The sequence below is a fragment of the Streptomyces sp. NPDC014727 genome, from assembly GCF_043083485.1.
Taxonomy (GTDB): domain Bacteria; phylum Actinomycetota; class Actinomycetes; order Streptomycetales; family Streptomycetaceae; genus Streptomyces.
This window is the reverse complement of record NZ_JBIBYR010000009.1, coordinates 1-45,080: the sequence shown is the minus strand read 5'-3', so window position 1 is coordinate 45,080 and position 45,080 is coordinate 1. Positions and strand designations below refer to the sequence as shown.

The window sequence follows — 45,080 nt, the reverse complement described above, 5'->3', positions numbered from 1 at the left end:
GGTTAATCATCATCTCCCCAACCCCCCGGGGGGGGGGGGGGGGGTTTTGGGCTGGGTGTTTTTAACTTCGGGGGGCGCGGTTGTCCTCATGTGCGGGGCGCGGGGCGCCGCACTTACACGGATACCCTTGACACGTGACCGACGCCCAAGAGACCGCAGCAGACACTTCACTGCGAACCACCGGGGGCGCTCCCCCGGACGACGTCGCCCCGGCGCCGATCCCCTTGCTCGAACCGCGCGAGGGCATTCCCCCGGTGGTGGCCTCCGACGACGCCCTCGCCCGGGTGATCGCCGCCTTCGCCGCGGGCTCCGGCCCGGTGGCCGTCGACGCGGAGCGCGCCTCCGGCTACCGCTACGGCCAGCGTGCCTACCTCGTGCAGCTGCGCCGCGACGGCGCGGGCAGCGCACTGATCGACCCGGTCGGCTGCCCCGACCTGTCGGGGCTCGGAGAGGTCCTGCACGGCAGCGAGTGGATCCTCCACGCCGCCACCCAGGACCTGCCCTGTCTGCGCGAAATAGGGATGACCCCCACCGGACTCTTCGACACGGAGCTGGCCGGGCGCCTCGCCGGCTTCCCGCGGGTCGGCCTCGGGGCCATGGTCGAGAACGTGCTCGGCTACTCCCTGGAGAAGGGCCATTCCGCCGTCGACTGGTCCACCCGCCCGCTGCCCGACCCGTGGCTGCGTTACGCGGCGCTCGATGTCGAGCTGCTGATCGATCTGCGCAACGCCCTGGAGGACGAGCTCGACCGGCAGGGCAAGCTGGAGTGGGCGCGGGAGGAGTTCGACGCGATCGCCTCGGCACCGCCCGCTCCCCCGCGCAAGGACCCGTGGCGCCGCACCTCCGGCATGCACAAGGTCCGCCGCCGCCGTCAGATGGCGGTGGTACGGGAGCTGTGGACCGCCCGCGACGAGATCGCCCGGCGCCGGGACATCTCCCCCGGCAAGGTCCTGGGCGATGCCGCGATCGTCGAGGCCGCACTCGCGCTCCCTCCGAACATCCACGCGCTCACCGCCCTGCCCGGGTTCGGCCACCGCATGGGACGGCGGCAGCTGGAGCAGTGGCAGGCGGCCGTCGACCGGGCCAAGGCGCTGCCGGACTCGGAACTCCCCCAGCCCGGCCAGACGGTCGCCGGTCCGCCGCCGCCCCGCGCCTGGGCCGACAAGGACCCGGCGGCCGCGGCCCGGCTCTCGGCCGCCCGCACCGCCGTGTCGGAGCTCGCCGAGCGACTGCACATGCCTCAGGAGAACCTCATCACCCCGGACACGGTGCGCCGGGTCTGCTGGGAGCCGCCCAGGAACCCGACCCCGGACGCCATCGAGACGGCGCTCACCGGCTACGGGGCGCGACGCTGGCAGATCGAACACGTGGCCCCGCTCCTGTTCCGCGCGCTGACGTCGGCGGCCTGAGGGTCGCCGACGAGGGTCGTATTCACGCCAGGTTGCGCGACCTCCGGCCGCACCGCGTCCTTGATCGCCGGACGGGCTCTTCTTCCGCCCCGTCCGGCGATTGCCGTTCACGGCACTGCCGACACGACTGCCGCTCACGGCACCGCCGACGACCGGCCCCGCAGCCCGTCCCCGCTCCGTCCGGCATTCGCGGCGCCTGCGGCCCGTCCGACTTCTGGGGCGAAACAGCCACCGCGCCCACCCCGTTCGCATGTGACCTTCGCCGCTCCCGCCGCAAGGGGTGGGCAGTGTGGTTACCCACAAGTAGCATGAGGGGGTGGCGCGCCGGTGGGCGTGCCCCGCAGCAGTGCCATCCCGCACCCTGGAGGAGAGCCACCGTGCCTCGTACCATCCGGGACGTCGTCTTCGTCGACGGCGTCCGCACCCCGTTCGGCAAAGCGGGCCCGAAGGGCATCTACCACGAGACCCGCGCCGACGATCTCGTCGTGAAGGCCATCCGGGAGCTGCTGCGCCGCAACCCGGACCTGGACCCCGCGCGGATCGACGAGGTCGCCATCGCCGCGACCACGCAGATCGGTGACCAGGGTCTGACGCTGGGCCGCACCGCCGGAATCCTGGCCGGTCTGCCGCAGTCCGTCCCCGGTTACTCCATCGACCGCATGTGTGCGGGCGCCCTGACCGCGGTCACCTCGACGGCCGGCTCCATCGCCTTCGGCGCGTACGACGTCGTCGTCGCCGGTGGTGTCGAGCACATGGGCCGCCACCCCATGGGCGAGGGCGTGGACCCGAACCCGCGCTTCGTGTCGGAGAAGCTGGTCGACGAGTCCGCCCTGTTCATGGGCATGACCGCGGAGAACCTGCACGACCGCTACCCGCAGATCACCAAGCTCCGCGCCGACGAGTACGCGGTCCGCTCGCAGGAGAAGGCCGCCAAGGCATACGCCGACGGCAAGATCCAGCAGGACCTGGTGCCGATCTCGGTGCGCCGCACCAACGCGGAGGCCGGTGAGACGGGCTGGGGCCTGGTCACCGCCGACGAGCCGATGCGCCCCGGCACGACCCTGGAGTCCCTCGCGGGTCTGAAGACCCCGTTCCGCGCCCACGGCCGGGTCACCGCCGGAAACGCCGCAGGCCTCAACGACGGTGCCACCGCCTCGCTGCTCGCCGCCGAGGACGTCGCCCGCGAGCTGGGCCTCCCGGTCAAGATGCGCCTGGTCAGCTATGCCTTCGCGGGTGTCGAGCCGGAGGTCATGGGCTACGGTCCGATCCCGTCGACCGAGAAGGCCCTCGCCAAGGCCGGGCTGACCATCGACGACATCGGCCTGTTCGAGATCAACGAGGCGTTCGCCGTCCAGGTCCTCGCCTTCCTCGACCACTACGGCATCGCCGACGACGACGCGCGCGTCAACCAGTACGGCGGCGCCATCGCCTACGGCCACCCGCTGGCCTCCTCGGGTGTGCGTCTGATGACGCAGCTGGCCCGCCAGTTCGAGGAGCAGCCGGAGGTCCGCTACGGCCTGACCACCATGTGCGTCGGCTTCGGCATGGGCGCCACGGTCGTCTGGGAGAACCCGCACTTCGACAAGGCAGACGGAGGCAACAAGTGAGTTCCACCACTGAGCTTCTGAAGGGTGCGGCCGAGCTGTTCCCCGGCGAGGTCGTCACCCAGGCGCACGTACGCCACCTGGACCTTCCGGCCGGCGCGGGCCGCTTCGCCCTCATCACGCTGGACAACGGCCTGGACCACACCAAGCCGACCACCTTCGGACCGCAGTCGCTGGCGAACCTGAACGCCGCCGTCGACCAGGTCGAGAAGGAGGCGGCCGAGGGTGCGATCACCGGCGTCGGGATCACCGGCAAGCCGTTCATCTTCGCGGTAGGCGCCGACCTCAAGGGCGTCGAGCTGCTGAAGAACCACGACGACGCGCTGGCCATCGGCAAGGGCGGTCACGACGTCTTCCGCCGGCTCTCCGGCCTCGCGGTCCCGACGTTCGCGTACTACAACGGTGCGGCGATGGGCGGCGGTGTCGAGGTCGGTCTGCACTGCACCTACCGCACCGTCTCCAAGGCGCTGCCCGCCTTCTCGCTGCCCGAGGTCTTCCTCGGTCTGGTTCCCGGCTGGGGCGGCTGCGCGCTGCTGCCGAACCTGATCGGTGCCGACCGCGCGGTCTCCGTCATCATCGAGAACTCGCTGAACCAGAACCGCCAGCTCAAGGGCAAGCAGGTCTTCGAGCTCGGGATCGCCGACGCCCTCTTCGACGGTGCGGACTTCCTGGAGCAGTCGCTGATCTGGACCGCGAACGTGCTGAACGGCACGGTCACCGTGGAGCGCCCCGAGGTCGACCGGGGTGACGCGTGGGACCAAGCCGTCGCCCGCGGCAGGGCCATCGCCGACTCCAAGGTGCACGGTGCGGCCCCGGCCGCGTACCGCGCGCTGGAGATCATCGGCGCGGCGAAGAACGGCGACCTGGGCGCCCGCTTCGACGCCGAGGACCGGGCCCTCGCCGACCTGATCATGGGTGGCGAGCTGCGTTCGGGGATCTACTCCTTCAACCTGGTCCAGAAGCGCGCCAAGCGCCCGGCCGGCGCTCCGGACAAGTCCCTGGCCCGCCCGGTCACCAAGGTCGGCGTCGTCGGTGCCGGTCTGATGGCCTCGCAGCTGGCGCTGCTGTTCCTCCGCCGTCTGGAGGTGCCGGTCGTGCTGACCGACATCGACCAGGAGCGCGTCGACAAGGGTGTGGGCTATGTCCACGCCGAGATCGAGAAGCTGCTCGGCAAGGGCCGCATCAACCAGGACAAGGCCAATCGCCTCAAGGCCCTGGTCTCCGGCGTGCTGGACAAGGCGGAGGGCTTCTCCGACGCCGACTTCATCATCGAGGCCGTCTTCGAGGAGATCGGCGTCAAGCAGCAGGTGTTCGCGGAGGTCGAGGCGGTCGCCCCGGCGCACGCGATCCTCGCCACCAACACCTCGTCCCTCTCGGTCACCGAGATGGCGTCGAAGCTGCGGCACCCCGAGCGGGTCGTCGGCTTCCACTTCTTCAACCCGGTCGCGATCCTCCCGCTGCTGGAGATCGTCCGCGGCGAGAAGACCGACGACGCCTCGCTGGCCACGGCGTTCGGCGTGGCGCGGAAGCTGAAGAAGACCGCGGTGCTGGTGAAGGACGCCCCGGCGTTCGTCGTCAACCGCATCCTCACCCGCTTCATGGGCGAGATCCAGAACGTCATCGACGAGGGCACCCCGGTCGAGGTCGCCGAGAAGGCCATCGAGCCGCTCGGTCTGCCGATGTCCCCGCTGGTGCTGCTGGAGCTGGTCGGCCCGGCCATCGGTCTGCATGTCTCCGAGACCCTGAACCGCGCCTTCCCGGACCGGTTCACCGTCTCCGAGAACCTGGCGGCGGTCGTCAAGGCCGGCAAGCGCGGCTTCTACGTCTACGATTCCGGCAAGCCGGAGCTGGACCCGGAGGTCGCCGCGCTTCTCAAGCAGGGCGACCTCGCCCTGTCCGAGGAGCAGGTCCGCGACCGCGTCCTGGACGCGGTGGCGCAGGAGATCGGTCTGATGCTGGACGAGGGCGTCGTCGCCGAGGCCCAGGACATCGACCTCTGCCTGATCACCGGCGCGGGCTGGCCCTTCCACCTGGGCGGCATCACGCCGTACCTGGACCGTGAGGGCGTCTCGGAGCGGGTGAACGGAAGGAAGTTCCTGGCGCAGGGCGTGGCGAGCGTTCCGGCGTAACACCGCGAGTTCGACGACGGAGGGTACGGCCCGGTGGACGGGCCGTACCCTCCGTCCGCGTTGCCCGGGTCGTCCGGGCCCGACGGGGCGATGACAGAATGTCCGACCTCACCCCAGAGGTGGACGACGTCCCCTCTCCGAGCAGAGATGGCGGGACGGTCAGGCATGGCGGGCACCGGAAGCCACATCAGTCGCAGAGCGCTGCTCCTGGCGGGCGGCGGGGCCGCGGTGGCGGCGGCCGGTGGCGTCCTGCTGAGCGGAGCTTCGGGTGACGGTGCGGGCGGCGACGACCTGCCGCACGCCGGATCCGTCGGACTGTTCGACATCGACACGGCGTCGAAACTGCTCCCGCCGAGCCCGCTGCACCATGTCTCGGGCCCGCAGTCGATCGCGTTCGGCAGTGCGACCGGCGAGGTGTACGCGCTCCAGGTCGTGCCCGCCTCCGTCCGGCTGCCCGACGAGGAGCGGCCTCTCGGCGGCCGGGCCCGGCGGCTGGCGGGTGACATGTGCGTGACGGCGCTCTCCCCCTCGGGCGAGGAGACCGGACACATGCATCTGCGGGGCTTCGGTCACGGGATCTCGTTCGGGGTGGAGCAGTCGGACGGGAACGTGCTGCTGTGGGTGGAGTCCGACGTGGACAGGCGGACCGGGTACGGGCGCGCCGTCGCTCGTGTCCCGTTCCACGACGGTGCGGTGCTCGACAGCGCGTCGCCCCGGATACGGCACCACCGCCCGCTGCCGAGCAGCCACCAGGTCCATCCGACCCTGGATCCGACAGGCCGCCGCGTTCTGGTCAGCCACTGGATCGGCCGGACCCATCACTACGCCGTCCACCGCGTGGAGGACTTCCTCGCCGGACGGTACGCGCCGCTGCACCGCGTGCGGGACATCGCGCTGCGGGACGGCGAGACGTTCCAGGGCTGCGCCCTGTACGGGGATCGCATCTACCAGCTGACCGGGAACCCCTACACGGACGCGGCCGACGACAATCCGCCCTCCTCCGGGGGCAACACCTACGTTTCGGCGATCGACGTACGCAGCGGGCGGGCGGCGGGGCGCCGCAAGGTGACCGTCGCACCGGGGCTGGACTTCCGTGAACCGGAGGGGATCGCCGTACGGCCGGGTCCGGAGCCCCGGCTCTGTGTGGGCTTCTCGGTCAAGACTCCGGGGCGACGGAAGCTGACGGTCTACTCGTGTCAGCCGTGACGGCGAACCATGATCGACGGACGTGGCAGCCGAACACGCTAGCGGGTGTAACGGAGATCACAGCGCACCCCATCCGTTCATAACTGTTCGGTATCCAGACATCAAATGTTCGACTTTTCAGCCAGTGAAAGTTCACCAAAAGCGTCAGCAGTGTCTAAGGTTCGGTCGGATGCTTCACAAGTTCCTTACGCACCGTCCGCACTCATGTTCGATCGCGGTTCGGCCCCCACTGTGACGTGCGGCAGTCCCTGTCCGCACTGGCGACGCAGCCGTGCGCCGCACCCAGGCACAGAAGGAGGAGTCGGCCGCTCATGGGCAAAGCACGACGTCAGGCAGCGTTGGGTTTTCTGATCACCGCAGCCCTGGTGCTCAGCTTCGTCGCCATGCTGGCGGCGGTGGTGATGGCCTCGTTGCCCGTCTTCGCCTGTGCCGCGGCGGTCAGCTACGCGGCCGACCTGCTCCTGCACACCTCCGAGTCCTCGGCCCTCGACCGGCTCCGGGACTCGCGCTTCGGCCTCACCATCCGGTTCCTGATCCGGCAGTTCCTGCTGCTGGCGCTCTGCGGCTCCATCAACAACCTCGACTCGTTCGTCGTCCAGATGACGTCCGTGGGGCTGCTGCTGCTCTTCGTACTGCAGCTCGCCTATGGCGCGCTGCTCAAGCGGGTCAAGTCCGAACGAGCCGCGCTGCCCTTCACCACGCGCGGACTCGACCTGGACGCGCTGGGGATCCGGCGGCTGCCGCACCCGTTCCTGATGAACAAGCACGTCCGCAAGATGCTGCACCTGGACATCCCCCTGGTCGGCGGCGCGATCGGCACGATCGCCACCGACCGGTGGGAGTACGTGACGTACGGCGGGATCGCCTCGGTCTGGTTCGCGTTCGTCGCCTTCCTGGTCCTGCTGCCCGGGGCACGGAACGCGCTCATCCTGCCCACGGCCGACGACGCCATCGACGAGCTGAACTGGCAGCTGCGGCAGTACCGGCCGCAGGTCGCGCTCTACTTCACCTTCGCCGCCGTCTCCAGGGACTTCATGTACCAGGTGAACATGTGGCTGGAGTCGCTGGAGTCGCTGGATCTGCGTCCCGTCATCGTGCTGCGCGAACGGGCCACCCTGAGGTACCTGGACGCCACCTCCGTACCGGTCATCTGTGTTCCGAAGGCCGAGTACCTGGCCCGTGTGGAGATGCCCGAACTGCGGGTGACGCTCTACCCGGGCAACGCCGGCAAGAACGTGCACATGCTCCAACGGCACGAGGTCAAGCACGTCTTCATCGGTCACGGCGACAGCGACAAGCTCGCCAGCAGCAACCGCGTCAGCAAGGTCTTCGACGAGATCTGGGTGGCCGGACGGGCCGGGCGGGACCGCTACGAGCGCATCAAGCACGCGGTCACCGCCCACCAGATCGTCGAGGTCGGCCGGCCCCAGCTGATGCCGCTGCATCGCTGGACCGGCTCCGTCGGCCAGGAGATCCCGACCGTCATCTACGCCCCCACGTGGGAGGGCTGGACCGACGACGCCTGCTACACCTCGGTCATCCCGGCGGGCGAGCACCTCATCCGGACCCTGCTCGCGCACGAGCGGCAGCTGCGCATCATCTACAAGCCGCACCCGCTGACCGGCACCCGCTCCCCCGCCGCCGCGGCCGCGCACCGGCGCATCATCGCACTGCTCCAGGACGACAACGCCCGCCGGTTCGGCCGGAAGATCCTGGACTCGAAGACCGCGGCCCGTCGGCTGGCCCGTATCGACAAGCGGCTCGCCGCACTCCAGGAGCGTGGCGTCCGCTCGAAGTACCCGGACCTGACCGAGGAGGAGCGGACCACCCGGATCCGCAAGTTCCGCGACCAGGCGGGCGCCCTCTACTGGGACTCGCTGCCCGTCGACGCGCACCACGTCGTCACGGACAGGGTGCCCACGCTGTACGACTGCTTCAACCACTCGGACCTGTTGATCGGCGACATGTCGAGCGTGGTCTCGGACTTCGTGGCCACCCGCAAGCCGTACGCCATCTTCAACCTGGAGGGGCTGCCGGACGCGGAGTTCCGCAACGAGCAGCGCACGGCGTACGCCTCGTACCTGCTCGACGCCGAGTGCAACGGCCTGGAGACGGCGCTCTCCGCGATGTTCTCCCTGGACCAGGACGTCATGGCCCCGTACCGGGAACAGCTCAAGGACTATCTGCTCGGGCCGGACAATCCGCCGTCGACCGTGCGCTTCGCCGACGCCGCGAACGATCTCTATCTGCGCGGCCTGCGGGACTTTCCCATCGAGTACCCGGAGCAGCCGGGATTCCCCGAGCCCCAGCCGCACCAGCAGGTCTGAGACCCGCCGCCGCACGCCCGTCACCCCGCCCCGCCCACAGGAAGCAGCAGACCTTGACCATCCGTGCCTCCCGTCGCCGTACCGTCGCCGTCGTCCTCGCCGGTGGCACCGGGCAGCGCATCGGGCTCGCCACCCCGAAGCAGCTGCTGAAGATCGCCGGGAAGTCGATGCTCGAACACACCCTGCACGTCTTCGAGAACGCCCCGGACATCGACGAGGTGGTGGTCCTGATGACGCCGGACCATGTCGCCGACGCCGAGAAGATCGTCGCGAAGGCCGGTCTGCGCAAGGTGTCCCGGGTGCTCGCGGGCGGCAGTACCCGGAGCGGGACCACACACCTCGCGATCGAGGCGGTGGCCGCCGGGCTCGACGGTGACGAGGACTGCAACCTGCTGTTCCACGACGCGGTGCGTCCGCTGCTGTCGCAACGCGTGGTCGAGGAGTGCGTACGGGCGCTGGAGCGCCACCGGGCCGTCGATGTGGCGATCCCCTCCTCCGACACCGTGATCGTGACCCGGACGCACGGCGACGACGGCGAGTTCATCACCGAGGTGCCCGACCGCGGACGGCTCCGCCGCGGCCAGACGCCCCAGGGCTTCCGGCTCTCCACGATCCGCCGGGCGTACGGGCTCGCGGCGGCCGACCCGCTGTTCCGGGCCACCGACGACTGCTCGGTCGTCGTGAAGTACCTGCCCGACGTACCCGTGCACGTGGTCATGGGCGACGAGCACAACATGAAGGTCACCCAGCCCGTCGACGTCTTCATCGCCGACAAGCTGTTCCAGCTGGCCTCGACGACCGCTCCGGCTCACGGCTCCGAGACGTCCTACCGAGAGCAGTTGGCCGGGCGGACCCTCCTGGTGTTCGGCGACTCGTACGGGATCGGCACCGACATCGCGCGCATGGCCGAGGAGTACGGGGCCCGGGTGTACGCCCTCGACCGCTCCGCCACCGGCATCCACGCGGAGAACCCCGAGGAGGTGGAGGCGGCCTTCGCCAGGGCGTACGCGGAGACCGGCCGGATCGACCACGTCGTCAGCACCGCGAGTGTCCTCCCGATCGGCCGGCTCGACGAGACCGACGGCGCCACGATCCGCGAGGCGCTCCGGGTCGACTACCTCGCCCCGGTGAACATCGCGCGCGCCGCGTACAAGTACCTCGCCGAGACCGCGGGCCGCCTGCTGCTCTTCACCTCGGGCGGCTACACCCGCGGGCGCGCCGAGTACAGCATCCGTTCCTCGGTCGAGGCGGCGATGGTGAACCTCACCCAGGCGCTGTCGGAGGAGTGGGCCGAGGACGGCATCCGGGTCAACTGCATGAATGCGGCACGGACCGAGGCGTCCGGGCGGGAGTCCACCGGTTCGTCACTCGCCTCGCGGGAGGTCGCGCGCAGCTCGCTCGACGTCCTGCTCTCCGGCATGACCGGCCAGGTGATCGACGTGCGCCGGCCGGGCCCGGCCCCGACGCCCGGCTCGGCATTCGAGTCCGCCCTGTCGCAGGTGCTCGACGACTCCGGGAGCCGACCCGTCTGAACCCCGTACCGGAGACCGGCGCCCACGGAATTCGGAGCTGAAGCCGCCACGGCCACGGATCCAGGAGGACCCGCGTGAAGATCGCTTTTCTGATGTACAGCGCCTACGGACAGGCGGGTACGTCCGTCGCCAACCAGACGCTGGCCAACGCGCTCGCGGCCCGGCAGCACGACGTCGAGCTGGTGAGCCTGTTCCAGTACCACGACGTTCCGCCGCTCCACTTCGGGCCGGGCGTCACTCTGCGCACGCTCGTGGACACCCGCGGCGGCTCGCCGGACCTGGAGAACCCGCTGCACGCGACGGCGTCCCAGCACTGCACTGGTTTCAAGGCCGACGACAAGAACCGCTACAGCCGGCTGATGGACGAACGGGCCGCCGCCTATCTCCAGAGCTGCGACGCCGATGTCGTCATCGCCACCGCCCCCAACACGATGTCCCTGCTGACCGTTCTGGGGACCGGGCAGTACATCACGCTGGGTCAGGCGCACACGCACTACCACCACCAGACCGCGGCCTCGCGGAAGATGCTGGACGCCGCGATTCCGCGGCTGGACGGCTTCGTCACCGTGACGGCGAAGGACGCCCAGACGCACCGGGACGCGTACGGCGCGGTCGGGACGGAGTTCCAGGCCATTCCCAACGCCGTCCCCGGCACCTTCCTGAGGGCCGACGTGCACGGCTCGCGCATCGTCACGGCGTCGGGACGACTGGTCGACTGGAAGCGGTTCGACCTGCTCGTGAACGCCTTCGCGCAGCTCGGCGGGAAGCACCCGGACTGGACCCTGCGGATCTACGGGAGCGGCGACGAGAAGGCGAAACTGCGCAGGCTCATCGACGATCTCGGGGCGAACGAGCGCATCCTCCTCATGGGGCACACGAGCCAGCTGCGTGAGGAGCTGGCCAAGGCGGCGCTGCACACCTCGACCTCGACGGACGAGACGTTCGGCCTGACCATCGTTGAGGCCATGACCTGCGGTGTGCCGGTACTCAGCACGGCAGGCCCGCACGGCCCGTCCGAGATCATCTCCGACGGGGTGGACGGCGCGCTCTCGCCCGTGGGCGATGTGGACGCGTTCGCCGAGAACCTGGACCGGCTGCTGAGCGACGCCGAACTGCGTGTACGACTGGGCTCGAACGCGGTGGAGAAGTCCCGGCACTACAGCGACGAGTCGCAGGCGCAGGCGTACGAGTCGTACCTTTCGCGTCTGCTCACGGCGCGCGCCTACCGGCCCGAGGCACTGTGCCGGGCGACCCCCGCGGGGGACCTGGAGTTCGCGGTCGATCCGGCGCGGGCGCCGGGCAGCCGGTTCACCGTGCTGTGCGTCAACGCGGCGGACGGGCGGCAGGCGCTGCTGGCGGCGCAGGCCGAGCAGACGACCGACGGGCGCCTGTACGCCTGCGTACCGGCGCAGCTGCGGCTGGCCTCCGGGACGTGGAACGTGCTGCTGCGCCGCGAGGACGACGGTGTCATGCGCCGGGTGAAGGTCGACGAGCTCCAGCAGTCGGCGAATGCGCTGATCTCCTCCCCGGACCAGGCAGGCCCGGTGCGGTTCCGCACGTTCGGGCGTTCCGAGGACGGGGGCTTCCTCCAGATCGTCTCGCGCGAGTTCCCCGCCCATGCGGAGGTGCTGTCGGTGGAGACGAACGGCTCGCATCTCAGCGTCCGGTGCTACGTTCTCGGGGTCCCTTCGGTGCCCGGCGGTCCGCAGGTCGACCTCGCCGGTCACGGCGCGCAGGCGATCGCGCAGAGCCGGAAGAACGCGGACGCCTACATCACCATCCCGTGCGCGTTCTCGGACGGCGGGGCCGTCTTCACCCTCGATCTCCATCAGTACGCGGACCGGATGACCGACGTCGACACCATCTGGGACCTGTCGCTGAGCATTCCGGGGAATCTGACGGTGACGGGCGAGGCGCACCGGCTGCGGCTGGGGCGGTTCGGTGACGAGATCATGCAGCGCAAGCACATCCACGTCTATCCGAAGCGGACCGTCACCACCGCGCAGGGCCGCTCGGTGACCTTCAACCCGTACTACACGGACAGCAATTACCTGTCGCTCGGCCTGAAGTCCGCCTCCTGAGCCATGAATCCGCCCGCGGACGTGAACGGGGCACTCACCGCGGTGAGTGCCCCCGGTCCGTGCGGTCCTCGCGACTCAGACCCGCACCGAACGTTCCAGCGCCAGGCCCGGCTCACGGTTCTGCCGGGCGATGTGCAGAGCGCCGTCCTCACCGATCAGCGCGAGCACCACGCGGCCGTACGCGTCGTACGCGAGCGCCGGTCCGCCCGTACAGCGCTCGCCCGTCGGCGACCACCACACGCCCGCCCCCTCGTTCTCCGTACCGCAGGCGGTGAGCATGATCTGGCCCTCGGGGTCGCGATGGGCCAGTACGGTGCAGTCGTAGCCGTCCAGCATGGCGCGCAGCGCCGCCACGGGGCCGTTCGCGGCGGAGCTGTTCAGCGGGATCGCCCAGGTGCCGGGGCGGTGTGCGACGACACCGCCGGTGGCCTCGTCGGCCCAGTAGTACGTCACCCTGTCCGGTGCGGTCTCCAGGGCCGAGGCAGTGCCCGGGATCTGGGCGAACGGTATGTCCTGGTCCTGCGTGAAGGCGCCGCCGGACTCGTTCTGGCTCCAGCGCATCGCCCGCCCCTCTCCCGGGACGAGCACCTCGACGCGTCCGGAGGCGGTGGCGGCCACGGCCGCCCCGTCCCGGAGCCGCCCGCCCTTGAGGTCCTGCCAGCCCTCCCATGTGCCGCCCGGCTTCTCACGCCGCAGCGCGAGCCTGCCGTCGGCGTTGCGGACGAAGACGTGGAGCAGCCCTTCGGCGTTGACGACGGCCGTCGGCGCCCCGAGCCGGGCCGCCTTCTCGCGGTCCTTGTGCGGATTGCCGAGGGAGTGCCACGCGGTGACGGGGCGTCCGGACTGGAACTGGGTGGCATGCACGAGGTCGACGACGGGTCCCGCGTCCTTGCGCACCGTGCGACGTCCGGTGAAGTGCACGAAACCGTCGGGGCCCTGAGTCACCGACAGCCGGGTCAGGCCGGCCGCCGGGAAGAGGTCCGGTCCCTTCCAGTCGGGGCCGCCGGGACGGACCTCCGTCCAGCGGAGCATTCCCTCGTCGCAGAGCGCGTAGGCGGTGAGCCTGCCGTCCTTGCCGAGCACGAGCCAGCGGCCGTCGGCAGTCGCCCGCGCCGCTCGCTCCCTGCCTGCGTCGTGGACGTCGGCGCCCGGAATCGGGGCCCTTTCCCGGGCAGCGCGCCTGGATCTGACCGGCATGACGTGAAGTCGTCCTTCCCCATGGTTCCTCGGCCCCGGCATCGGAGGCCGTTTCGGCGCTCCGGCACGCAAGGGGCCGAACCCACCCATCATAGATTCCTGGTTCGCCCCGGGAACCAGCGCTCCCCCCGGCGTCGGAGGGGAGCCCGCCGGACAACCGCCCTCTCACGGACAGGAATAACAATTCGATTCCGGAGTTGAAGATTGCGCGAAGGATTACACAAGATTCGAAAACCTGTCTATAGTGCACGCTCAGCCCCCCACATGCGTGGACCGGCCCCACCCGAGTCCCCAGCCCCATCGGCCCTTCCGCGGCCACGAGATCAAGGGACTCGCAGGATGAGCCATGACGTCGTTCCCCCCGGCCCGCACCCGTCACGGCGGGCCGATTCGCGCAAGAAGGGGCGCAGCAAGGACGCCGGGAGCGGACGCCCTCGGCGCCGTACCGGCCGCATTGTGCTGATCAGCCTGCTCGTCCTGGTGCTCGCCGCCGGCGGCACCCTCTACTGGCTGTACAGCCGCCTCGACGGGAACATCAAGGGCGTCGACATCGACAAGGCGCTCGGCGACGACCGGCCCGAGAAGCTGCCGACCAGTGGTCAGAACCTGCTGGTTCTCGGCTCGGACTCGCGGGCCGGCGCCGAGAACAAGAAACTGGGCGGCGGCGGTGACGTCAGCGGCGCCCGGTCCGACACCGCGATGGTGGTGCACATACCCGAGGGCCGCACCGAGGCCGTCGCCGTGTCCATACCCCGTGACACCCTGGTGACCCGGCCCGAGTGCACGAAGGCCGACGGCTCGACGGTGCCGCCGGCGAACCGCGTGATGTTCAACTCCGTCTACTCCCAGGTCGGCCCGGCCTGTGTGGTCAAGACCGTCGAGAAGATGTCCAAGGTCCGGATCGACCACTACCTGGAGATCAACTTCGCCGGGTTCAAGGATCTGGTCGACGCGATAGGCGGCGTCACCGTCGACGTACCGCAGGACATCGACGACAAGTCCTCCGGTCTCCACCTCACCAAGGGGACGCACAAGCTCGACGGCACCCAGTCATTGGCGTACGTCCGGACCCGGCACGGCATCGGGGACGGCAGCGACCTCGGCCGGATCGGTCTGCAGCAGCAGTTCCTGCTCGCCCTGCTGAGCGAGGTCAAGTCGCAGGACCTGCTGGGCAGTCCGACCAAGTCGTACAAGATCGCCGACTCCGCCACCAAGTCGCTGACCACCGACTCCGGGCTCGCCTCGTTGACGTCCCTCGCGGATTTCGGCCGGTCGATGAACGGCGTGAACCCGAACACCATGGAAACGATCATGCTTCCGGTGGCGTACGACAAGCAGGACCCGAACCGGGTGGTGGCGGCCCAGCCCCAGGCCGGTGAGTTGTGGAAGGCCATCCGCAACGACGGCGCGATCCCGGAGTCGGCGAAGAAGTCCCCCGCCACCGGCGGCTGACGGGGCGGCGGCGGCCGGTCCGTGACACGCTTCCGGCATGCCGACCGAACGGACCCTCGTGATCGTGGACGCGGCCAACGTGGTCGGGTCCGTCCCCGACGGCTGGTGGCGGGACCGGCGTGGAGCGGCCGAACGGCTGCGGGACTCCCTGGTCCCGTTCGCCGCCGCCGGTCTGCCGGGGTGTCCCGGCCCCGTCGAGCTGGTGCTGGTCGTCGAGGGCGCGGCTCGCGGCATCGGATCGGTGCCCGGGGTGCGGGTGGAATCGGCATCCCGGAGCGGCGACGACCTGATCGTGGAGCTGACCGGGGCCCGGGGGGAACGCGCCTGTGTCGTCGTCACCGCCGACCGCGAGCTGCGGCGGCGGGTGGCGGAGTACGGGGCGCGGTGCATGGGCCCCCGTACGGTGCGGCCCCTGCCGCCGCCGCGCACCCCCTGAGGTCCTCAGTCCGGATCAGGCCGCCCCGCGTGATCCGGGCGGGAGGTCCTGGCCCCGGCCGACCGGGACGTTGATCCGGCTGTGTCCGCGCCCGTACGCGAAGTAGATGATCACGCCGATGAGCATCCAGACGGCGAACCGCAGCCAGGTCTCGGACGGCAGGTTCAGCATCAGCCAGACCGAGGCCGCCACCGAGAGGATCGGGAGCAGCGGCACCCAGGGGGTGCGGAACGCGCGGTGCAGGTCGGGGCGGGTCCGGCGGAGCACGATGACGCCCAGCGCGACGACGACGAAGGCGAAGAGCGTGCCGATGTTCACGAGCGTCGCCAGTTCGTTGATGCTCGTGAAGCCCGCGACGATCGCGATGACCACGCCGAGCAGGATGGTCGGGCGGTACGGGGTGCGGAAGCGCGGGTGGGTCACGGAGAAGAACCTCGGGAGCAGCCCGTCACGGCTCATCGCGAAGAACACCCGGGTCTGGCCCAGCAGCAGGATCAGACAGACCGTGGTGAGGCCGATGGCGGCTCCGAAGCTGATGAACCCGGCGTAGACGGGCTGGCCGACGGCCTTGAAGGCATCGGCCAGCGGAGCCTCGACCGACAGGTCGCTGTAGTGCTGCATGCCCGTGACCACCAGCGACACGGCCACGTAGAGCACGGTGCAGATGAAGAGCGAGGCGAGGATGCCACGTGGCATGTCACGTTGCGGAACCTTCGTCTCCTCGGCGGCGGTGGCCACCACGTCGAAGCCGATGAAGGCGAAGAAGACGATGGAGGCGGCGGTGAAGATGCCCATGACGCCGAAGTTCGTCGGGGCGTAGCCGAACATCAGCTGGATCAGCGGCGCGGTCAGGCCGGAACCGGAAGGCTGCGGCTGCGGCTCGGGGACGAAGGGCGAGTAGTTCGCGGCCTTGACGAAGAACAGCCCGGCGACGATGACGATCAGGACCACGGCGATCTTGATGGCGACCACGATCGTCGTGACCCGGGCGGAGAGCTTCATGCCGAGCACCAGCACGACGGTCAGCACGAGCACCAGCGCGAAGGCCAGGATGTCGAAGCCGAATCCCTTCGCCACATCCGTTCCGGAGAGCACTTCGGGCATGGTCCAGCCGAAGTTGTCCATCAGAGAGCGGACGTAGCCGGACCAGCCGACCGCCACCACTGCCGTGCCGAGCGCGAACTCCAGCACCAGGTCCCAGCCGATGATCCAGGCGACGAGTTCGCCGAGCGAGGCGTACGAGAAGGTGTAGGCGGAGCCGGCGACGGGGACGGTGGAGGCGAACTCGGCGTAACAGAGCGCGGCCAGGGCGCAGACGATGCCCGCGACCACGAACGCGAGGGCGGTGGCGGGCCCCGCGGTCTCCTTGGCCACCTTGCCGGTGAGCACGAAGATGCCGGTGCCGATGATGACGCCCACTCCGAAGACCGTGAGGTCCAGCGCGGAGAGGGACTTCTTGAGTGCGTGCTCCGGCTCCTCGGTGTCGCGGATGGACTGCTCGACCGTCTTGGTCCGGAACAGTCCGTCCCTGCTGGGTGGTGTGTCCTGCTGGGCAGTCACCGGCGTACCTCCACGCACTCGTCGTGAACGCCATGATTGGGACCGCCCCGGCGGCGAAGGGCCGCTATCGGGAAATTTCACACGAATGGGCCGGTCGGACCACCCTTGGGATGGCCGACCGGCCCATCGGCCGTAACGCTGGTCGCTCGTACGGACCCGCGCTCCGCGGGTCAGTCGCGGACGGGTTCGATCACGGCCTCACTGTCCGCGACCGTCTCGTAGCGGCCGTCCAGCTTGGCGACGAGGCCGGTGACCTGGCGGGCGATGTCCGGTGCGGTCAGCCCGATCTCGGCCAGGACCTCCTTGCGGGAGGCGTGGTCGAGGAAGCGCGGCGGGATGCCGAAATCACGCAGCGGTACGTCGACCCCGGCGTCGCGCAGCGCCTGGGAGACGGCGGAGCCCACGCCCCCGGCCCTGCTGTTGTCCTCCACCGTGACGACGACCCGGTGCTGTTCGGCGAGCGGGGCCATGGCCTCGTCGACCGGCTTGACCCAGCGCGGGTCGACGACCGTCGTCGAGATGCCCTGGGCATCCAGCAGATCGGCGATCTCCAGGCACATCGGGGCCAGCGCCCCGACGGAGACCAGGAGGACGTCCGGCCGGGCGGTGCCGGGCTCACGCAGGACGTCCATCCCGCCGACCCGGCCGACGGCCTTGACGGCAGGGCCGACCGCGCCCTTGGAGAAGCGCACCACGGTCGGTGCGTCGTCGACCTCGACGGCCTCGCGCAGCTGGGCGCGGACCTGGTCGGCGTCGCGCGGTGCGGCGATCCGGAGCGTGGGCACGCACTGCAGGATCGACATGTCCCACATGCCGTTGTGCGAGGCGCCGTCGGTGCCGGTGACACCGGCCCGGTCCAGGACGAAGGTCACACCGCACTTGTGCAGCGCGACATCCATCAGGACCTGGTCGAAGGCGCGGTTGAGGAAGGTGGCGTACACCGCGAAGACGGGGTGCAGTCCGCCGGTGGCCAGGCCCGCCGCGGAGACCGCGCCGTGCTGTTCCGCGATACCGACGTCGTAGATCCGGTCCGGGAACTCCTTCTCGAACTTGGTCAGACCGACCGGCTGGAGCATGGCCGCGGTGATCGCGACGATGTCCTTTCGCTCCTTGCCGAGCTTGACCATCTCCTCGCCGAAGACGGAGGTCCAGTCGAGGCCCGAGGTGGCGACCGGGAGGCCGGTGTCGGGGTGGATCTTGCCGACGGCGTGGAAGCGGTCGGCCTCGTCGAGCAGCGCGGGGGTGTAGCCGCGGCCCTTCTCCGTGAGGCAGTGCACGATGACGGGCCCGCCGAAGCGCTTGGCGCGCTGGAGGGCGGACTCCAGGGCCTCGATGTCGTGGCCGTCGATGGGACCGACGTACTTCAGGCCGAGGTCCTCGAACATGCCCTGCGGGGCGATGAAGTCCTTCAGCCCCTTCTTGGCGCCGTGCAGCGTCTCGTAGAGCGGCTTCCCGACGACGGGGGTGCGCTCCAGGATGTCCTTGCCGCGGGCCAGGAAGCGCTCGTAGCCGTCGGTGGTGCGCAGCGTCGCGAGGTGGTTGGCGAGGCCGCCGATGGTCGGTGCGTAGGAGCGCTCGTTGTCGTTGACGACGATGACGAGCGGGCGGTCCTTGGCGGCGGCGATGTTGTTCAGCGCCTCCCAGGCCATACCGCCGGTGAGCGCGCCGTCACCGATGACCGCGACGACGTGGTCGTCCTTGCCCAGTACCTCATTCGCCTTGGCGAGGCCGTCGGCCCAGCCGAGCACGGTGGAGGCGTGCGAGTTCTCGATGACGTCGTGCTCGGACTCCGCGCGGGAGGGATAGCCGGAAAGGCCGCCCTTGCTCTTGAGCTTCGAGAAGTCCTGGCGGCCGGTGAGGAGCTTGTGCACATAGCTCTGGTGACCGGTGTCGAACAGCACCTTGTCCTTCGGCGAATCGAAGACGCGGTGCAGGGCGATGGTCAGCTCGACCACACCCAGGTTGGGGCCGAGATGGCCGCCGGTCTTCGAAACGGCGTCGACCAGGAAGGTCCGGATCTCTTCGGCGAGCTGGTCCAGCTGCTCGGGAGTGAGCCGGTCCAGGTCACGCGGTCCACCGATGCGGGTCAGCAGAGCCACCCGTTCCTCCTTGCGTTCGAGCTGGTCGAGCATGCCGATCCGATGAGTCTAATGTTCCGTTCCCGCGCGGAGTCGGCGGGCGGGGCCTTCGGGACGTACCCGGTACACGGCCGGGGCTCCGTGCGCACACACGGACACGGCTGTGCCCGGCACCGCGCGGGGTGCCGGGCACAGGACCGGGCGGCCGGGATGTTACGCGCGACCTGCGCTCTTCTGGGTGCGACGGGAGACCGAGTCGATGACCACGGCGGCCAGCAGCACCGCGCCGGTGATCATGTACTGGATGGCGTTGGCCATACCGATCATGTTCAGGCCCTGCTGGATCGACTGGATCACGATCATGCCGAGCAGCGCGGACCAGACCTTGCCCCGGCCCCCGAAGAGGCTGGTGCCGCCGATGACGGCGGCCGCGATGACCAGCATCAGCGTGTTGCCGCCGCCGACGCTCTTGGTGGCGCCGCCGGAGAGGCTGGCGATGAAGAGGCCGCCGAAGGCGCCGAGCGTGCCGGACAGGGCGAAGACGATGATCCGGACCCGGTCGACGTCGATGCCTGCGCGGCGGGCGGCCTCCGGGCTGCCGCCGACCGCGAAGACCTGGCGGCCGAAGGTCGTGCGCCGGGCGACGAAGTCCGCGGCGACCAGGACGGCGAGGAAGAGCACCAGGGCGAGCGGCAGTCCACGGGCGCCCTCGGGCTCGTTCAGGACGTACGCGACGACGAAGCACAGGATCGCGACGACGGCGGTGCGCAGCACGACCTCGCCGGTGGGGCGGGCGGGCAGACCCGCGGTCTTGCGGCGCCTGCTGTCCACCAGGAGCGAGGCGGCGTACGCGAGGACCGCGACCAGGGCGAGTCCGTAGCCGGCGGCCTTGTCCTCGAAGAAGTAGTTAGTGAGGTTCTCGACGACACTGCCGGACGGGGTGTTGATCGAGCCCTCCCCGCCCATCATCCAGTCCTGAAGACCGCTCCAGCCGAGGAAGCCCGCCAGGGTGACGACGAACGCCGGTACGCCGATCTTGGCGAAGAAGAAACCGTGCAGCGCGCCGAGAGCCGTTCCGGAGAGCACGGCGACGGTGATCGCGAGCCACTCGTTCCAGCCGTGGCTGACATTGAGAACGGCCCAGACGGCCGCCCCGACGCCGGCGACGGAACCGACCGAGAGGTCGATCTCGCCGAGCAGCAGGACGAACACGATGCCGACCGCCATGATGCCGAGGCCGGAGCTGTAGACCGCGATGTTGGCGACGGAGCTGGCGGAGAGGAAGTTGCTGTTCTGGAACTGGAAGACGATCGCGATGACGATCAGACCGACGAAGACCGGCAGCGAGCCGAGCTCACCGCCGCGCACCTTGCGGGTGAACTCCGACCAGTAACCCCTGAAGCCCTCCTCGCGGACGAGCAGACGCGGGTCGACGGCGGGTACCGGGGCGGCCGACTGCTCGGCGGCCGCTTCCGGTGTGCCGGGCTTGCCGGCGGTGCTCTCGGGGGCCCCGGAAGTCTCGGAGCTCTCGGGAGACTTGGGGGTCTTGGCGAGGTCGCTCACTTCGCGTCCTCCTTCGTGGCCATGCGCGCTTGGCGACGCGTGACGGCATTGTCCGTGGCGCCGGTGATCGCGGCGATGATCTCTTCGTGGGAGGTGCTCGCCACGTCGAAGACGCCGTTGTTGCGGCCCAGGCGGAGCACCGCCACCCGGTCCGCGACGGCGCGCACGTCCGCCATGTTGTGACTGATGAGGATGACGCCGTGGCCCCGCTCGCGCAGCCGCTCGACCAGGTCGAGGACCTGGGCGGTCTGCTCGACGCCGAGTGCCGCGGTCGGCTCGTCGAGAATGACGATCTTGGGGTCACCGATCAACGCGCGTGCGATGGCGACGACTTGGCGCTGGCCGCCCGAGAGCGAGGCGACCGGGATGCGGACACTCGGGATCCGGATGGAGAGGGTGTCCAGCAGTTCCTTGGCGCGCTTCTCCATCGCGATCTCGTCGAGGACGGTCGCCCTGCGCAGTTCGCTGCCGAGGAAGAGGTTGGCGACGACATCGAGGTTGTCGCAGAGCGCCAAGTCCTGGTAGACGGTGGCGACTCCGAGATCCTGGGCGTCGTTGGGCCGGTTGATGCGTACCGCCGCGCCCTCCCACTCGATGACGCCGTCGTCGATCGGGTGGACACCCGAAATGGTCTTGACGAGGGTCGACTTGCCGGCGCCGTTGTCGCCGACCAGGGCGACGACCTCGCCCGAGTGAATCTCCAGGTTCACGTCGGTGAGCGCCTGAACGGCGCCGAACCGCTTGGAGATTCCGCGCAACGCCAGCACAGGCGTAGCGGACACGTGAATCATCTCCTTCACCGCCTGACCGGCGGGAATGATGGTACTGAGCGCAGAGGTGCGCAAGGAGGAGTCCGGCGCCCGCCCCCAGCTTGCGGGGCGTTGACGGAGCGGGCGCCGGACCGGCTGGGAGGCCCGGAGGCACTGCCCGAGGGTGTCGGAAGGACCGGCCGACGGGCGGGTCCTACTTGATACCGGCTGCCTCGCAGGCCGCCTTGTACTCGGGCGTGCAGATCTCCGCGGCCTTGTAGACCTTGTCGGCAATGATCGTGCCGGCGATGTTCTCCTTGGTCACGACCTGCGCGTCGTACAGCCGGGCCGGGATGCCCTTGAACTCGCCGGAGAGGCTGTCGACCTTGGTCGGGGTCAGCTCGTCGATCTTCTCGCCCTTGAGGAGCTTGACCGCGATCTCGGCGGTGGTCTCCGCCTCGGGCTTGATCTGCTTGTAGATCGAGAAGGACTGGTCGCCCTTGAGAATGCGCTGCAGACCGGCGAGTTCGGAGTCCTGGCCGCCGACCGGGACCTTGATGCCCTGCTTGTTCAGTGCCGTGATGATGCCGCCGGCCATGCTGTCGTTCGCGGAGTAGACGCCCTGGAAGCCGTTCTTGCCCAGGGAGTCGATGGCCGCGCCCATCTTCTTGTTGGCCTCGTCCGGCGACCAGTCCGGGATGTCCTGCTCGTAGACGACCTTCTTGACCTGGGCGTCGAGGACGGTGTGCGCCCCCTTCTTGAAGAACGGGGCGTTCGGGTCGGTCGGCGAGCCGTTGATCATGACAACGTTGCTCTCCTTGGCCTTGGCGCCGAGCGCCTTGACCAGGGCCTCGCCCTGGAGGCGGCCGATCTTCTCGTTGTCGTACGACACGTACGCGGAGACCGGGCCCTCGGCGAGGCGGTCGTACGCGACGACCTTGACGCCCTTCTTCGCCGCCTGCTGCACCCAGGACTTGGTGGCCTTGTAGTCGACGGAGTCCAGGATGATGACCTTCACACCCTGGGTGATGAGCGCGTCGAACTGCTTCTTCTGGGTGTCGCTCTCCTGAGCGGCGTTGCTGTACTTGATCTTGCAGTCGCCGCACAGCTGCGCGACCTTCGCCTCGATGATGGGGCGGTCGAACGTCTCGTAACGGGTGGTCTTGTTCTCCGGCAGCAGCAGGCCGATGGACTTGCCGTCGCCACCGCTGCCGGCCTTGTCGTCACCCCCCGCCTTGCCACAGGCGGCGAGGGAGACGGCCATGGAAACTGCGGCCGTGCCCATGACGATGCGTCGCGTCGTTGCGTTCATGCGGGTTGCCTCCCTGACGAGGCCGCGACGTCGCGGCCGAGGTGGCTGGAAGTCAACTCGGCCCCGACGTCAGCGTCAAGGAGTAAATCCTTAACGAGATGACAACGGTGCCATCCGTTATCTAAGTGAAGGCAGGGGTGGCCGTCGACAAGGTGCTTTCCAAAAGGGTTGAATCCCCCATCTCGCTCAGCACCAGCGCCAGCGCACCCAGCACCTCGGCCCGGCCGCCGAGCGCTCCGGGCAGCACCGAGAGCTGCCGGGCGGCGCTCGGAATGGCGTAGCGGGAGACCGAGTCGCGGATCGGCGCGAGCACCAACTCGCCCGCCTCGGCGAGCGAACCGCCGAGCACCACCCGGCTGGGGTTGAGCAGATTGCAGAGATTGGCCACCCCGCTGCCGATGTGCCGTCCGACGTCCCCGATCACCCGACGGCAGCCCGGATCGCCCTCACGGGCCAGCTGGACCACCCGTTCCATGGTGAGGTCGGGCCCGTGACTGGGCTGGAGCAGCGGCAGCACGTAGCGCGCGGCCGTGAAGGTCTCCAGGCATCCCCGGTTGCCGCAGCGGCACACCGGGCCCGATTCGTCGAGCGTGATGTGCCCGATCTCACCGGCCGTGCCGCCCGGCCCCCGGTAGATGTGCCCGTCGATCACCAGACCGGCCCCGACCCCGCTGGCGACCTTGATGTAGGCGAGGTCCCTGACCCCCCGGCCGCTCCCCCACACCAGTTCGCCGAGCGCCCCGAGGTTGGCGTCGTTGTCGACGTACACCGGCACCCCGAGCCGGCCCGCGAGCTCCTCGCCGGGGTTGATGCCCGTCCAGCCCGGCAGGATCGACGTGGAGCCCAGCGTGCCGGACTCGACGTCGATCGGGCCGGGTACACCGAGGCCCACCCCGATCACCTTCTCCGGGCTGATCCCGGTCGTCTCGATGAGCCGTCTGACCAGCCGCTCGGCCCGGCCGAACCCCTCGGCCGACGAGGCGTCGACATCCAGCGGCTCGGACTCCTCGGCGAGCACCTGGTGGGCGAGATTGCCGACCGCCACCCTCAGATGCGTATGCCCGAAGTCGACACCGACCACGATGCCGGCGTCGCCACTGAGCGAGACACTGCGGGCCCGGCGGCCGCCGGCCGAGGTGGGGGTCACCTCGACCGTGCCGCCGTCCTTCAGTTCGCGAACGATGTTGGAGACGGTGGCCGCTGACAGGCCGGTGCTCCGTGCGATCTCCGCCTGCGTGAGCGAACCGGCCATGCGCACCGCGCGCACGACCCGCTCAAGGTTGGCGCGATGCAGAGATGTCTGCGACCCCGGAGTCTCCATCGACTCTCTCACTCCTGCCGTTTTCTCTAACATGTGAACTCTAAGCTGACCGTTTTGGGGTACTCCCCGTCAAGACCTTGAGCATGCGAAGCCTCGGATGAGCACCGTGCCCTCACCTGGGCGGTCTTCCGCACACGGCGAACCGCCCGTCGGCGCGTGGCCGGCGGGCGGTTCGGGTCCGTACAGGGGCTACGGGTGCTACTTCACCGCACCCGCGGTGAGCCCTGCCACGACCTGACGCTGGAAGACGATGTAGGCCGCGAGGACCGGCAGCATCGCCATCACCAGACCGGCGAAGAGACCGGACCAGTCGCCCTTGTACCCCTGGCTGTTGGCGAGTTCGACCAGCCCCTGGGAGAGCACCCGGTGGTCCGGGTCGGTGTTCAGCACGGTCGGCAGCATGTACTGGTTCCACTGCCCGAGGAAGTTGAAGATACCGACGCTGATCAGGCCGGGTTTCGCCATCGGCAGCATCACCTGGAAGAACGTCCGGGTGTGCGAGGCCCCGTCGAGCATCGCCGCCTCCGCCACCGAGGTCGGCAACGTCCGGAAGAACGAGGTGAGGAAGAAGACGGTGAACGGCAGCGAGTACGCGATGTAGACCATGATCAGTCCGTGTCGCGTGTTCAGCAGGGCCATGTTGTTCATGACGAAGAACAGCGGGACCAGCGCCAGGATGATCGGGAAGCTCATCCCGCCGATGAACAGGTAGTAGATGAAGCGGTTGCCGGGGAAGTCGAACCGCGCCAGTACGTACGCCGCCATCGACCCGAGCAGCAGAGTCCCGACGAGCGAACAGCCCACCACCACGACGGTGTTGAAGAAGTAGTCGCTCATGTGCGCCTGGCTCCAGGCGCGCGACCAGTTGTCGAAGTGCAGCTTGTCGGGGAGCGCCAACGGCGTCGACAGGATCGAGTCGTCGGACTTGAACGACGACATGACCGCCCAGAGCAGCGGCATGACGACCAGGATCGCCCAGATGATCAGCACACCGTGCGAGAAGACGTTGAGGACCTGGCCCTCGCTGCTCTTCTCCTTGACCGCGGGAGCGGGCAATTTGGCCACGGGGGCCGGTTCCGCCGCCGGGGCCGCGGGAGGGGTGTCAGTGGTCTTCACGTGTACTCACCTCGTACTGTCGAGCCGGACACGGAGGCCGACCTGTGGTGCTTGTGGTGCCTGCTGGAGGTCCGGGCGCCGTCTCCCGTCAGTCGCGGCATCAGAACTCCAGCCGCTCGCGCCGGCCCAGTCGCATCACGATGGCGGCGAAGGCCATGGTGACGATGAGCAGTCCGACACCGATCGTCGTCGCGTATCCGGCCTGTCCGTCGCGGAAGGCGGTCTGGTACACGTACAGCGGCAGAACCGTGGTCGAGTAGTCGGGGCCGCCGGGGCCCACGGTCATGACCTGGACGGCGGTGAACGCCTCCACGCCGAGGGCCAGGATGCCCATGTAGACCCAGCCCGACTGCACCGTGTCCCAGAGCAGCGGGAGGGTGATCCGGAAGAACGTGGTGAAGCGGTTGGCGCCGTCGAGGAGCGCCGCCTCGTAGAAGTCCTTCGGGATGGACGCCATGCCGGCGGAGAAGAGGACGACGAAGAACCCGACCGTCGACCAGACCAGGACCGACATCACGCAGATGAGCGCGAGGTTCGGATCGCCCAGCCAGTCCGGCTGGACGGATCCCAGACCGATCGCCTTCAGCGTCGAATTCAGCACCCCGCTGGTGGGGTTGAACCCGAACTGGAACAGCAGGGCGACGATGACGATCGACAGCACCTGCGGGAAGAAATAGGCGATCTTGTAGAAACTCGACCCGCGCACGCCGGAGACCGCGGCGTTCTTGCGCCGCCGGCCTCCGACATTGAGCATGAAGGCGAAGAACAGCGCCAGGCCCAGCGTCACCAGCGGCAGCAGCAGCACGAGCAACACGCTGTGCTGCAACGACTTCCAGAAGATGTCGTCCTTCAGCATCCTCGTGTAGTTGTCGAACCCGACCATCTTGAAGTCCGGGCTCAGGCCGGTCCAGTCCGTGAACGAGTAGTAGATGGACTGGATGAACGGCCAGATGACGAAGACCGCGTACAACGCCAGTGGGACCACCAAGAATCCCACGATGAAACGGTACTTGCCGTGCTGCATCGTTTACCGACCCCGATCTTTCCGCGGGTGCCGCCGCTGGTGACGGTTGCTCACTGGTGCTTGTAGTGCTTGATGGACTGGTCCTTGGCCGCCGCGTCGGCGAAGGCCTGGATCTTCTTGATGGCTTCCGCAGGGGTCGCGCGGCCGGCCATCATCTCGCCGATACCGGCGACACCGATCTGCTCCTTCTGGAGCTTCACGTACCAGTCCTGCAGACGCGGGTTCACCACGTTGTCGCCGGCCTTCTTCAGCGAGTCGACGCCGGACTGCATGGCGGTCGACAGGGTCAGACCGTCGGTGCCGCCGTTGAAGGCGCTGAGCGACTTGACCTGCTTGGTGAAGTTCTTGGAGGACTCCTCGGAGAGCATGATGCGCAGCTGCTCCATGCCGCCCTCGGGGTTCTTCGCGTTGGCCGGGACGACGAAGGGCTCGCCGCCGGAGGCCCAGATGGTGCCGAACGGCATCTTGTCGGACGAGTCCAGGCTGGACGGAGGCGCGACCATCATCTTGAAGTCCTTGGGCGTGGTCGGCGCCGCCTCGTTCTCCACCCACGAACCGTTCGGGAGGAAGAGCGCCTTGCCCTTGGTCCACTCGGTCTGCGACTGGATGTGGGTCAGGCCGGGGGTGCCCTTGAGGATGTACCCCTTCTGGTACAGCTCGTAGTACGCCTCGAACGCCGCCTTGACCGCGGGATCCTTCCAGGCGTTCGGCTCCAGGTTGTCGATCTTGTCGAGAACCTCCCGGCCACCGATCTTGGCGATGAACGGGTAGAGCGAGAACGGCAGGTAGTACGGGTACTTACCGGCGTACGTCCAGCCGGCGATGCCCTTCTTCTTCGCCTTCGCGCAGAGGGCGAGCATGTCGTCCCAGTTCTCGGGGTACTGCGCGTCGAGGTTGTCGAGCGCGGTCTGCGAGTACCAGACGCCGTACACGGTGTACGCGTAGTACATGATCCAGACCGGGTCGCCGTCGAACTGACCCATCTCCAGGACACCCGGGCGCAGCGTGTCGCGGACCTTCTTGGTCGGGTCGTCGATGGACGGCGCGTCCATCAGCGGCGTCAGGTCCGCCAGCTGCTTCTTGCCGACCAGGACACCCATGTCCATCTGCTCGGCACCGGAGTTGTCGATCAGGTCCGGCGGGGTGCCGCCGTTGAAGCGCGGCTGCAGCTGCGACTGGATCTTCTGGGTCGCGACGTGCTTGACCTTCGGGGCCTTCGGGAACGCCGCGTTGTACTTCTTCTCCGCGTCGATCGCGTACTGCTGGCCGAAGCCGCCGTCGAAGATGACCACCTCGAGGGGGGCCGTCTCGTTGACGCCGAGCGGGTTCGTCTTGCTGACCTTGCCCTTCTCGACCTTCTTGTCACTGCCGCTGTCGCTGCTCGCACACGACGACAGGAAACCCATCGTGGGAACGGTGAGCAGGCCGAGCGCGGCAGATCGCTTGATCACATCGCGACGGCCGAGGCCCTCATTCTTGTGGGCGGAGGTGGATCCCATGCTCAAGTCCTCGCCTTCTCCAGGACTCAGGCGGTGTGTACCGGTCGCCCGTCGATATTCGCCTCAGGCGAAGGGCCCCGCCACCGCGGTCAGTTGCGCTTGGGTAGTGCTGATCTCAGGCTAGCCATGTGCAGTGGGGGGCTTCGGGAGATCGGGCAGCGGATGCACTTGTTGTGCCCCGTGACCGTTCCCCCGTGTCCCCCTTGTCCGCGGCGCCGGAAACGGCTGTGCAGACGCCGACAGGTATAGTCCACTTGCGCCCGACTGAGCAAGATCGAATGCAAGGTCGAGCAGCAGTCTTTCCCGAGTTGAGACCTCGCGGATACCTGGACCCCGTGCGCCTCCGTCCGGGTGTAACGATTTCCGCATTACGGTCGATTCGACTGGCGGTTCACACTCAACGCCCTTGACACATCACGCCACTTGGCTCCCTACTGGACCTTGCGCGTCCCTGACAACGTTGTCCAATCGCACTTCCTCGGGAGGATTGGCTCCGCATGCAGCCCCGACATGGTTCTCGCAGGAGACAAAGCCGTACGGCCGCACTGGTCGCGGCTTCACTGGTTCTGGTCGTGACAGCCCCCACCGCGGCCGCCGCGCAGTCGGCCGGGACAGGCGAAAAGCGCCAAAGCACCTCGGGTGAACGGACATTCAGCTCGTCATTCGAAGCGGACGAAAAGCAACCGGAATGGCGCAACACCGTCGAAGAAGGCCCTGACGGAAAGAAGCGGTCATCGGGTGTCGACGGCGGATTCTCCACTGGAATACCGGGCAATGTCACCGACAAGGTGACAGACGTCCGTGCCAGTGGCGAGAACACCGGCGGCGGGGAGGTGAAGGAGAACCTGGTCGACGGGGAGTCGGGCACCAAGTGGCTGACCTTCGCACCCACCGGCTGGGTCGAGTTCGATCTCGTCGAACCGGTCAAGGTCGTGACCTACGCGCTGACCTCGGCCAACGATCACGACGAACGCGACCCGAAGGACTGGACCCTGCAGGGCTCCACGGACGGCAAGGACTGGAAGGACCTCGACTCCCGGACCGGCCAGAGCTTCACCGAGCGGTTCCAGACGAAGTCGTACGATTTCACATCGGACGCGGCCTACCAGCACTTCCGGCTGCAGATCACGAAGAACAACGGCGCCTCCGACGCGACCCAGCTCGCCGACGTCCAGTTCTCCGACGGCGGCACCTCGGCCCCGGCGCCGGAATCGATGCGCAGCCAGGTCGACCGCGGCCCGTCCGGCTCCCCCACCGCCAAGTCGGGTGCGGGCTTCACCGGCAGGAAGGCCCTGCGGTACGCCGGCACGCACAAGGCGGACGGCCGGGCCTACTCGTACAACAAGATCTTCGATGTGAACACGGCTGTCACCCGTGACACCTCACTCTCCTATCTGATCTACCCCCAGATGGGCGAGACGGACCTCTCCTACCCGGCCACGCACGTCTCGGTGGACCTGGCGTTCACGGACGGCACGTACCTGAGCGATCTGCGGGCCACCGACAGCAACGGCGGCCTGCTGACCCCGCAGGGTCAGGCCGATGCCAAGCGGCTCTACGTCAACCAGTGGAACAAGGTCGAGTCGGCGATCGGAACGGTCGCCGCGGGCAGGACCGTGGACCGGATTCTGGTGGCGTACGACTCACCCAAGGGTCCGTCGAAGTTCCAGGGCTGGATCGACGACATCAAGATCGCCCCGAAGGCGCCCGAGAAGCGCCGCGCGCACCTCTCCGACTACGCGTCGACGGTCCGCGGCACCAACTCCAGCGGTTCCTTCTCGCGCGGCAACAACTTCCCCGCCACCGCGCTCCCGAACGGCTTCAACTTCTGGACGCCGGTCACCAACGCCGGATCGACCAGCTGGCTGTACGACTACGCGCGCGGCAACAACGATGACAACCTGCCCACCCTCCAGGCCTTCAGTGCCAGCCATGAGCCGAGCCCCTGGATGGGCGACCGGCAGACCTTCCAGCTGATGCCGTCGGTGGTCCCCGGCACCCCGGACGCCTCCCGCAAGGCGCGGGCCCTGCCGTTCCACCACGAGAACGAGACGGCGAAGCCGCACTACTACGGTGTGACATTCGACAACGGCCTCAAGGCGGAGATGACACCGTCCGACCACGCGGCCCGGATGCGGTTCACCTACCCCGGTGCCGACGCGAGCGTCGTCTTCGACAACGTCTCCAACGACGGCGGGCTCACCCTGGACCCGGGGACCAGCTCCTTCACCGGCTACTCCGATGTGAAGAGCGGCGGCTCGACCGGCGCCACCCGCCTCTTCGTCCACGGCGTCTTCGACGCGCCGGTCACCGCGAGCGGCAAGCTGTCCGGCGGCGGGGGCGACGACGTCACGGGCTACCTCCGCTTCGACGCCGGCAAGGACCGCACGGTCGAGCTGCGCCTGGCGACCTCGCTGATCAGCGTCGACCAGGCGAAGCGGAACCTCGCCGCCGAGATCCCCGCCTCCCGCTCCTTCGGACGGGTCGAGGACCGGGCGCAGCGGGCCTGGGACGACATCCTGGGCAAGGTGGAGGTCGAGGGTGCCACGACCGACCGGCTGACCACGCTCTACTCCAGCCTGTACCGGCTCTACCTGTACCCGAACTCGGGCTTCGAGACGGTCGACGGCAAGGACAAGTACGCCAGCCCCTTCTCCCCGCAGGTCGGCTCCGACACCCCGACCCACACGGGGGCGAAGATCGTCGACGGCAAGGTGTACGTCAACAACGGCTTCTGGGACACCTACCGCACGACGTGGCCCGCGTACTCCCTCCTCACGCCGGACAGGGCCGGCGAGATGGTGGACGGCTTCGTCCAGCAGTACAAGGACGGCGGCTGGATCTCCCGCTGGTCGTCCCCCGGCTACTCCGACCTGATGACCGGCACCTCCTCGGACGTCGCCTTCGCGGACGCCTACGTCAAGGGCGTGAAGTTCGACGCCGAGGCGGCGTACGACGCGGCACTGAAGAACGCCACCGTGGTCCCGCCGTCCTCGGGCGTCGGCCGCAAGGGCATGCAGACGTCCCCGTTCGTCGGTTACGCCGACACCTCCACGCACGAGGGCCTGTCCTGGTCGCTGGAGGGCTACCTCAACGACTACGGCATCGCGCAGATGGGCCGGGCGCTCTACAAGAAGACGCAGAAGGAGCGGTACAAGGAGGAGTCCGAGTACTTCCTGAACCGCGCCCGCAACTACGTCGGTCTCTTCGACAGCAAGGTGGGCTTCTTCCAGGGCAAGGACGCCAAGGGCGACTGGCGGCTCCCCGCGGACCGGTACGACCCTCGGGTCTGGGGCTACGACTACACGGAGACGAACGGCTGGGGCTACGCCTTCACGGCCCCGCAGGACAGCCGAGGCCTGGCGAATCTCTACGGCGGGCGCGCCGGCCTGGCGAAGAAGCTCGACACCTACTTCGCCACTCCGGAGACGGCGGGCCCCGAGTTCGTCGGCTCGTACGGCGGTGTCATCCACGAGATGACGGAGGCGCGTGACGTACGGATGGGGCAGTACGGCCACAGCAACCAGGTCGCACACCATGTCACCTACATGTACGACGCGGCCTCGCAGCCCTGGAAGGCACAGGAGAAGGTCCGTGAGGTACTGGGCCGGCTCTACACGGGCAGCGAGATCGGGCAGGGTTACCACGGTGACGAGGACAACGGCGAGCAGTCGGCCTGGTACCTTTTCTCCTCGCTCGGCTTCTATCCGCTCGTGATGGGCAGCGGCGAGTACGCGATCGGCTCGCCGCTGTTCACGAAGGCCACGGTCCATCTGGAGAACGGCCGCGATCTGGTCGTCAGGGCGCCGAAGAACAGCGCGAAGAACATCTACGTGCAGGGCCTGAGGGTCGACGGCAAGAAGTGGACCTCGACTTCACTGCCGCACGACCTGCTGGCCAAGGGCGGCGTCCTGGACTTCGACATGGGTGCGAAGCCTTCGTCGTGGGGCACCGGCAAGGATGCCGCGCCGGTCTCGATCACCACGGACGACAGCGTGGCGACGCCGAAGGCGGACGTGCTGAAGGGCGCGGGCGCCCTGTTCGACAACACCTCGGCCACCTCTGCCACGGTCGCCTCGGTGGACCTGCCGGTGCCCTCGGCCGTGAACGCGGCCCAGTACACGCTGACATCGAGCGCGGCGGCCAAGGCCCCGACCGGCTGGGTCCTGCAGGGCTCGTCGGACGGCACGACGTGGAAGGACCTCGACAAGCGGTCGGGCCAGTCGTTCGCCTGGGACAGGCAGACAAGGGTGTTCTCGGTGCGCGCTCCGGGCTCGTACGCGCACTACCGCCTGGTGTTCGCGGGTGAAGGGAGCCTGGCGGAGGTGGAGTTGCTCTCCTGATCCTCGGCCCGCTCCAGGTCGCGCGGGCGGCCGGTGTCTCGCTCCGAGGCGCCGGCCGTCCGCATGCCGGGCGTCCGGCGAGATGTGGAACGGCCGAGCCCCCGTTCGGTCAGTCCCGCTCCGGGGTGTCCGGAACGGTCCGGGGGAACAGACTCTCGGGCAATGTCACGTTCCACGCCGTGATCACCGGATTGCCGTGCTCGGTGCCGAGCCGCGAGACCGCTCCCGTGGCGAGCTGGAAGAGCGTGCCCTCGGCCGGGGTCAGGCCGAGGTAACGGGCGGTGAGTACGCGCAGGAAGTGGGAGTGGGCGACGAGCGCGATGTCCCCGTCCGTGCCGCGTTCCGCCGTCTTGGCGACTTCGGCCAGCACCCGGTCGGCTCGGGCACCGACCTCGGCGGGTGTCTCACCGGGGTGCGCCCCGGGGCCGGGGGCGACCCCGTCGGTCCACAGATTCCAGTCGGGGCGGGTGCGGCGGATCTCGTCGGTGGTCACCCCTTCGTAGCCGCCGTAGTCCCATTCGCGTAGTTCGGGGGTGACACGGGGTGCGGCGAGCCCGGCGAGCTCCGCGGTGCGCCGGGCGCGTGCGGCGGGGCTGACCAGGGTGAACACGATCCGCCGGTCGGCGAGCAGCGGAGCCAGCGCGCGGGCCTGGTGTTCACCGAGGGGGGTCAGGGGCAGATCGGTGTGGCTCGTGTGCTGCCCGGACCGCGACCACTCGGTCTCACCGTGCCTGATCAGGATCAACTCGCCCATGGGTGTCATCCGCTCTCTGTGCTGTTCGTACTGCGTAACCGGCAAACCCCCTGGTCCACGATCGCATTCCACGCGCCCGGGACGGGGCGGCCGATGCCTCGCTTCCCGGGTACGGCAGGCCCATGTCCCGATCGACGACACCGCATCATCGCAACCGGACAGCGGGGCTAGGACCGACCGGCACATGGGCTGTCCGGGCCATCCGGAACCGGTGGACCGTCGAGTTCACGCAGGAGTACACGGGCCCGCTCCACTTCCGGATTGAGAACACGGAGGTCGAGGTAGATGCCGAGGGCCTCGCGCAAGGCGCCCCTGGCCGATTCGACGGCTTCCGTCGCACGGTAGGTCTGGCCCAGGTGGACCAGCGTCAAGGCCTCGTTGTAGCGGTGCTCCAGTGCACGGTTGAGGTCCAGGCTGTGCTGGTAGCAGTCGATGGCCTTCGTGTGTTCGCCGAGTTGGTGGTAGGCGTAGCCGAGGGTGTCCCAGGTGTTGGCCTGGCCTCGCTCGTCGCCCAGCTCCCGCTGGATGGCCAGCGCCTCCTGGCAGCGGCGTACCGACGCGGTATGGTCCCCGAGTTGGGCGTGGCCCCAGGCCACCGCGTTCAGAGCGCGGGCCCGTCCTGGGAGGTTTCCGACCGAGGTGAACTGTTCGACGGCGCTCTGATCGTGCCGCAGAGCGGCGGCCTCGTCGCCTTCGCGCTCGTACAGCCAGCCCAGGGCGAGGTGGGTGTGGGCGGCACAGAGGAGATCGCCGTTCGCCTCCGAGAGGGCCAGTGCACGGGCCAGTTCCTGGTGCGCTTCCGCGAAGCGGCCGGTCTCCGTGCAGGCCCAGGCGAGCGTCCGACGGGACTCCGCCTGGGCAGCCGGATCCCCGAGGCGAACCGCGGCGGCGAGCGCGGTGCTGTGCACGGCGGTGACGTCTGCCCACCACCCCCGGCGGGCGAGAAAGGTGCTGATCGCCCATGCCGTCCGCCATGCCTGGGCATCGCGCCCGGCGCGTACCGCGTGGTTGACGGCTGCTGTCAGCACGGTGTGCTCGCTCGCGAACCACGCCATGGCCTGGTCGGCGTCGGCGAATTCCTCAAGGCGCGTGCCGTCTTTCGGCGATGCCGACGGGAGCGGGTCGCGGTAGGGCAGCAGGAGTCGGTCGGCTGCGTACGCCGTGTGTGCGTAGTGGTCGAGAACGCGGGTCAGTGCCGCGTCCGCTTCGCCGGCGGGGGCGACGGTTTCCGCCATCTCGAGGGCGTACGCGCGCAGCAGATCGTGGCAGGTGAAACGGCCGGGGACGCGTTCCTGAACGAGGTGGTGGGCCTGGAGGCGGTGCAGCCGTGTACGGAGGCGGGCGAGGGGCAGACCGGTGAGGCTGGCGGCGGCGGGGAGGCTGATGTCGGCCCCGGGTGCCTGGGCGAACTGCCGGAACACCCGGGCGGAATCGGTATCGAGTGCACGATAGGAGGAGGCGAAGACGATCCGTACGTCACTGCTCGTCTCGCCCGTTTCCAGGGCGTCCAGCGGGGTCGCCGCTTCTCGCAGTTCGGCCGCCAGGGCGATCAGGGTGAGCATCGGGTTCGTGGTGAGGCGGGCGGCGAGGACGCTGATGGCGATGGGGAGCCCCGCGCAGTGGTGGAGGAGTTCCGTCGCCGCTGCGGGTTCCGCGGCGAGCCGCTCGGAACCGAGCCGGCGGACGAGCAGGTCGCGCGCCTCGGTGTGGTCGAGCGCTTCCAAGGTGAGCTGGACGGTGCCGTGGGAGGCGGCGAGGCCGGGAAGTTGGTGACGGCTCGTGATCAGAACCGTACAGGTGGGGCTGCCTGGTAACAGAGGCACCACCTGGTCGGTGTCTCGAGCATTGTCGAGCATGATGAGCAGTCGCCTGCCTGCCGTAAGACTTCGGTACAGCGCGGCCTGGGCCTGGGGGGTGGCGGGAAGGCTCCCGGGGTCGGCACCGAGGGCTTCCAGGAATCCCCGCATGACCGTGTAGGGGTCCGCCGGTTCACCGGAGGGGGTGAAGCCCTGCAGATCAGCAAACAGCTGACCGTCGGGAAAGCGCTCTTGCTGGCCGTGGGCCCAGCGCAGTGCCAGCGAGGTCTTGCCGACGCCGCCGATGCCGCATATCGCAGCGATCAGCAGGGTCCCGTTGTGCGGCTCGACTTGCGGATCCAACAGTTTGTCCAAGCAGGCCAGTTCAGTGTTGTGGCCGGTCAACAGAGGCGGCAGAGCCGGTAGTTGTCTGGGGCCCGCGGTGGTGGTACGCACCGAGTCGGGCGTGGCGTCCCGCGCCGGTGGCGCGAGCTGCGGATCCGAGATCAGGATCTGCTGGTGCAATTTCCGCAGCGGTGGCGCCGGGTCGATGCCCAACTCCTCGGCGAGACGACGACGGATGCCCTGGTAGTGGTTGAGGGCATCGGCGGAGCGTCCGCCGCGGTAGAGGGCGAGCATCAGCTGGCCGACAAGCCGTTCGTCCAGAGGGTTGTCCTCGGCGAGGGCGGCCAGCACTGTCACGAGCTCGGTGTGGAACCCGCGGCACAGTTGGAGATCGCCCCAGTCCAGCACGGCTGCGAGGCGTTCGACTTGCGCCGCCTCGCGCTGGGAGCTGAACCACGAGGTGTCCATGCCAGGACACATGTCGCCCTGCCACGTCGCGAGGGCCCTTTCGAAGAGTCTCGCCGCCTCGGTCTCATCCCCTGCGTGCGCGGTGGTTCGAGCCCTGGCAGCGAGCCCCCGGAAGCGGTGCAGGTCGACAGCTGCGGCGGCTACGGCCAGTACGTATCCTCCCGACCGCCGCGCGATCTGCGCCTCCTCGGCCGCGGTGCGCAACGCGAGGCGCAGCCTGGAGAGGTAGCTGTACAGCGTCGAACGGGCGCGCTGTGGGGCTCGCTCTCCCCAGACCCGGTCCACGAGTTCATCCACCGTGACCACTTGGTTGGCTTCGAGCAGCAGCACCGCCAGAACGCGCCGCTGCCGAGCGGGTCCCAAGTCCAGCCGGTGGCCGTCGACCCGGACCTCGACCCCTCCCAGCACACGGAACTCCACCTCCACACCAACCACCCCCGAGGCGGGATCCTAGGCCGAAGCCGGTGGCTTTGAGCAGCTGTTTCAAGCTCTCTTCAAGGTTGGGACACGGTCGGTCGAGCAGGGTGGTGGCCATCCCGTCGGACAGGGTCGGTGACGGGCTGCCGGAGGAGCCAACGAAGCCGGCCGACGAGGACCCACCTGCCGAGAAGCAGGACAACATCCCGATCTCAAGGAGCACACATGCGCATTCGCCATGCCCTGGCAACAGCGTGCCTCAGCACCGCACTCACCCTGGGGATCACGACATACCCCGCGACCGCGGCTTCGTCCAACGTGCCAGGCGACAAGATAGCCGAGCAGGCGCTCAGCCAGTACACCAGCACCAACGCCGAGGTGAAGAAGCGCAAGTACGAGGGCGCGGCCAACGGCGTCAACGCCAAGAACAACTGCAACTTCTACACCGGCTTCTGGACCGACCCGCGCAACCGCCACTTCGACGGCACGAGCGCCCCGCGCACCGGTACCAACCGCGCCACCTGCGGCACGAGCAAGGGCTACATGTACGTCAAGAAGAACAAGACCTGGGTCAAGACCTGGACGCCCGTGAAGTGGAAGTCCCGCGCCTGGTGCTCCGACTTCGCCAAGTACACCTGGTACTGGGGCGGCGCGAAGATCACGGGGCTCAACTCGTCCGCCGGATCCTTCCGCAACTACGGGCGTGCCAACCACACCTGGCACTCGCGCGCCGACGTGGCCAAAAAGAACGGCTACGTGCCCAAGAAGGGCGATGTCGTCAGCTACGACTGGGACAAGAACGGTGTCATCGACCACGTCGGTGTCCTCACCGCGTACAGCACCAAGTACAAGGCGTACTTCTCCGTCGAGGGCAACTCCAGCGAGAAGCTCAACTACAAGAACACCAAGCAGTCGGCGGTGTCACCGTACGTCGTCGGCTACACCTCGCCCCTGAAGCGCTGACGGTGGCCGCAAAACGGTGAGCCGGTACGGGAAAGGGCCGCACCCCTTCGTCCTGCGAAGAGGTGCGGCCCACTGCCCTGCCGGATCGCCTACTTGCGGATCAGGTTGCGGAGCACGTACTGCATGATGCCGCCGTTGCGGTAGTAGTCCGCCTCACCGGGGGTGTCGATGCGGACGACCGCGTCGAACTCCACACCGGTGTCGGTGGAGACCTTGACCGTGCGCGGCGTGGTGCCGTTGTTCAGCTCGGTCACGCCGGTGAAGGAGAAGGTCTCCTCGCCGGTGAGGCCGAGGGACTCGGCGGTCGCGCCCTGCGGGAACTGGAGCGGGAGGACGCCCATGCCGATGAGGTTCGAGCGGTGGATGCGCTCGTAGGACTCGGCGATGACGGCCTTGACGCCGAGGAGCGCGGTGCCCTTGGCGGCCCAGTCGCGGGACGAGCCGGAGCCGTACTCCTTGCCCGCCAGGATGACCAGCGGGGTGCCCGCGGCCTGGTAGTTCTGCGAGGCGTCGTAGATGAACGACACCGGCGCGCCGTCCTGGGTGAAGTCGCGGGTGAAGCCACCCTCGGTGCCCGGGGCGATCTGGTTGCGCAGGCGGATGTTCGCGAAGGTGCCGCGAATCATGACCTCGTGGTTGCCGCGGCGCGAGCCGTAGGAGTTGAAGTCGCGGCGCTCGACGCCGTGCTCCGTGAGGTACTTGCCGGCCGGGGTGTCGGCCTTGATCGCACCGGCCGGGGAGATGTGGTCGGTGGTGACCGAGTCGCCGAGCTTGGCGAGCACCCGGGCGCCGGAGATGTCCTCGACCGGGGTCGTCTCCATCGTCATGCCCTCGAAGTACGGGGGCTTGCGCACGTAGGTGGACTGCGGGTCCCACTCGAAGGTGTTGCCGGTCGGGATGGCCAGGGCCTGCCACTGGGCGTCGCCCGCGAAGACGTCCTGGTAGGACTTGTTGAACATGTCCTCGCCGATGGCGTTGGCGACGACGTCGTTCACCTCGGCCTCGGACGGCCAGATGTCGGTGAGGAAGACCGGCTTGCCGTCCTGGTCGATGCCCAGGGCGTCCTTGGTGATGTCCACCTTCATCGAACCGGCGATGGCGTACGCGACGACCAGCGGCGGGGACGCGAGGTAGTTCATCTTGACGTCGGGGTTGATCCGGCCCTCGAAGTTACGGTTGCCGGAGAGCACCGAGGTCACGGCCAGGTCGTGCTCGTTGACCGCCTTGGAGACCTCCTCCGGCAGCGGGCCGGAGTTGCCGATGCAGGTGGTGCAGCCGTAGCCGACGAGGTTGAAGCCGACCTTGTCGAGGTACGGGGTCAGGCCCGCCTTGTCGAAGTAGTCAGTGACGACCTTCGAGCCCGGGGCGAGGGTGGTCTTGACCCACGGCTTGCGGGTCAGGCCCTTCTCGACCGCCTTCTTCGCCACGAGCGCCGCCGCGACCATGACGTACGGGTTCGAGGTGTTGGTGCAGGAGGTGATCGCGGCGACGGTGACGGCGCCGTGGTCGATCTCGTACGACGTGCCGTCGGGGGCCGTGACCGTGGTCGGACGCGACGGGACACCGTTGGTGGAGGCCGGGGCGTCGGAGGCCGGGAAGGACTCCTTGCCCGACTCCTCGTCCTCGGAGACGTAGTTGCGCACGTCCTGGGCGAACTGCTGCTTGGCGTTCGCGAGGATGATGCGGTCCTGCGGGCGCTTCGGGCCGGCGATCGACGGAACGACCGTCGACAGGTCCAGCTCCAGCTTCTCGGAGAAGTCCGGCTCGGCGGCCGGGTCCAGCCAGAGGCCCTGCTCCTTGGCGTACGCCTCGACGAGCGCGACCTGCTGCTCGCTGCGGCCGGTCAGCTTCAGGTAGTTCAGGGTCTCACCGTCGATCGGGAAGATCGCCGCGGTGGAGCCGAACTCCGGCGACATGTTGCCGATGGTGGCGCGGTTCGCGAGGGAGGTGGCGGCGACGCCCTCACCGTAGAACTCGACGAACTTGCCGACGACACCGTGCTTGCGGAGCATCTCGGTGATGGTCAGCACGAGGTCGGTGGCGGTCGTGCCGGCCGGGAGCTCACCGGTCAGCTTGAAGCCGACGACGCGCGGGATGAGCATGGAGACCGGCTGGCCGAGCATCGCGGCCTCGGCCTCGATGCCACCGACGCCCCAGCCCAGCACGCCGAGGCCGTTGACCATGGTGGTGTGCGAGTCGGTGCCGACGAGGGTGTCGGGGTACGCCTGGCCACCCCGGACCATGACCGTACGGGCCAGGTGCTCGATGTTGACCTGGTGGACGATGCCGGTGCCCGGGGGGACGACCTTGAACTCGTCGAAGGCGGTCTGGCCCCAGCGCAGGAACTGGTAGCGCTCCTTGTTGCGGCCGTACTCCAGCTCGACGTTCTGCGCGAACGCGTCGTTGGTGCCGAACTTGTCGGCGATGACGGAGTGGTCGATGACCAGCTCGGCCGGGGCGAGCGGGTTGATCTTGGCCGGGTCGCCGCCCAGTTCCTTGACAGCCTCACGCATGGTGGCGAGGTCCACGACGCACGGCACACCGGTGAAGTCCTGCATGATCACACGGGCCGGGGTGAACTGGATCTCCTGGCTGGGCTGCGCCTGGGAGTCCCAGCCGCCGAGCGCCCGGATGTGGTCGGCGGTGATGTTCGCGCCGTCCTCGGTGCGGAGCAGGTTCTCCAGCAGCACCTTCAGGCTGTAAGGGAGGCGCGCGGAGCCCTCGACCTTGTCCAGCCTGAAGATCTCGTACGACTCGTCGCCCACGCGCAGCGTGCTGCGGGCGTCGAAGCTGTTCGCCGACACGACAGTCTCCTTCATCAATGTGCGCGTACTCCGCGCCACGCCTCATTGCGGCGGGCGCCGCGTGGTGCCGCCTACGGCCCCTCGACCATCCGCTGAGGTAAGGCTTAGTTAGGCAACCCTTACCGAGTGGTGGCCTACGGTGCGCCTTCGGCATATATCTCGATGTCGAGATAACTCTAGTACATCACTGCCGCACGGTCATGTGCGGGCGGGGTGACCGCTCTCATCCAATCAAGGCGTTCACTCAGCGAACCCAGCCGTTCCGCCTCCTGTCTCAGTGAACCCAGCCGTACGGGTAAATCGTGCTGGGGGTGCGGGGTGGCTGCACCCGCTGGGGCGGATCTTGCAGGGCCGTACTTGAAGTGCTCTCCCGGCTGAAGCCGGGAGATTCCCGCCTACCTTGCGGTGACGGGCTTGACGCCACGGGTGCGTCTGACGACTGCCCTCCCGGCAGCCGGGATGAGCGCGTGGCCCATCCGGTACAGGTGCAAGACGTTTCGGGCGGCGTTGTGGTCGGCGTTGCACGACCATCCGCAGTCCGGGTTCTTGCATACGAACGTGGCCTGGTTCTCCCGGCCGCCCGGCGTGATGAAGCCGCATGCGGAGCAGCGCCGGGAGGTGTTCGGGGCGGGGACCTTGTGCAGGGTGCCGCCGTGGCGGTCGGTCTTGTACGTCAGCATCATCACGGTGCGGCCCCATGCCTCTTGGCTGATGGAGCGGTTCAGGCCGGACTTCTGCGCGACGCTCTTTCCCGGGTTGTCGATGGTGCCCCTGGCGGACTTGACCATGTTCGGGATGTCCAGTTTTTCCACCACGATCACGCGGTAGGTGCGGGCGAGTTCGGTGGTGGTCTGGTGCTGCCGGTCAGTGGCGCGGCGCGTGGCTGTTGCGCGTAGCCGCTTGATCCGGTCGTAGGTGTTGTGGAGTCGGCGGGAGGTGTTCTCGCCGCGCTTGAGGAAGCTCTTGCGGTGCGCGGCGCGCCGCTCCAGGCGGAGCAGCTTGGCCTTCTCGTCGGGCGTCGATGCCGGCTTCGGGGCCCGCGTGCGGTTGCGGTGCGGTGTCGAGGGTCTGGACGCGGAAGGCGATGTGCCAGCCGAGGGCGTCCTTGACCAGTCGGGCCCCGGTGATCCGGTTGTCCGTGCTTGCGTTCTTTGGACGAGACTGACGTTGTGTCCGCCGAACCCGAACGAGTTGGCCAGCGCAGCAGACCAGCGGCCGGTGCGCCGCTCACCGCGCACGACGTCCAGTTCCACGCGCGGGTCGGGTTCGTCGAGGTTGCGCGTGGCCGGCACCGTGCCGTTCGTCGCCGTCACCGCAGCGCGGCTGCCGATCACCCGGCCGATCGCCTCGGCTTCCGCCAGGTCACCGGACTCCGTCGAGGTGGCGTGGGCGTGCACGACCCCAATGTCCGCCGGGGTCAGACCGGCGTCGCGCAGCGCCAGTTCCATGGCGAGGGCCTGGCCTTCCGCGTCGGGGCTGTGATGTGGTTCGCGCTCGAACTCACGGCACTGCCGGCCAGTGTTCCGTAGGCACGTACTCCACGGGCCCGGGCGAACTCGGCGCGTTCGAGAACCATCATCCCCGCGCCCTCGCCCATGACGAACCCGGACCGTTTGACGTCGAACGGTCAGGACACGGTCTCTGGGTCCACGGGCTGCGTCGACAGGGCCTTCATCTGGGCGAATGCCGCGATGGTGAAGGGGTGCAGGCATGCCTCCACCCCACCTGCGACGACCACGTCCGCCCGCCCGCTGCGGATCAGATCCTGCCAGTTACGGGTCACACGAGCCTCCTTGAATTGTGCGGATGCTACATAGCACCCGACTTGCCCTCATGGGGATCGTGCCAGCATGCAGAAGATAAATCAGGAGAGAAGTCGACCGATTCGGATGCGAGAGATTGTCATATTCCAACCATGCGTAACTTCACCGAGACAGGGCAGGGCCGCCCTCGGCCGTCGACGGAACGACGTCGGTCCGAAGCCGTAGCCAAGGACCTCCCAGCCGCCCCGTCCAGTACCGCATCTCCCGCGACGCCCGCCACCGCCCGCGCCCGCAGAACGGGCATCACCCCTCCCGGCTCTGGGAGCCTTCACCGTCGGCACCACGGAGGCGGTCGTCGCCGGGCCGCTCCCCGAGGTGGCCACGCGCTTCGGTGTCCCGCTGCCGCGGCGCCCGTCCCCCGATGCCTCGGCAGCCGGTCGGCCCCGCCCTGACGCTCGCCGCCGCGACCCGGACCCACCCCGCCGTTCGGTAGTCTCGCCGCCGCACGCCGCCCGCCCGGTGCCCCGATGGGTGTATCGGCCCCCGGAGCGGTACGGGTGCCCGGACGAAGGAGGAACATGAACGACGTCACCGAGTTCAAGGACATCTCCCCGACCACCCTCGCCGATCTCCTCGGGCGGGAACAGGTCATGGACCTCGGCATCCGCCCCCTGTGGCCCTCGATGCCGCGCGTCGCCGGCCCGGCGTTCACCGTACGGTGCCCGCCGGGCGACAACCTGATGCTTCACGCGGCCATCCACCGCGCGGAACCCGGCTCGGTCGTCGTCGTCGAAGCGGGCGACGTGGACTACGCGCTCGCCGGCGGAAACGTCTGCGCCGTCGCGCAGCGGCGGGGGATCGTGGCGTTCGTGACCGACGGGGCGATCCGTGACCTCGCCGAGGTGCGCGACATGGGCTTTCCCGTCTTCGCCAGGGGGGTCGTCCCCATCCCCGGAGCCAAGAAGGCCGTCGGACCGCTGGGCGGTCCGGTCCGGTGCGGCGGCGTGGACGTCGACGCCGGCGACATCGTGGTGGCCGACGAGGAGGGCATCGTGGTCACTCCCCGTGCCCGCCGGGCCCAGGTACTCCTCGATGCCCGAAAGAAGTTGGCCAAGGAAGCAGGCGAATCCCTCGACGACTGGGAGAAGGCGCATCGCGCCCGCATCGACAGAATCCTGGCCGAAGGGGGATTCGAAGGCGCCGTCGAGGGCTGATTCGAGGAACGGGCAGCGGACCGGGCCGACGCTGCGCTCCGGCCGGATCCACGCTGTTCCCGACGGCCTTGTCCTGGCCGCACCCGCCGGGTGGGGCCAGGACAAGGCCGGTGCGCGCGTTCCCCGTTCCCCGTTCCGTTCCCCGTTCTCCCCCGGACGGACGTACACCGTTCGCAATCACGCCGATCCGGGTGAACCATGGAACGCACGGTGCGCCGGTCGCCGCACCCTTCACACGCGACCGGCCGCGCAACTTCCGTGCCTCCACGCCCTGCCGTCACCCGAATGCCACACCCCACCACAGGTCTCATCTCATATCTGAGATAACCTTTCGCCATGTCAGACGATTACCTCGTACGCATCGGCAAGCTCATACGTGACGCCCGTCAGCACCGGGGCTGGACACAGAGTCAGCTCGCCGAGGCGCTCGCCACCAGCCAGAGCGCCGTGAACCGCATCGAGCGCGGCAACCAGAACATCAGCCTTGAGATGATCGCGCGCATCGGTGAGGCACTCGACAGCGAGATCGTGTCGCTCGGCTACGCCGGGCCCATGCACCTGCGAGTGGTCGGCGGTCGCCGGCTCTCGGGCTCCATCGACGTCAAGACGAGCAAGAACGCGTGCGTGGCCCTGCTCTGCGCCACACTGCTCAACAAGGGCCGTACGGTGCTGCGCCGAGTGGCCCGTATCGAGGAGGTCTACCGTCTCCTGGAGGTGCTGAACTCCATCGGCGTGCGGACCCGGTGGATCAACGACGGTACCGATCTGGAGATCGTCCCGCCCGCCCGGCTCGATCTGTCCGCCATCGACGCGGACGCCGCCCGGCGGACCCGTTCCATCATCATGTTCCTCGGCCCGCTGCTGCACCGGATGGACTCGTTCAAGCTCCCCTACGCGGGCGGCTGCGACCTCGGTACGCGGACCATCGAGCCGCACATGATCGCGCTGCGCCGGTTCGGCCTGGAGATCGCCGCGACCGAGGGGCTCTACCACGCCCAGATAGACCACTCGGTCACACCCGACCGTCCCATCGTGCTGACCGAGCGCGGGGACACCGTGACCGAGAACGCACTGCTGGCCGCCGCCCGGCACGACGGCACGACCGTCATCCGCAACGCATCCTCCAACTACATGGTCCAGGACCTGTGCTTCTTCCTGGAGGCGCTGGGCATACGCGTCGACGGCATCGGCACCACCACTCTGACCGTGCACGGCTCCCCGCACATAGACGTGGACGTCGACTACTCCCCCTCCGAGGATCCGGTCGAGGCGATGAGCCTCCTCGCCGCCGCCGTGGTGACGGAATCCGAGCTGACGATCCGCCGGGTACCGATCGAGTTCCTGGAGATCGAGCTCGCGGTGCTGGAGGAAATGGGCGTCGACTGCGACCGTACGACGGAGTACGCCGCCGACAACGGCCGTACCCGGCTGGTCGACCTCAGGGTCCGGCCCTCCAAACTGGAGGCGCCGATCGACAAGATCCACCCCATGCCGTTCCCCGGGCTCAACATCGACAATGTGCCCTTCTTCGCGGCCATCGCCGCCTCCGCCCAAGGTCAGACCCTCATCCACGACTGGGTCTACGACAACCGGGCCATCTACCTCACCGACCTGAACCGCCTGGGCGGCAGGCTGCAACTCCTGGACCCGCACCGGGTGCTGGTCGAGGGCCCGACCCGGTGGCGCGCCGCCGAAATGATGTGCCCGCCCGCACTGCGGCCCGCGGTGGTGGTGCTGCTCGCCATGATGGCGGCGGAGGGCACGTCCGTACTGCGCAATGTGTATGTGATCAACCGCGGTTACGAGGAGCTGGCGGAGCGGCTCAACTCCGTGGGAGCGCAGATCGAGATCTTCCGCGACATCTGATCGACGAGTGCCGCCGCACCCTGTCTGACCTGCACGAAAGCGGTTCAGGAGGGGGCACGGCGGCACCCGTGGGACTTCTCTGGGACTTTGCGCCTGAGGTGGGCTCCTGCGAGCCTTGTCCGGGCCCGACGCCGTCCGGGCCGAGGCTACGCGAAGATCGCGTCGATGGCGGCGGTGCCCCGTGCGCCTGCGCGGGGCAGGAAGTGGGAGTACTTGCGCAGGGTGAACCCGGGGTCGGAGTGGCCCAGCCAGCGCGCCAGGGAGACGACAGATTCGCCGGCCTCCAGTTCCTCGGAGGCGTAGAAGTGGCGCAAGGCGTGGAAGCCGTGCTCCCGGGACGGCTCCCATACTCGGGACCCACTCCGGTCGCTCTCTTGCAGCGGAGCGATCACGCCCGCTCCGGCCAGGGCCGGCTTCCAGGCGTAGGAGTTGAAGAAGTTCCGGTTGATCGCCTTCCTCTCGCGTCCCGTCACCAAGAGGCTGTACGTCCTCGGCCGCCGGTGTTTGGCTTCCACAGGCGTCTCAGGGGGACTCGGATCATCCCAGGGCAGCGTGACAGGCACTGGCGCGAAGAGTTCCATGTGCCGCTGGATGGTCCGGGCCACGCTCTTAGCCTGGGACTGTAAAACGTTCGGCTCTGGCTCACATTCGGTGGTGACGCAGCGTGCCGCTATCCGAGGAGGATGCGGTGGCGAAGAAGGGTGAAGCCTGCTCGTCCATGCATCTGGCGCGCGATCCGCTTGGTCTTGGTG

At 68.6% G+C, this 45,080-nt stretch carries 27 protein-coding genes and 3 pseudogenes; 13 read left to right on the top strand and 17 right to left on the bottom strand.

Going from position 1 to position 45,080, the window contains the following annotated elements; genetic code table 11:
• Window positions 1-134: 134 nt before the first annotated feature.
• The 7 genes from ACF1B9_RS16260 (at window position 135) to ACF1B9_RS16230 (ending at window position 12,288) form a co-directional block, all read left to right on the top strand.
• Complete coding sequence (locus ACF1B9_RS16260) at window positions 135-1,409, top strand: HRDC domain-containing protein (protein WP_391740483.1); 1,275 nt, start codon at window positions 135-137, stop codon at window positions 1,407-1,409.
• 377 nt (window positions 1,410-1,786) lie between these two features.
• Window positions 1,787-3,016 (top strand): thiolase family protein, encoded by a 1,230-nt coding sequence (locus ACF1B9_RS16255; protein WP_391740482.1) that lies wholly within the window; start codon window positions 1,787-1,789, stop codon window positions 3,014-3,016.
• On the top strand, window positions 3,013-5,142 hold the full coding sequence (locus ACF1B9_RS16250; protein WP_391740481.1) for a 3-hydroxyacyl-CoA dehydrogenase NAD-binding domain-containing protein: 2,130 nt from the start codon (window positions 3,013-3,015) through the stop codon (window positions 5,140-5,142). Before ACF1B9_RS16255 ends, ACF1B9_RS16250 begins: the two co-directional genes overlap by 4 nt.
• A 165-nt stretch (window positions 5,143-5,307) precedes the next feature.
• Window positions 5,308-6,348 carry a signaling protein gene (locus tag ACF1B9_RS16245; RefSeq protein WP_391740480.1) on the top strand — a complete coding sequence of 347 codons (1,041 nt, stop codon included), beginning with the start codon at window positions 5,308-5,310 and terminating at the stop codon, window positions 6,346-6,348.
• Between the two features lie 311 nt (window positions 6,349-6,659).
• Window positions 6,660-8,675: a hypothetical protein gene (locus ACF1B9_RS16240; RefSeq protein ID WP_391740479.1), complete on the top strand. Its 2,016-nt coding sequence runs from the start codon at window positions 6,660-6,662 to the stop codon at window positions 8,673-8,675.
• Window positions 8,676-8,728: 53 nt separating this feature from the next.
• On the top strand, window positions 8,729-10,207 hold the full coding sequence (locus tag ACF1B9_RS16235; protein ID WP_391740478.1) for an SDR family NAD(P)-dependent oxidoreductase: 1,479 nt from the start codon (window positions 8,729-8,731) through the stop codon (window positions 10,205-10,207).
• A gap of 74 nt (window positions 10,208-10,281) precedes the next feature.
• A complete protein-coding gene (locus ACF1B9_RS16230; protein ID WP_391740477.1) occupies window positions 10,282-12,288 on the top strand; it encodes a glycosyltransferase in 2,007 nt (668 codons plus the stop codon).
• Between the two features lie 75 nt (window positions 12,289-12,363).
• Here the strand turns inward: ACF1B9_RS16230 and ACF1B9_RS16225 are convergent, their stop codons facing one another.
• Window positions 12,364-13,485, bottom strand: coding sequence for a hypothetical protein (locus ACF1B9_RS16225; protein WP_391740476.1), 1,122 nt, complete (start codon window positions 13,483-13,485; stop codon window positions 12,364-12,366).
• Window positions 13,486-13,824: 339 nt separating this feature from the next.
• Between ACF1B9_RS16225 and ACF1B9_RS16220 the strand changes: the two genes are divergently transcribed.
• Together ACF1B9_RS16220 and ACF1B9_RS16215 are read left to right on the top strand one after the other, a co-directional pair.
• Complete coding sequence (locus tag ACF1B9_RS16220; protein WP_391740475.1) at window positions 13,825-14,937, top strand: LCP family protein; 1,113 nt, start codon at window positions 13,825-13,827, stop codon at window positions 14,935-14,937.
• 37 nt (window positions 14,938-14,974) lie between these two features.
• Entirely contained in the window at window positions 14,975-15,373 is a 399-nt protein-coding gene (locus ACF1B9_RS16215; RefSeq protein ID WP_391740474.1) for an NTP pyrophosphohydrolase, read from the top strand.
• A gap of 15 nt (window positions 15,374-15,388) precedes the next feature.
• On the opposite strand, the gene ACF1B9_RS16210 is transcribed toward ACF1B9_RS16215, so the two are convergent.
• From ACF1B9_RS16210 to ngcE, 9 genes are all read right to left on the bottom strand, one after another.
• On the bottom strand, window positions 15,389-16,933 hold the full coding sequence (locus ACF1B9_RS16210; RefSeq protein ID WP_391740473.1) for an amino acid permease: 1,545 nt from the start codon (window positions 16,931-16,933) through the stop codon (window positions 15,389-15,391).
• A 170-nt stretch (window positions 16,934-17,103) separates the two neighbouring features.
• Window positions 17,104-19,032, bottom strand: coding sequence for a 1-deoxy-D-xylulose-5-phosphate synthase (gene dxs / locus ACF1B9_RS16205; protein WP_391740754.1), 1,929 nt, complete (start codon window positions 19,030-19,032; stop codon window positions 17,104-17,106).
• Between the two features lie 192 nt (window positions 19,033-19,224).
• Window positions 19,225-20,574, bottom strand: a complete 1,350-nt coding sequence (locus ACF1B9_RS16200; protein WP_391740472.1) for a sugar ABC transporter permease — start codon at window positions 20,572-20,574, stop codon at window positions 19,225-19,227.
• The gene (locus tag ACF1B9_RS16195) at window positions 20,571-21,365 is read right to left on the bottom strand and encodes an ATP-binding cassette domain-containing protein (RefSeq protein WP_391740471.1); all 795 of its coding nucleotides are present in this window, start codon (window positions 21,363-21,365) and stop codon (window positions 20,571-20,573) included. The genes ACF1B9_RS16200 and ACF1B9_RS16195 overlap by 4 nt, the downstream gene beginning before the upstream one ends.
• 172 nt (window positions 21,366-21,537) lie before the next feature.
• Window positions 21,538-22,635, bottom strand: a complete 1,098-nt coding sequence (locus tag ACF1B9_RS16190) for a sugar ABC transporter substrate-binding protein (protein WP_391740470.1) — start codon at window positions 22,633-22,635, stop codon at window positions 21,538-21,540.
• A gap of 121 nt (window positions 22,636-22,756) precedes the next feature.
• Entirely contained in the window at window positions 22,757-23,956 is a 1,200-nt protein-coding gene (locus ACF1B9_RS16185; RefSeq protein WP_391740469.1) for an ROK family protein, read from the bottom strand.
• 198 nt (window positions 23,957-24,154) lie between these two features.
• Window positions 24,155-25,072, bottom strand: a complete 918-nt coding sequence (locus ACF1B9_RS16180) for a carbohydrate ABC transporter permease (RefSeq protein ID WP_391740468.1) — start codon at window positions 25,070-25,072, stop codon at window positions 24,155-24,157.
• Window positions 25,073-25,172: 100 nt separating this feature from the next.
• Window positions 25,173-26,096: a carbohydrate ABC transporter permease gene (locus ACF1B9_RS16175; RefSeq protein ID WP_391740467.1), complete on the bottom strand. Its 924-nt coding sequence runs from the start codon at window positions 26,094-26,096 to the stop codon at window positions 25,173-25,175.
• A 50-nt stretch (window positions 26,097-26,146) separates the two neighbouring features.
• Complete coding sequence (gene ngcE, locus ACF1B9_RS16170; RefSeq protein WP_391740466.1) at window positions 26,147-27,595, bottom strand: N-acetylglucosamine/diacetylchitobiose ABC transporter substrate-binding protein; 1,449 nt, start codon at window positions 27,593-27,595, stop codon at window positions 26,147-26,149.
• Between the two features lie 497 nt (window positions 27,596-28,092).
• Between ngcE and ACF1B9_RS16165 the strand changes: the two genes are divergently transcribed.
• Window positions 28,093-31,938 (top strand): GH92 family glycosyl hydrolase, encoded by a 3,846-nt coding sequence (locus ACF1B9_RS16165; protein ID WP_391740465.1) that lies wholly within the window; start codon window positions 28,093-28,095, stop codon window positions 31,936-31,938.
• Window positions 31,939-32,047: 109 nt separating this feature from the next.
• Here the strand turns inward: ACF1B9_RS16165 and ACF1B9_RS16160 are convergent, their stop codons facing one another.
• The gene (locus ACF1B9_RS16160; RefSeq protein WP_391740464.1) at window positions 32,048-32,692 is read right to left on the bottom strand and encodes a histidine phosphatase family protein; all 645 of its coding nucleotides are present in this window, start codon (window positions 32,690-32,692) and stop codon (window positions 32,048-32,050) included.
• Window positions 32,693-32,859: 167 nt separating this feature from the next.
• Window positions 32,860-35,727, bottom strand: coding sequence for a BTAD domain-containing putative transcriptional regulator (locus ACF1B9_RS16155; RefSeq protein ID WP_391795919.1), 2,868 nt, complete (start codon window positions 35,725-35,727; stop codon window positions 32,860-32,862).
• Between the two features lie 216 nt (window positions 35,728-35,943).
• Here ACF1B9_RS16155 and ACF1B9_RS16150 point away from each other — a divergent pair, with 216 nt between their 5' ends.
• Window positions 35,944-36,681, top strand: a complete 738-nt coding sequence (locus ACF1B9_RS16150) for a CHAP domain-containing protein (protein ID WP_391740462.1) — start codon at window positions 35,944-35,946, stop codon at window positions 36,679-36,681.
• Window positions 36,682-36,770: 89 nt separating this feature from the next.
• Here ACF1B9_RS16150 and acnA read toward each other — a convergent pair whose 3' ends face one another.
• From acnA to ACF1B9_RS16130, 4 genes and pseudogenes are all read right to left on the bottom strand, one after another.
• Entirely contained in the window at window positions 36,771-39,485 is a 2,715-nt protein-coding gene (acnA, locus tag ACF1B9_RS16145; RefSeq protein WP_391740461.1) for an aconitate hydratase AcnA, read from the bottom strand.
• A gap of 395 nt (window positions 39,486-39,880) precedes the next feature.
• Window positions 39,881-40,673, bottom strand: a pseudogene (locus ACF1B9_RS16140) (RNA-guided endonuclease InsQ/TnpB family protein); the annotation flags it as partial.
• Window positions 40,674-40,861: 188 nt separating this feature from the next.
• A pseudogene (locus ACF1B9_RS16135) lies at window positions 40,862-40,933 on the bottom strand (hypothetical protein); the annotation flags it as partial.
• Window positions 40,903-41,223: pseudogene (locus ACF1B9_RS16130) on the bottom strand (beta-ketoacyl synthase N-terminal-like domain-containing protein). The pseudogenes ACF1B9_RS16130 and ACF1B9_RS16135, both read right to left, overlap by 31 nt.
• A 603-nt stretch (window positions 41,224-41,826) precedes the next feature.
• Between ACF1B9_RS16130 and ACF1B9_RS16125 the strand changes: the two are divergent.
• Both ACF1B9_RS16125 and ACF1B9_RS16120 read left to right on the top strand, forming a co-directional pair.
• Entirely contained in the window at window positions 41,827-42,462 is a 636-nt protein-coding gene (locus ACF1B9_RS16125) for an RraA family protein (RefSeq protein WP_391740460.1), read from the top strand.
• A 336-nt stretch (window positions 42,463-42,798) separates the two neighbouring features.
• A complete protein-coding gene (locus ACF1B9_RS16120; protein ID WP_391740459.1) occupies window positions 42,799-44,328 on the top strand; it encodes a helix-turn-helix domain-containing protein in 1,530 nt (509 codons plus the stop codon).
• 146 nt (window positions 44,329-44,474) lie between these two features.
• Here the strand turns inward: ACF1B9_RS16120 and ACF1B9_RS16115 are convergent, their stop codons facing one another.
• Window positions 44,475-44,801, bottom strand: coding sequence for an integrase (locus ACF1B9_RS16115; protein ID WP_391740458.1), 327 nt, complete (start codon window positions 44,799-44,801; stop codon window positions 44,475-44,477).
• Window positions 44,802-45,080: the final 279 nt, after the last annotated feature.

Excerpts from the sequence above, each read along its gene's own strand:
- ACF1B9_RS16245 (WP_391740480.1), top strand. The coding sequence starts at position 5,308 with ATGGCGGGCACCGGAAGCCACATCAGTCGCAGAGCGCTGCTCCTGGCG.
- ACF1B9_RS16240 (WP_391740479.1), top strand. The coding sequence starts at position 6,660 with ATGGGCAAAGCACGACGTCAGGCAGCGTTGGGTTTTCTGATCACCGCA.
- ACF1B9_RS16225 (WP_391740476.1), bottom strand. The coding sequence starts at position 13,485 with ATGCCGGTCAGATCCAGGCGCGCTGCCCGGGAAAGGGCCCCGATTCCG.
- ACF1B9_RS16220 (WP_391740475.1), top strand. The coding sequence starts at position 13,825 with ATGAGCCATGACGTCGTTCCCCCCGGCCCGCACCCGTCACGGCGGGCC.
- ACF1B9_RS16215 (WP_391740474.1), top strand. The coding sequence starts at position 14,975 with ATGCCGACCGAACGGACCCTCGTGATCGTGGACGCGGCCAACGTGGTC.
- ACF1B9_RS16195 (WP_391740471.1), bottom strand. The coding sequence starts at position 21,365 with ATGATTCACGTGTCCGCTACGCCTGTGCTGGCGTTGCGCGGAATCTCC.
- ACF1B9_RS16190 (WP_391740470.1), bottom strand. The coding sequence starts at position 22,635 with ATGAACGCAACGACGCGACGCATCGTCATGGGCACGGCCGCAGTTTCC.
- ACF1B9_RS16185 (WP_391740469.1), bottom strand. The coding sequence starts at position 23,956 with ATGGAGACTCCGGGGTCGCAGACATCTCTGCATCGCGCCAACCTTGAG.
- ACF1B9_RS16175 (WP_391740467.1), bottom strand. The coding sequence starts at position 26,096 with ATGCAGCACGGCAAGTACCGTTTCATCGTGGGATTCTTGGTGGTCCCA.
- ngcE (WP_391740466.1), bottom strand. The coding sequence starts at position 27,595 with ATGGGATCCACCTCCGCCCACAAGAATGAGGGCCTCGGCCGTCGCGAT.
- ACF1B9_RS16165 (WP_391740465.1), top strand. The coding sequence starts at position 28,093 with ATGCAGCCCCGACATGGTTCTCGCAGGAGACAAAGCCGTACGGCCGCA.
- ACF1B9_RS16160 (WP_391740464.1), bottom strand. The coding sequence starts at position 32,692 with ATGGGCGAGTTGATCCTGATCAGGCACGGTGAGACCGAGTGGTCGCGG.
- ACF1B9_RS16150 (WP_391740462.1), top strand. The coding sequence starts at position 35,944 with ATGCGCATTCGCCATGCCCTGGCAACAGCGTGCCTCAGCACCGCACTC.
- ACF1B9_RS16125 (WP_391740460.1), top strand. The coding sequence starts at position 41,827 with ATGAACGACGTCACCGAGTTCAAGGACATCTCCCCGACCACCCTCGCC.
- ACF1B9_RS16120 (WP_391740459.1), top strand. The coding sequence starts at position 42,799 with ATGTCAGACGATTACCTCGTACGCATCGGCAAGCTCATACGTGACGCC.